The 56,159-nt window shown below is 69.6% G+C and carries 54 protein-coding genes, 2 tRNA genes and 1 pseudogene (1 of these 57 running past the window's edge); 20 read left to right on the top strand and 37 right to left on the bottom strand.

Annotation, left to right across the window (positions count from 1 at the left end):
* Positions 1–42 precede the first annotated feature (42 nt).
* From M4I32_RS08100 to M4I32_RS08185, 18 genes and pseudogenes are all read right to left on the bottom strand, one after another.
* Positions 43–1,149: an IS481 family transposase gene (locus M4I32_RS08100; protein ID WP_319033980.1), complete on the bottom strand. Its 1,107-nt coding sequence runs from the start codon at positions 1,147–1,149 to the stop codon at positions 43–45.
* A gap of 196 nt (positions 1,150–1,345) precedes the next feature.
* On the bottom strand, positions 1,346–1,564 hold the full coding sequence (locus M4I32_RS08105) for a hypothetical protein (RefSeq protein ID WP_319034151.1): 219 nt from the start codon (positions 1,562–1,564) through the stop codon (positions 1,346–1,348).
* A 127-nt stretch (positions 1,565–1,691) separates the two neighbouring features.
* A pseudogene (locus M4I32_RS08110) lies at positions 1,692–1,913 on the bottom strand (integrase core domain-containing protein); the annotation flags it as partial.
* 399 nt (positions 1,914–2,312) lie between these two features.
* Positions 2,313–3,152: a fumarylacetoacetate hydrolase family protein gene (locus M4I32_RS08115; protein WP_319033981.1), complete on the bottom strand. Its 840-nt coding sequence runs from the start codon at positions 3,150–3,152 to the stop codon at positions 2,313–2,315.
* The gene (locus M4I32_RS08120) at positions 3,149–3,529 is read right to left on the bottom strand and encodes a Rid family detoxifying hydrolase (protein ID WP_319033982.1); all 381 of its coding nucleotides are present in this window, start codon (positions 3,527–3,529) and stop codon (positions 3,149–3,151) included. Before M4I32_RS08120 ends, M4I32_RS08115 begins: the two co-directional genes overlap by 4 nt.
* A gap of 48 nt (positions 3,530–3,577) precedes the next feature.
* Entirely contained in the window at positions 3,578–4,366 is a 789-nt protein-coding gene (locus M4I32_RS08125; RefSeq protein ID WP_319033983.1) for an ABC transporter ATP-binding protein, read from the bottom strand.
* Positions 4,363–5,211, bottom strand: a complete 849-nt coding sequence (locus tag M4I32_RS08130; RefSeq protein WP_319033984.1) for an ATP-binding cassette domain-containing protein — start codon at positions 5,209–5,211, stop codon at positions 4,363–4,365. Before M4I32_RS08130 ends, M4I32_RS08125 begins: the two co-directional genes overlap by 4 nt.
* On the bottom strand, positions 5,208–6,767 hold the full coding sequence (locus M4I32_RS08135) for an N-acyl-D-amino-acid deacylase family protein (RefSeq protein ID WP_319033985.1): 1,560 nt from the start codon (positions 6,765–6,767) through the stop codon (positions 5,208–5,210). Before M4I32_RS08135 ends, M4I32_RS08130 begins: the two co-directional genes overlap by 4 nt.
* Entirely contained in the window at positions 6,764–7,621 is an 858-nt protein-coding gene (locus tag M4I32_RS08140) for an ABC transporter permease (protein WP_319033986.1), read from the bottom strand. Before M4I32_RS08140 ends, M4I32_RS08135 begins: the two co-directional genes overlap by 4 nt.
* Entirely contained in the window at positions 7,618–8,577 is a 960-nt protein-coding gene (locus M4I32_RS08145; RefSeq protein WP_319033987.1) for an ABC transporter permease, read from the bottom strand. Before M4I32_RS08145 ends, M4I32_RS08140 begins: the two co-directional genes overlap by 4 nt.
* Before the next feature lie 19 nt (positions 8,578–8,596).
* Positions 8,597–10,114: an ABC transporter substrate-binding protein gene (locus tag M4I32_RS08150; protein WP_319033988.1), complete on the bottom strand. Its 1,518-nt coding sequence runs from the start codon at positions 10,112–10,114 to the stop codon at positions 8,597–8,599.
* A gap of 66 nt (positions 10,115–10,180) precedes the next feature.
* Positions 10,181–11,281, bottom strand: a complete 1,101-nt coding sequence (locus M4I32_RS08155; protein WP_319033989.1) for an alanine racemase — start codon at positions 11,279–11,281, stop codon at positions 10,181–10,183.
* Entirely contained in the window at positions 11,278–12,498 is a 1,221-nt protein-coding gene (locus tag M4I32_RS08160) for a hypothetical protein (RefSeq protein ID WP_319033990.1), read from the bottom strand. The genes M4I32_RS08155 and M4I32_RS08160 overlap by 4 nt, the downstream gene beginning before the upstream one ends.
* On the bottom strand, positions 12,491–13,426 hold the full coding sequence (locus tag M4I32_RS08165) for a Gfo/Idh/MocA family oxidoreductase (protein ID WP_319033991.1): 936 nt from the start codon (positions 13,424–13,426) through the stop codon (positions 12,491–12,493). Before M4I32_RS08165 ends, M4I32_RS08160 begins: the two co-directional genes overlap by 8 nt.
* On the bottom strand, positions 13,423–14,730 hold the full coding sequence (locus M4I32_RS08170; RefSeq protein WP_319033992.1) for an aspartate aminotransferase family protein: 1,308 nt from the start codon (positions 14,728–14,730) through the stop codon (positions 13,423–13,425). The genes M4I32_RS08165 and M4I32_RS08170 overlap by 4 nt, the downstream gene beginning before the upstream one ends.
* A 54-nt stretch (positions 14,731–14,784) precedes the next feature.
* Positions 14,785–15,639, bottom strand: coding sequence for an amidohydrolase family protein (locus M4I32_RS08175; protein WP_319033993.1), 855 nt, complete (start codon positions 15,637–15,639; stop codon positions 14,785–14,787).
* Positions 15,636–16,457 (bottom strand): IclR family transcriptional regulator, encoded by an 822-nt coding sequence (locus tag M4I32_RS08180; RefSeq protein ID WP_319033994.1) that lies wholly within the window; start codon positions 16,455–16,457, stop codon positions 15,636–15,638. The genes M4I32_RS08175 and M4I32_RS08180 overlap by 4 nt, the downstream gene beginning before the upstream one ends.
* A 296-nt stretch (positions 16,458–16,753) precedes the next feature.
* On the bottom strand, positions 16,754–17,950 hold the full coding sequence (locus M4I32_RS08185; protein ID WP_319033995.1) for an ROK family protein: 1,197 nt from the start codon (positions 17,948–17,950) through the stop codon (positions 16,754–16,756).
* A gap of 86 nt (positions 17,951–18,036) precedes the next feature.
* Here M4I32_RS08185 and xylA point away from each other — a divergent pair, with 86 nt between their 5' ends.
* From xylA to M4I32_RS08215, 6 genes are all read left to right on the top strand, one after another.
* On the top strand, positions 18,037–19,224 hold the full coding sequence (xylA, locus tag M4I32_RS08190) for a xylose isomerase (protein WP_319033996.1): 1,188 nt from the start codon (positions 18,037–18,039) through the stop codon (positions 19,222–19,224).
* A gap of 13 nt (positions 19,225–19,237) precedes the next feature.
* Positions 19,238–20,650: a xylulokinase gene (locus M4I32_RS08195; RefSeq protein WP_319033997.1), complete on the top strand. Its 1,413-nt coding sequence runs from the start codon at positions 19,238–19,240 to the stop codon at positions 20,648–20,650.
* A 313-nt stretch (positions 20,651–20,963) separates the two neighbouring features.
* On the top strand, positions 20,964–21,758 hold the full coding sequence (locus M4I32_RS08200; RefSeq protein ID WP_319033998.1) for an inositol monophosphatase family protein: 795 nt from the start codon (positions 20,964–20,966) through the stop codon (positions 21,756–21,758).
* A gap of 142 nt (positions 21,759–21,900) precedes the next feature.
* Positions 21,901–23,139, top strand: coding sequence for a peptidoglycan DD-metalloendopeptidase family protein (locus M4I32_RS08205; RefSeq protein ID WP_319033999.1), 1,239 nt, complete (start codon positions 21,901–21,903; stop codon positions 23,137–23,139).
* Positions 23,140–23,206: 67 nt separating this feature from the next.
* Positions 23,207–23,278, top strand: a tRNA-Thr gene (locus M4I32_RS08210).
* A gap of 31 nt (positions 23,279–23,309) precedes the next feature.
* A tRNA-Met gene (locus M4I32_RS08215) sits at positions 23,310–23,383 on the top strand.
* Between the two features lie 81 nt (positions 23,384–23,464).
* Here M4I32_RS08215 and M4I32_RS08220 read toward each other — a convergent pair.
* The 5 genes from M4I32_RS08220 to M4I32_RS08240 form a co-directional block, all read right to left on the bottom strand.
* Entirely contained in the window at positions 23,465–23,899 is a 435-nt protein-coding gene (locus M4I32_RS08220) for a TA system VapC family ribonuclease toxin (protein ID WP_319034000.1), read from the bottom strand.
* A complete protein-coding gene (locus tag M4I32_RS08225; protein WP_319034001.1) occupies positions 23,896–24,132 on the bottom strand; it encodes a CopG family transcriptional regulator in 237 nt (78 codons plus the stop codon). Before M4I32_RS08225 ends, M4I32_RS08220 begins: the two co-directional genes overlap by 4 nt.
* A gap of 92 nt (positions 24,133–24,224) precedes the next feature.
* The gene (locus tag M4I32_RS08230) at positions 24,225–24,365 is read right to left on the bottom strand and encodes a hypothetical protein (RefSeq protein WP_319034002.1); all 141 of its coding nucleotides are present in this window, start codon (positions 24,363–24,365) and stop codon (positions 24,225–24,227) included.
* Between the two features lie 117 nt (positions 24,366–24,482).
* Positions 24,483–26,156, bottom strand: a complete 1,674-nt coding sequence (locus M4I32_RS08235) for a cellulase family glycosylhydrolase (RefSeq protein WP_319034003.1) — start codon at positions 26,154–26,156, stop codon at positions 24,483–24,485.
* Between the two features lie 164 nt (positions 26,157–26,320).
* The gene (locus M4I32_RS08240; RefSeq protein WP_319034004.1) at positions 26,321–26,944 is read right to left on the bottom strand and encodes a TetR/AcrR family transcriptional regulator; all 624 of its coding nucleotides are present in this window, start codon (positions 26,942–26,944) and stop codon (positions 26,321–26,323) included.
* A gap of 96 nt (positions 26,945–27,040) precedes the next feature.
* Between M4I32_RS08240 and M4I32_RS08245 the strand changes: the two genes are divergently transcribed.
* Complete coding sequence (locus M4I32_RS08245) at positions 27,041–28,531, top strand: MFS transporter (RefSeq protein WP_319034005.1); 1,491 nt, start codon at positions 27,041–27,043, stop codon at positions 28,529–28,531.
* A 20-nt stretch (positions 28,532–28,551) separates the two neighbouring features.
* On the opposite strand, the gene M4I32_RS08250 is transcribed toward M4I32_RS08245, so the two are convergent.
* From M4I32_RS08250 to M4I32_RS08260, 3 genes are all read right to left on the bottom strand, one after another.
* Positions 28,552–29,070 (bottom strand): flavin reductase family protein, encoded by a 519-nt coding sequence (locus M4I32_RS08250; protein WP_319034006.1) that lies wholly within the window; start codon positions 29,068–29,070, stop codon positions 28,552–28,554.
* On the bottom strand, positions 29,067–30,278 hold the full coding sequence (locus M4I32_RS08255) for an acyl-CoA dehydrogenase family protein (protein ID WP_319034007.1): 1,212 nt from the start codon (positions 30,276–30,278) through the stop codon (positions 29,067–29,069). The genes M4I32_RS08250 and M4I32_RS08255 overlap by 4 nt, the downstream gene beginning before the upstream one ends.
* A gap of 128 nt (positions 30,279–30,406) precedes the next feature.
* The gene (locus tag M4I32_RS08260) at positions 30,407–31,357 is read right to left on the bottom strand and encodes a LysR family transcriptional regulator (protein ID WP_319034008.1); all 951 of its coding nucleotides are present in this window, start codon (positions 31,355–31,357) and stop codon (positions 30,407–30,409) included.
* Positions 31,358–31,559: 202 nt separating this feature from the next.
* Between M4I32_RS08260 and M4I32_RS08265 the strand changes: the two genes are divergently transcribed.
* Positions 31,560–32,819 carry an ABC transporter substrate-binding protein gene (locus M4I32_RS08265; RefSeq protein ID WP_319034009.1) on the top strand — a complete coding sequence of 420 codons (1,260 nt, stop codon included), beginning with the start codon at positions 31,560–31,562 and terminating at the stop codon, positions 32,817–32,819.
* Positions 32,820–32,879: 60 nt separating this feature from the next.
* On the opposite strand, the gene M4I32_RS08270 is transcribed toward M4I32_RS08265, so the two are convergent.
* Positions 32,880–34,190: an NAD(P)-binding domain-containing protein gene (locus M4I32_RS08270; protein WP_319034010.1), complete on the bottom strand. Its 1,311-nt coding sequence runs from the start codon at positions 34,188–34,190 to the stop codon at positions 32,880–32,882.
* Between the two features lie 87 nt (positions 34,191–34,277).
* Here M4I32_RS08270 and M4I32_RS08275 point away from each other — a divergent pair, with 87 nt between their 5' ends.
* The 7 genes from M4I32_RS08275 (at position 34,278) to M4I32_RS08305 (ending at position 39,256) form a co-directional block, all read left to right on the top strand.
* Positions 34,278–34,625, top strand: coding sequence for a metalloregulator ArsR/SmtB family transcription factor (locus tag M4I32_RS08275; protein ID WP_319034011.1), 348 nt, complete (start codon positions 34,278–34,280; stop codon positions 34,623–34,625).
* Positions 34,625–35,290, top strand: coding sequence for an aquaporin (locus M4I32_RS08280; protein WP_319034140.1), 666 nt, complete (start codon positions 34,625–34,627; stop codon positions 35,288–35,290). The genes M4I32_RS08275 and M4I32_RS08280 overlap by 1 nt, the downstream gene beginning before the upstream one ends.
* Before the next feature lie 333 nt (positions 35,291–35,623).
* On the top strand, positions 35,624–36,379 hold the full coding sequence (locus tag M4I32_RS08285) for an ion transporter (protein ID WP_319034012.1): 756 nt from the start codon (positions 35,624–35,626) through the stop codon (positions 36,377–36,379).
* Between the two features lie 37 nt (positions 36,380–36,416).
* A complete protein-coding gene (locus M4I32_RS08290) occupies positions 36,417–37,223 on the top strand; it encodes a sulfite exporter TauE/SafE family protein (protein WP_319034013.1) in 807 nt (268 codons plus the stop codon).
* Between the two features lie 29 nt (positions 37,224–37,252).
* Positions 37,253–37,702, top strand: a complete 450-nt coding sequence (locus M4I32_RS08295; protein ID WP_319034014.1) for a MaoC family dehydratase N-terminal domain-containing protein — start codon at positions 37,253–37,255, stop codon at positions 37,700–37,702.
* Positions 37,699–38,115: a MaoC/PaaZ C-terminal domain-containing protein gene (locus tag M4I32_RS08300; protein ID WP_319034015.1), complete on the top strand. Its 417-nt coding sequence runs from the start codon at positions 37,699–37,701 to the stop codon at positions 38,113–38,115. The genes M4I32_RS08295 and M4I32_RS08300 overlap by 4 nt, the downstream gene beginning before the upstream one ends.
* A gap of 4 nt (positions 38,116–38,119) precedes the next feature.
* Positions 38,120–39,256, top strand: a complete 1,137-nt coding sequence (locus M4I32_RS08305) for a UDP-N-acetylmuramate dehydrogenase (RefSeq protein WP_319034016.1) — start codon at positions 38,120–38,122, stop codon at positions 39,254–39,256.
* A 42-nt stretch (positions 39,257–39,298) separates the two neighbouring features.
* Here the strand turns inward: M4I32_RS08305 and M4I32_RS08310 are convergent, their stop codons facing one another.
* Entirely contained in the window at positions 39,299–40,498 is a 1,200-nt protein-coding gene (locus M4I32_RS08310) for a pyridoxal phosphate-dependent aminotransferase (protein ID WP_319034017.1), read from the bottom strand.
* A gap of 206 nt (positions 40,499–40,704) precedes the next feature.
* Here M4I32_RS08310 and M4I32_RS08315 point away from each other — a divergent pair, with 206 nt between their 5' ends.
* From M4I32_RS08315 to M4I32_RS08330, 4 genes are read left to right on the top strand one after another with little or no spacing between them, the layout of a single operon-like run.
* On the top strand, positions 40,705–41,607 hold the full coding sequence (locus tag M4I32_RS08315) for an ABC transporter ATP-binding protein (protein WP_319034018.1): 903 nt from the start codon (positions 40,705–40,707) through the stop codon (positions 41,605–41,607).
* Positions 41,604–42,416: an ABC transporter permease gene (locus M4I32_RS08320; protein ID WP_319034019.1), complete on the top strand. Its 813-nt coding sequence runs from the start codon at positions 41,604–41,606 to the stop codon at positions 42,414–42,416. The genes M4I32_RS08315 and M4I32_RS08320 overlap by 4 nt, the downstream gene beginning before the upstream one ends.
* Before the next feature lie 29 nt (positions 42,417–42,445).
* Positions 42,446–43,717: a sensor histidine kinase gene (locus tag M4I32_RS08325; RefSeq protein WP_319034020.1), complete on the top strand. Its 1,272-nt coding sequence runs from the start codon at positions 42,446–42,448 to the stop codon at positions 43,715–43,717.
* Positions 43,714–44,346 carry a response regulator transcription factor gene (locus M4I32_RS08330; RefSeq protein WP_319034021.1) on the top strand — a complete coding sequence of 211 codons (633 nt, stop codon included), beginning with the start codon at positions 43,714–43,716 and terminating at the stop codon, positions 44,344–44,346. The genes M4I32_RS08325 and M4I32_RS08330 overlap by 4 nt, the downstream gene beginning before the upstream one ends.
* Here M4I32_RS08330 and M4I32_RS08335 read toward each other — a convergent pair.
* The 9 genes from M4I32_RS08335 to aceA form a co-directional block, all read right to left on the bottom strand.
* A complete protein-coding gene (locus tag M4I32_RS08335) occupies positions 44,343–45,611 on the bottom strand; it encodes an ABC transporter permease subunit (RefSeq protein WP_319034022.1) in 1,269 nt (422 codons plus the stop codon). The two genes, M4I32_RS08330 and M4I32_RS08335, sit on opposite strands and share 4 nt — an antisense overlap.
* The gene (locus tag M4I32_RS08340) at positions 45,608–46,396 is read right to left on the bottom strand and encodes an ATP-binding cassette domain-containing protein (protein WP_319034023.1); all 789 of its coding nucleotides are present in this window, start codon (positions 46,394–46,396) and stop codon (positions 45,608–45,610) included. The genes M4I32_RS08335 and M4I32_RS08340 overlap by 4 nt, the downstream gene beginning before the upstream one ends.
* Before the next feature lie 103 nt (positions 46,397–46,499).
* Positions 46,500–47,642 (bottom strand): sugar ABC transporter substrate-binding protein, encoded by a 1,143-nt coding sequence (locus tag M4I32_RS08345; RefSeq protein WP_319034024.1) that lies wholly within the window; start codon positions 47,640–47,642, stop codon positions 46,500–46,502.
* Between the two features lie 201 nt (positions 47,643–47,843).
* Positions 47,844–49,022 carry an ABC transporter permease subunit gene (locus M4I32_RS08350; protein WP_319034141.1) on the bottom strand — a complete coding sequence of 393 codons (1,179 nt, stop codon included), beginning with the start codon at positions 49,020–49,022 and terminating at the stop codon, positions 47,844–47,846.
* 37 nt (positions 49,023–49,059) lie between these two features.
* Positions 49,060–49,953: an ATP-binding cassette domain-containing protein gene (locus tag M4I32_RS08355; protein ID WP_319034025.1), complete on the bottom strand. Its 894-nt coding sequence runs from the start codon at positions 49,951–49,953 to the stop codon at positions 49,060–49,062.
* Positions 49,950–51,023, bottom strand: coding sequence for a sugar ABC transporter substrate-binding protein (locus M4I32_RS08360; protein ID WP_319034026.1), 1,074 nt, complete (start codon positions 51,021–51,023; stop codon positions 49,950–49,952). Before M4I32_RS08360 ends, M4I32_RS08355 begins: the two co-directional genes overlap by 4 nt.
* An 88-nt stretch (positions 51,024–51,111) precedes the next feature.
* Complete coding sequence (locus M4I32_RS08365; protein ID WP_319034027.1) at positions 51,112–52,299, bottom strand: ROK family transcriptional regulator; 1,188 nt, start codon at positions 52,297–52,299, stop codon at positions 51,112–51,114.
* Between the two features lie 168 nt (positions 52,300–52,467).
* Positions 52,468–54,138, bottom strand: a complete 1,671-nt coding sequence (aceB, locus tag M4I32_RS08370; RefSeq protein WP_319034028.1) for a malate synthase A — start codon at positions 54,136–54,138, stop codon at positions 52,468–52,470.
* A 129-nt stretch (positions 54,139–54,267) separates the two neighbouring features.
* Positions 54,268–55,584, bottom strand: a complete 1,317-nt coding sequence (gene aceA / locus M4I32_RS08375) for an isocitrate lyase (protein ID WP_319034029.1) — start codon at positions 55,582–55,584, stop codon at positions 54,268–54,270.
* Between the two features lie 131 nt (positions 55,585–55,715).
* Here aceA and M4I32_RS08380 point away from each other — a divergent pair, with 131 nt between their 5' ends.
* On the top strand, positions 55,716–56,159 hold the 5' end (the start) of the coding sequence (locus tag M4I32_RS08380) for a helix-turn-helix domain-containing protein (protein WP_319034030.1). It continues 1,020 nt past the right edge of the window; 444 of the gene's 1,464 nt are visible here — the first part of the coding sequence; its start codon is at positions 55,716–55,718; its stop codon lies beyond the right edge, outside the window.

Here is a 56,159-nt window from a genome sequence, read left to right on the forward strand (position 1 = left end):
TCACGAACTACATCGCCAGATCACTCCTCGAGTCCGGAGGATTCAGAACCCACCTACACCCTCGATTGCGATGAGCCCGTTTCGGTCGTGGATGAGAAGGAGCACGGCTGTGCCGGCGTGGGTTTTGCCGATGCCGAGGTGGCGGAGTTTGCCGGCGTAGCGGAGGGTGACTTTTCCGTCCTTGTCGACTTTGTCGGTGCGGGATCGCCATTCTGAGCGGTGAGGGCCGGTCGGGGTGGCTTTCGGGAGCGCGGTGTAGGCGTGGTGGGGTGTTCTGCGACCGACGGATCGGTGGGGGCGCCGGGTGTTGTACCAGGTCTGGAACTCAGTCAGCAGCGCCTGGAGGTCGTCGGTGGTGTCGGGGAGGGGCCGGGCGGCGAGGAAGCGTTTCAGGGTCTGGTGGAACCGTTCGATCTTGCCTTGGGTCTGGGGGTGGCCGGGGCGGCCGTTCTTCTGGGTGATGCCGTGCGCGGCGAGGAGCTTCTCGAACCCTCCGCGCGCGCCCTTGAATCGGGCGAGGCGGGTGGTGAATACGAGGCCGTTGTCGGTCAGTGTCGACGTCGGAGCTCCGTATTGGGCGATCAGTTCGGTCATGGCGGTGACGACCATCGGCCCGGTGAATGCCGCTGCGACGCGGATGTCGAGCAGGAATCGGGAGTGGTCGTCGAGGAAGTCGAGGATCTCGACGCGGGTGCCGGAGGCGAGATGCCAGTGGGTGATGTCGGCTTGCCAGCACTCGTTGGGCAGGTCTGCTTCGAAGCGGATGTAGGAGCTGCGGGGGCGTTTTTCGGGGGCCGGGGTGATCAGGCCCTCGGCGTGCAGGATGCGGCGGATCGTGGCCGTCGATGGGGCACGGTAGCCGTCGTGCTCGAGGTGCCATGCGATAGTCGCCGGGCCGGCATCTGCTCCTTGCTTGGTGAGCTCGCGCCGCAAGTCGAGGACGCGGGCGCGGACCGTGGGAGGTGTGGTTGCGGGGTGGGTTCGCGGCGCCCGCGACCGCGGTGCGACACCGGCGGGGCCCTCCGCGTCGTAGCGGGTGACGAGGGTGTGCACCCATTGCCGGGTGACACCGAACCGTGCCGCGGCCTCGGCGTGGGTGAGGCCTTGGTCGCGGACGGCGCGGACGATGACGAGGTTCTTCGGTTTCACGCCCCATCGTCGGCAGAAAAGCGGCGTCAACGATGTCGCGACTCACCGGTCATCGATCACCCCGCCGCAAGCGTCAACGATGCCGCGACTCAGCTGTCAACGATCAGAACAGAAACCCGCACGAGCAGCTGTCAACGATGTCCTGAACTCGGACACCCCCTCGCCACCATTGTGATGAGTCGCGACATAGGAGACATCAGGAGAAAGAGCTCGGCCATCGGCCGGGCTCTTTCTGGGTGTTGCGCCAGTAGGTGCGGGTGGGGTCGATGGTGTTGGTCGCGATGATTTCGCCGGTGTCGAGGTGGATGACGGTGATGGTGTGGTCGTCGGCGAGGGCGAGGGCGAGGACGCGTTTGCCGCGGTGTTCGGAGCCGATGCCGAGGTGGTGCATGCGGTCGGCTCTGCGGAAGCTCATCTTCCCGTTCGTGCCGACGTGGTCATAGCGGACCCGGTAGTGGGCGCTGTCGGTGCGGGCGCCGGCGGGCGCAGCTTTCGGTGAGGCGGAGCCTGCCCCGGTTTGCCTGACACCGTTGTTGTGTTGATCATGCCGCGAGTTCGATGCCGGTGTGAAGTGCTTTGAACTCGACGAGGCTGAGGTTGCCGACGCTGGTGTGCCGTCGGCGGGGGTTGTAGAACCCCTCGATCCATTCGAAGATCGCGGAGGCGAGCTCGGATCGGGTTTCCCAGTGGTGCCGGTCGAGGAGCTCGCGTTGCATCGTGGACCAGAACGATTCCATCAGCGCGTTGTCGACCGAGGACGCGACCCCCGCGAGCAGGCATCGATGGAGCCTCACCCGGTTTTCCGGACACGCCGGTCATGCCCCGGTGTCAGGAAAAGCGGGGCATACTCCGGCGGCGTGACGTTCCTCCAATGTCAGGCGATCATTCAATGCTGCTGCTGCTGCTGGAGGAGAACCGTCGTGAGCTCAGGCTCGCGGGCGATGCTCCGCAGCCTCGGTCTTCCCGAGAGGAAGCGTGACCTTCGCCCGCGCGAGCAGTACGACCTGGCCGACCGCCCGATGCTGATCGTGTGAAGCTGCGCGAACGACTGCCACCCCTTGTGCCTTCCGCAAGCGCCGCGTCGTCGTGCGCGAAGGCCAGGAAAAACGGCCGGCCCCGTGAAGTCATCCACGGGGCCGGCCGCCGGTGTGCGGCAGCGCGGGTTACGCGCACACCTGCTCGATGGCGCCAATCCCGGTGATCGACGCGCGGACGACCTCGCCACGACGCAGGTAGCGTCGTGGCGACATGCCGAACCCGACCCCCGGCGGGGTGCCGGTGAAGATCAGGTCTCCCGGCGTGAGGGTCACCACGGCCGAGAGGCGGGCGATGAGGTCGGGAACGGGGAAGATCAGATCGCTCAGCGGGGCTGATTGCATCACTTCGCCGTCGACCATGCACTCGAGCACAGTCTTCTCGGGGGCGGGCATGTCCTCGGGTGAGACCAGTACGGGGCCCAGTGGCGCGAAGCCGGGGAACGACTTGCCCAACGAGAACTGTGCCGGTGCGCCGAGGAACTGCACTTCGCGGTCGGAGTAGTCCTGACCTACGGTGAAGCCGGCGACGTGATCGAGTGCGTCGGCGGCCGAGATGGCACGGCCGCCGATGCCGATCACAGCCACCATCTCGACCTCCCAGTCGACGCTGTCGCCGCTGAGGGCGAGCTGGTCGAACGGCCCGGCGATCGACGATGCGAACTTGGTGAAGACGATCGGCGCCTCCGGGACGCCGAAGCCGGACTCGGCGGCATGATCGACGTAGTTGAGGCCGACGGCGAGGATCTGCGCGGGGCGCGGGGAAACCGGGCCAAGAAAGGCGGATGCTGGCAGCGGCGCGGTGGACGGGGCCGACGGGTAGCCCCTCGCCCATTCGCGGAACGCCGCCCACTTTTCATAGAGCCGCGTCACGTCAGAGGGGAACCGGCCCTCGCTCTCACGTTCGACGTCGACCGGCCCCGCGTCGGTGAGCAGGGTCGCCCGTGCGTCGACGACGGCGAGCCTCATGCGTCGGCCGGCAGCGCGACGATCGCGTCGATCTCGATGTCGAATCCGCGCAGGGCGGCTTCGATCGTGGTGCGGGCGGGGAGCGGCGCGGTGAGGTACTCGGCGGCGATCGCGTTGAACTCGGCGAAGTCGTCGAGAGAACGCAGATAGACGCCGTAGCGAACCGCGTTCCGCAGGCTGCTGCCGGCGGCCTGCGCGACCGCCTCGAGGTTTTCGAAGGTGCGGCGCACCTGGTCGGCGAAGGTGTCGCCGACGCGGTTGCCGTCCTCGTCGAACGGGCCCTGTCCCGAGAGGAAGACGAGGCGGCCGACGGTGAGCCCCTGCGAGTAGGGGCCGGCGGGAGGCGGAGCGTCGGTGGTCGAGACGGACTGAATCATGGTTCTCCTTCGTCGGGATTGGATTTGTGGGTCGTGCGGAAGGGACGTCTAGGTGTGAAGGCGCGGCACGGCGGCGAGGAGCTGCCGCGTGTACTCGTGCGTCGGGGCGGTGAGGATCTCGGCGGTCCCACCGTGTTCCACGACCGACCCGCGGTACATGACGGTGACGACATCGCAGAAGCGCGCGACGACGCCCATGTCGTGGGTGATCATGAGAACGGCCATGCCCCGCTCCTCGGCGAGGCGGTCGAGCGTGTCGAGCACGGCGGCCTGCACGGTGACATCGAGTGCACTGGTCGCCTCGTCGGCGATGAGCAGGCGCGGTCGGGCGGCGATGGCCATCGCGATCATGACGCGCTGACGCATCCCGCCGCTGAGCTCGTGAGGGTACTGGTCGTACACCCGCTCGGCGTCGCGTATGCCGACCTCGTCGAAGCTGCGCAGCACGACATCGCGGGCCTGCGCCACGGTGGCGGTGGAGTGTGTGCGCAGGACGTCGAGCACCTGTCGTCCCACCCGGAAGACCGGGTTGAGCACCGACATCGGGTCTTGGAAGATCATCGACACCGCGGCTCCTCGCGTGCGTCGCAGCATCGCCGCATTGGCGGCGAGCATGTCGTCGCCGTCGAAGAGCACACGCGAGTCATCGCCGTATTGCATGATGCGTTCGTCGTTGAGGCGCAGCACGCTCATCGCGGTGATGGACTTGCCCGACCCCGACTCGCCGATGATCCCGACGCGCTGGCCCGCCTCGACTCGGATGCTGACGCCGTCGACCGATGGTGCCGTGGCTCCCGCGAAGGTGATGCGAAGGTTCTCGATCGACAGCAGGCTCATGACTTCTCCTTCATGCCGGTGGCGAGGTCGATCGGACTCGTCAGGTCCGAGGGGGCGAGGTGGGCGCGGCGGCGCTCGGCGGGGTCGGGTTCCAGCACGGCATCCAGCAGCGCCCGCGTGTAGGGATGCTGGGGGTTGCGGAACACCTCGTCGGTGGGGCCGGTCTCGATGATCTTGCCGAGGTACATGACGGCGACGCGGTGCGAGATACGGCGGACCACGCCGAGGTTGTGGGCGATGAAGAGGTAGGCGATGTTCTGCTCGCGCTGCAGCTCCTCGAGTAGGGTAAGCACTTGCGCCTGCACCGACACGTCGAGGGCGCTGGTCGGCTCGTCGCAGACGATGAGCGTCGGATGCAGTGCGATCGCACGGGCGATGGCGACGCGTTGGCGCTGTCCGCCCGAGAACTCGTGCGGGTAACGGCGCGCCATCGCCGGGTCGAGCCCGACCCGCTCGAGCAGCGAGGCCACCTTGGCGGGAAGCTCTGCGCGCGGGGCGGCCTTGTGCACCAGGAACGGCTCGGCGATCTGGTCGCCGATGCGGATGCGCGGGTCGAGAGTCGAGTATGGGTCTTGGAAGATCATCTGCAGTCGGCTGCGCGTGGCGTGCCACTGCGCCTTGGTGGCCGTGTCGAGGTCTTGGCCCTGGAAGCGGATGGATCCTCGGTAGGGGGTGAGTCCGAGCGCGGCGCGGGCGATCGAGGACTTGCCTGACCCCGACTCGCCGACCAGGCCCAGCGTCTCGCCTTCGTGCACGGCGAGGCTGACGCCGTCGACGGCATTCCTGTCCGTATGCCCGTAGTCGATGATGAGATCGTCGATCGTCAGGAGGTCTGGTCGGGTCATCGTGTCCTCCTCAGAAGCACACCGGGTAGGCGTCCCGTCACGTGGCCGCTCTCGGCCACGCACTGGCCGGCCACCCACACCCGGTCGATCCCGACGGGGGCGACGAGGGGGTGGGTGTAGTCGGCGCGGTCGCGCACGGTCGTCGGATCGACGGCGACGAGGTCGGCGGGTGCGCCGACGCGGATGCGGCCGCGCGAGGTCAGGCCCAGACGGTCCGCGGGCTGCGCGGTCATCTTGTGCACCACCGCTTCGAGCGGGAACCCGGCGTCGAGCAGGTCGCGCATCGCGTGTGGGAAGGTGCCGATGGAACGGGGATGCGGCCGGTTGAGCGCGTGGTCGAGTGCGAGTGCAACGCCGTCCGAGGCGACTGAGACATAGGGCTCGGCGAGCACGCGGGCCGCGTCGTCCGGCCGGGTTCCGACGATGATCGCGTCGACGGCGGCGTCGTGCGCATCGATGAGGTCGAGCAGGATGAGCGCCCAGTCGCGTCCGAGCGGGTCGGCGGCTTGGAGCTGTTCGAGGGTGCGACCGAGTTCGGGCGTGTGCTCCTCGCCGGCGCGCACAATGGTGATCGCGTCGGGTGGGAAGTGCACGGTGCGTCGCAGTTCGCCCGCGAGCGCTGCGCGGTCGGCGCGCACCTCGGCGAGGATCTCGGCCGTGCCGCGTGCCCGCAGCTCGGAAGGCATCAGCTGCAGCGCGGTGGTGTGTCCGGCCAGGTAGGGGTAGGCGTCGGCGGCGACGTCGGCGACGCTCGCGCAGATGCGCGACAGGGCCGCGTCGAGCGCCGCGCCCTCGGGGTCGAGGATCGAGCGCAGGTGGGAGATCTGCAGCCGTGCCCTCGCCGTCGTGGCGACGGCGAGGATCTCATCGATGGCGGCGACGAGTCCGTCGGCGTCGTATGCGCGCATGTGCACCGCGACGAGGGCGTCCGCGGCGGCGACCGTGGCGGCGAGTGCTTCGAGCTCAGTCGGGTCGCTGAGCTCCCCGGGCGCGTACATCAGCCCGTAGCTCAGCCCCCAGTAGCCTGCGTCGAGCGCGTCGGCGACGATGCGCGACATTGCCGCCCGGTCGGCCGGTGTCGCCGTGTGGGTCGCATCGCCCATCACACGTCGCCGCACCGACCCGTGGCCGAGGAGCGGGGCGACGTTCCACGCGGCGGCGAGACCGTCGAGGGCGTCGAGGTATTCCGCCGGGCTCTCCCACGACAGCGGAACCGAGGGGACGACGTCGATTGTCGCGATCGCGCCGCGGAAGCCCTCGCCCGAGGTAGGTGCCGGGCTGAGCCCGCAGTTGCCGATGACCTCGGTGGTGATGCCCTGCAGCACACGCGTGTCGCCGGTGGGGTAGGCGAAGCGCGTGAGGTCGGAATGGGCGTGCAGGTCGACGAACCCGGGGGTGAGCACGAGCCCCTCGAGGTCGTGGCGCGTCGTGCCGGTGGCGGTGCCGGGGGCGTCGACGGCGGCGATCCGGCCGTCGGCGATGGTCACATCGGCTCGGTGCCCGGGTGCCCCGGTACCGTCGACGACGAGTGCTCCGGTGAGGACGGTCGCGGTCATGCGCTCCTCCGACGCCGCATCGGGTTGCTCGATTCGGCGACGAGTTCACCGGCGTACATGAGGGCGGCGGCGGCGAGGGTGATCGTCAGGCCCGCGGCGATCGCATAGTAGGGGGCGGTGACGTAGTAGGCCTTGGAGTTCTCCAGGATGGTTCCCCATGTCGCCTCGGGCAGCGGCACGCCCAGTCCGAGATAGCTCAGGCCGGCTTCGATCAGGATGGCCTCGGCCATGAGCTGCGGCACGAGTGTCGCAAGCGGCCCGGCCGCGTTGGGGAGGATGTGGCGCCCGAGCATGCGGGCGCCGCCCGCGCCGACGACGCGCGCCGCCGTGATGAACTCGCGCTCACGCAGCGCTTTGGTCTGGGCGCGCAGCAGGAGGAATACGCGGGGGAAGAAGAGGAATCCGATGATGAGCGTGAGACTCCACGAGCTCGATCCGAAGCTGGCGACCATGAGGATCGCGAACAGGATGAGCGGGAAGGCGAGGGTGGCAGCCGCCGTGCTCGACAGGGCCCAGTCGACGAAGCGACGCGAGGTACCCGCGATGAGCCCGGTCGGGATGCCGATCGCCAAGGCGATCAGCACGCTGCCGCCGGCGATGAGGGCTTCGAGTTGTGTGGCGTAGACGAGTCGCGCCCAGATGTCGGCGCCGGCTTCGTCGGTGCCGAGGGGGTGGGCCCAGCTGGGCGGCTCGAGGATCGCGCTCGGGTCGACCGCGGCGGGGTCGTAGGCCGTGAACAGGCCGGGGAAGGCGACCATCAGCAGTGCGACAGTGGCCACGCCGAGCATCAGCACGCGTGCGGTGCCCAACCGACGGAGGAGGTGGGGCGGGCGGAGTTCGGTGGAAGCGCTCATCGTGAGATCCTCGGGTCGACGAGTCGGTAGACGATGTCGGCGACGTAGCCGATCAGGAGGACCACCACGGTGGTCAGCAGCACGGCGCTCTGTACGACGAGGTAGTCGCGGTTGAGCACGCTGCTCAGCAGGAGCTGGCCGAGACCGCCCAGGCCAAACACGGCCTCGACGAGCACCGCTCCGCCGATCAGCGCGCCGATCTGCACCCCCACGATCGTGATCATCGGCAGCACGGCGTTGCGGGCGGCATACGCGAAGACGCGTTTTCGGGTCGGCAGCCCCACCGCGAGCGCCGTGCGCATGTAGTCCTGGCGGAACACGTCGGTGGCCTCGGCGAACACGAAACGGGTGAGGATGCCGCTGAGGAAGACGCTGAGGGTGGCGACGGGGAGCACCAAGTGCGCGATGAATCCGAGGGGGTCGTCGGTGGGGGCGACATAGCCGCCGGACGGGAACCAGGTGAGGTTGGCCGCGAAGACGATGACGAACACGAGCCCGAGCCAGACGGCGGGGATCGCCACACCCATCGTGGAGGAGAATCGCACCAGGTTGGGGAACCATCCGCGGCCGCGGTAGGCCGCCCATGTTCCGGCGAGGATCGACACCGGCACCGAGATGATCACGGCGAGTGCGATCAGCCAGAGGGTGGGGGGAAGGGCCTCCACGATCAGAGTCGTGACGCTGACACCGCTGCGGGCGGATTCGCCGAAGTCGCCGGTGAGCATCGAGGTCAGCCAGATCCCGTACTGCACGTGCCATGGCTGGTCGAGCCCCATCTCGAGGCGCAGCTGCGCGAGCGTCTCGGCCGCGTCGGGGCGCCCTGCCTGGGGGCCCAGCAGCAGCACTGCGGGGTCCCCAGGCGTGAGCCGGAGGGCGAGGAAGACGAGCACCGATACGAGCCACAGCACTACGAGGAGCTTGCCCGCCTCGACGAGCGCTCGTCGCGCCAGATTCATCTTCCTCTCCCTCCGTGATTCACTCGGCGACCGTCGCGTCGGTCAGCATCGGCCAACCGAGCGGGTTCACCGCGTAGCCGTCGACTCCGGTCGCCGCAACCGAGTAGATCGGCGTGAACTGCACCGCCATGACCGGCAGCTCTTCGACGAGGATCTGCTGCAGCTCGCCGTAGATCTCGGCGCGCGCCGATTCGTCCGAGACGGCGAGGGCGTCGGCGGCGAGGCCGGACACCTCTGGGTTGACGTAGTCGTCGGTCAGGTGCGGGTTCATGATGATGTCGAAGAACGAGTTCGGGTCGGCGCCCACGTTGAACACGTTCCAGGTGGCGTCGTAGTTGCGCGACACGTAGGCGTCGAGCCACACCGACAGTTCTGTCACGTTCGGGTTGAGCGTGACGCCGATCTCGGCCAGCGAGGCCTGCCACACACGTGCAATCTGCTCGGCGTCGGGGAAGCCGCTGGGGATCTCGAGCGTGAAGCTCAGGTCGCTCACCCCCGCCTCCTCCAGCAGTGCGGCGGCGGCGTCGAGGTCGTAGCTGTAGCCCTCCTGCTCAGCGTAGGCCCAGCTGGATTCAGGGATCGGGCTCCACTGGATGGAGCCGTCACCGCCGTAGGCGATGTCGCGGATCGACTCCTTGTCGAGGGCCATCGCGAGCGCCTGGCGCACCCGCTCGTCGCTCAGGGTGCCCGAGGCGTTGAACTCGATGAGCGAGAGGCTGTTGCTCGCCGACGGCTCGACGATCTCGGCGCGGTCGGTGTCGACCTGCTCGACGGTGGCCGAGGTGACCGCGCTGACGATGTCGATGTCGCCGCTGTACAGGCCGTTCAGCGCCACCTGCTGGTCGGCGACCGGCTTGTACACGATCGACTCGGTCGCCGCAGGGTCGCCGAAGTAATCGTCGAAGCGCTCGAGCACGATCTCGTCGTTGGCCGACCAGCTGACGAATTCGTAGGGGCCGGAGCCGACGGGGGCGCTCGAGGCGTCCTCGAAACCCTCGGGGGCGATGACCGCTATGGAGGCGATCCCCGCGAGGAACGCCGCGTTGGGCGAGTTCAGCGTGATCACGACCGTCTGGTCGTCGGGGCTGTCGTACGACTGCACATCGGCGAGGCGGCCCGACCAGATCGAATCCGTGCCGTCGGCGGCGCGCTCGAGCGACTCGATGACCGCGGCGGCGTCGACAGGGGTTCCGTCGTGGAAGACGGCGTCGGGATCGAGGGTGAAGGTGAAGACCGTGGCGTCTTCGTTCGCCTCGAACTCGGTCGCCAGGTCTCCTTGGAGGTTCAGATCCACGTCGTAGTCGACGAGACTGCTGAAAACCAGCTCACGGATGGCGTATTCGTAGATGATCAGCTGGTTGGTGTGCGGGTCGAAGTTGTCGATGTCACCCGCGAGGGCGACGACGAGTTCGTCGGAGACGTCGGCCGACGTGTTGTCGTCGCTGTCTGTCGAGCCGGCGGCGCAGCCACCGAGCAGCAGTGAACCCGCGGCGACCGCCGACACGGCGGCACCCCAGGGTCGGTTACTCTTTCGCATGGTACGAGACCTCTTTCTGTTTGAGGGATGGTGCAGGGGAGGGGTGGTTCGGCATGTGGTTTGCGCTTAATACCGGGCCACGGGGTTCCACAGGTCGACGACGTCGGTGTCGTCGACGATGGCGACGCGGCTCCACATGTTGACGACGCCGCACGCGTGATTGGGCAGGATGCGCAGTCGCTCGCCGACGCGCATCGTGTCTGCGGCGGGCCCGTCTAGCACGCCGTGTTCTTCGTAGGCCCGCGTGAAGTCGAGCTCTGCCACGGGGGTGCCGGCATCGTCGACGACGACGCCGAAGGTGTTGTCGCGATTGGACCCGTCGGAGCTGAGGGCTTTGATGCCGGCGTCGATCGCGGCCTCCTGCAGGCGCACCGTGCTGATGACGGTGGTGTGCAGGTGCAGCGCGCACCGGTCGAGGCTGGTCGATCCCAGCCGCCACTGGTTGGCGTCGAAGAACACATAGGTGCCGGGGCGCGCCTCCGTGACGCCGTCGACGAACGGGGCCGAGTCCCATCCGGGGGTCGAGCCGACCGAGACGGTCGGCACGTCGATGCCGGCGTCGCGGATGGTTTCCGCGACGGTCACGAGCGCGGTGCTCGCCGCTCGCCCGGCGTCGCGCAGCGCGTCGCGTTCGCCGCGCATCGAGGCGAGCTGGCCTTCGTGCATGTAGATGCCGTCGAGGTGGACTCCCGGAAGCGTGGCGACGGCGCGCGCGACCGCGACGGCCTGGTCTCCGGTCACGCCGGTGCGTCGCAGTCCGGTGTCGACCTCGACGCGCACCGGCACCGTGACCCCCGCGGTGTCCGCTTCGGCGGCGAGCAGCTCGACCAGTTCGGTGGAATCCAGGCCCACGATGACGCGGGCGCGGCGGTTGGCGTCGATGATGCGGCGCCGCTTGGCCGGCGTGGCGGGGGCGTGTGCCCAGAAGAGGTCGTCGAAGCCGGCGTCGAGGAGCGCCTCGACCTCGTTAAGGGTCGCGCAGGTGAAGCCGACCGCGCCGGCGTCGTGCTGGCGCTTAGCCACCTCGATCATCTTGGAGGTCTTGAAGTGCGGGCGCAGCGCGATCCCGGCGGTGCGCATCCGCTCGGCCATCGCCTGGATGTTCGCGTCCATGCGCGACCGGTCGATCACGAGCACCGGAGTGTCGAGGTCTTCGATGCGGGTCATCGCAGCGTCCCCATCCGCTCGGCGGCTGCGCGCACCCATTCGAACGACGGGGCGGTGGCGGTGCCATAGTTGTAAAGGGCCAGGCGGTCCACTCCGGTCGCGAGCACCGCTTCGACCTTTGCGAGGAAGTCCGCTCGGGTGGGGGAGAGGCTGGGCCAGACCGTCAGCGCCACAATGAGGGGGGTGGCGTCGGTACCGCTGAGACCACGGACGGCGAGTGTGTGGTCGATCTCTGCGGCGACCTCCCCGGCGGTGGGGAAGTAGCTCTCGAGCACGAAGCCGTCGGAGTGGGCGAGGGTGGCGGCGATGTCGACGCCTTCCAGCCAGTTGGTGGGGGCGGGGCGGCCCCACACCGCGGCGCTGACGTCGAGCTGCGCGCCGTGGCGGCGCACTGCGGCGGCGGCGTCGATGACGAGGCCCGTGACGGTGTCCATGCGCATGCGGGTGTAGGCCGCCAGGTCGGGCCAGGCCATGTGCAGCGACGCGAGGGCGGCGACTGTGTCGTCGTCGCGGCCGGCGGGGTGCTCGACGTTCCAGGTGCGGTGCAGTTCCGTCTTGATCTGATCCCGCAGGCGCTCCGCGTCGATGCCGGCGTCGTTGGCTCGGGCGACGCACGACGCGCAGAAGCAGAGCGAGAGCAGGTAGCGGGTCGTGGCGTCGAGGCGGGCTCCCCAGAGTTCGTGGGGATGTCCGTGGCCGACGAGCAGGTACGACAGGCTCTCCACAAGAACGCGCTCGAACAGGTTCGTCGCGCTGACGGCATCGAGCAGCTCGATCGCGTAGGCGCGGGCGGCGGGACTCGAGGGGCACAGTCCGTGCGTGAAGTGGTCGCCGAAGCAGTTCTCGATCGCCGCTTCGGGGTGCGCGGTGGCGAGGTCGGTGTTGTGGAAGGCGATGGCCCAGCCGTCGACGGCGACGCCGGCCGCGTCGGCGGCGCGCTTGAAGCGCGGGTAGAGATCGGGATCGTGCTGCGCGATCGACGACGGCGGCACGCGGAGCCCGCTGAAGGCGTCGGCAGGCAGGGGCAGATGGGTGCGGTTCGCCTCGGCGACCGTCGAGACCCGTGCGGTGCGGCGCGGCGCGAGCACCTCGGCGGAGTGGTAGGCGGTGGCGATCTGCAGGCGGGTGACGCCGCGCTCGGCGACCTGATCGACGACCCGCTCCGGGCCGTCGGCCTGGAGATCCCAGGGGTAGACCATCATGCTCAGTTCAGCCATCGGTGTCCTCCTGGTAGAGCGATTCGATGAGGGTCAAGGTCGGCTCGAGATCGTCGATGCCGTATCCGGTCTCGCCGGAGCGGAAGGCGCGCCACTGCGCGACGAAGGGCGCGGTGTCGATGTCGATCGCGTCGCCGGAGCGCTCGCCGGCGGCGGTAACGATCTGCCATGCGCCGTCCATGCCGACGCTGGCCGATCCGAGGGTGCCGGTGACGATGAGACCGGCACCGAGAGGCTGGTACGGCGCCCACAGCAGCTCGATCGACCCCGACGTCGCGCCGGCGCGGAAGCGCACGAGGGCGTGGTCTTCGATCTGGTGGCCGGGGATGATCGGGCGCATCGTCGCCTCGACCTCAGCGAGCGGGCCGAGCAGCGCACGCGCGCGATCGAGCGAGTGGACGCCGTTGGTCACGAGCACGCCGCCCCCGCTGATCGTGCGGTCGAAGTACCACGCCGGAAGGGCGCTCTCGGGAAGGGCGAACGCCATCCTGTCGGTGTACGACACGACCTCGCCCAGTTCTCCGGACGCTACGGAACGTGTGAGCGCGACGTAGGCGGGCCAATGCCGTGTCGACATCCCGATGAACACGTCGGCGCCGCCGGCGACGGCCGCACGCAGCGCCGCGGGGTCCTGCCCGGGGATGCGGTGGGGCTTCTCGACGAGGGTCGGGATGCCGGCGGAGGCGAGTGTCGTTAGCTGGTCAAGATGCTGGAAAGAGGGGGTGGCGATGATCGCGGCATCGATCTCGTCGTGGCCCTCGAGGGCATCTGCGATCGAGCTGAAGGCGAGCGCGTTCTCGTCGAGTGCGCGGGCGCGGGCGAGGTCCGCGTCGACCACGGCCGTCACGCAGTCGCCGGCGGCGCGTACGGCTCTGGCATGGCGGTGGCCCATCACCCCGGCGCCGACGACGAGAACGCGCTGACTCATGCGAAGAACCCGTCTTTCTGCATGCCGGCGAGCACACCTTCGGCGGCCTCGAGTGTGCGGTCGATGTCGTCGTCGCTGTGCGCGCCCGAGATGTGGTTGCGCTTGAGCGTCATCGGATACATCACGAACCCGGCGTCGGTCATGCGGCGGTGGAAGGTCGCGTATGCGGTGTCGTTGTTGCGCAGCAGGTCGCGGTATCCCTTGACGGGGCCGTCCATGAAGTAGCAGATGAACACCGACCCGAGCCCCGTGATCGTTGTCGCGATGCCGAGGCGCCCGGTGATCTCGCGCAGCCCCTCGCGCATGCGCTCGCCGAGGCGGGCGGTGTGGGCGTGGAAGCCGACCTCGGGGTCGGTGATGAGGGTCATCGTCTCGATGGCGGCGGCCATGGAGACGGGATTGCCGTTGAAGGTTCCGGCCAGCACGACGTCGCCGCCGGCGGAGCTGAAGCGCGACATGAGGTCGGCGCGGCCGCCCATGCCTGCCACCGCGAAGCCGTTGCCCATGCCCTTGCCATAGCTGGTGAGGTCGGGGGTGATGCCGCACAATTCCTGGTAGCCGCCGGGGGCGTGGCGGAAGCCGGTGATGACTTCGTCGAAGATGAGGATGCTGCCCTCTCGCGTGGAGAGGTCGCGGAGCCCTTCGAGGAAGGCTTGGTCGGGCATGAGTGCGCCGACGTTGTGAGGCACCGGTTCGAGGATGATCGCCGCGATCTGGTCGGGGTAGGCCTCGAAGAGCGCCTTCACCGAGCCGAGGTCGTTGAACTCGGCGACGAGGGTCGAGTCGAGGGCGTCGTCGAGGATGCCGGCCGACAGCGGGTCGCGGGTGTAGGCACGTTCGGCGGACGAGGCGACGTTGAGGGCGACGGCGTCATGCCATCCGTGGAAGCAGCCCTGGAACTTCAGCAGGTATTTGCGACCGGTGATGGCGCGGGAGAGGCGCACGGCCTGCATCGTCGCCTCGGTGCCGCTCATGGTGCTGATCGACATTTCCACCGAGGGGATCAATTCGGCGGTGAGCCGGGCGACCTCGATCTCGAGTTCGGTGACACCGAGCCCGACGAGATCGAGGTCTCCCAGAGAGCGCTGCACGGCGGCGTTCACCCGGTCGTCGGAGTGGCCGAGCAGGATCGCGCCGAAGGCGGCGTGATAGTCGACGTATTCGCGCCCGTCGAAGTCGACCAGGCGCGAGCCCTTCGCCGTGCGGAAGCCGGACGGGCTGCCGATGCTGCGGGTGGCGGAGTTCACTCCGCCGGGGATGTAGGTGCGGGCCTGGGCGAGTAGGTCCTCGGTCGCGGTTGGCACGGGTGGTTCTCCTTAGGTGGTGCGGTGATGCGTATGCGGGTCGACGTCGCGTCGTCAGCTGGTCGTGCGAGGGTCGTCAAGCTCGAGCAGGGTCAACGCGTCGCGGTGGATGATCTGCTCGACGGTGTCGTCATGCACGTGAGGGAGCGATCCGGCGCGGAGCCCGGCGATGTCTCGGAGCCCTGCCATCGCCGCGGCGGGGCGCCAAAGGGGGAAGTCGCTGCCGAAGAGGAGCTTGTCGGTCACGCCCCATTCCTGTGCGGCGACGAGTGCCAAGAAGCCGTCCATGGGGCGCGACCAGGCTGCCGAGACGTCGGCGAACACGCGCGCGTGCTTGCGCAGCACCACCATGGCGTCGCGCTGCCACGGATGCCCCATGTGAGCCATGATCTGGGTGAGGCCGGGGTGGCGGCGCGCCACTTCTTCGACGACGAGGGGCTGGCTGATCGACAGGCGGCCCTGCGGGCTCGGGGTCGCGCCCATGTGCCAGAGGATGGCCAGGCCGTGCTGCACGCACATGCGGTAGAACGGGCCGAAATCCGGCGAGAGCGGATCGAAGAGCGAGAGCACCGGATAGAGCTTCACGCCCTTGAATCCGAGCGAGATGGCCTCTTCGAGCTGTTCGCGCCAGTCGGTGTCGAGCGGGTCCAGTGCGGTGAAGGCGATGGTCGGCGTGGTCAGTTGCGCGCAGTAGTCGGCGACAAAGCTGTTGGGTGTGTGCACGCCCGCACGGGTGGCGGCGAGGCCGAACACGATGGCGACGTCGACACCGGCTTCGATCATCGCCTCGTCGTACTGTGCAGGGGTGATGTGCGGGTAGGGCTTGCCGTAGGCCGGCTCCCAGTTCTTCCGGTGCTCGTCGCCCCAGTGCTCCGGGAGCAGGTTGTGGCTGTGGACGTCGACGATCATGAGGCCTCCTCAGTTCGATTGCGGTGCCCTCCGGTTGCGCGCAGCGACGACAGGAAGCGGCCGTTGGCGGCCAGGTCGTCGGCGACGCTGCGGAGGGCGGGGAGAAGCCCTTCACGGCGTTCGGGCGAGAGCTCGCCGGCGGGGCCAGACACGCTGACGGCGACGTTGACATCGGAGTCGGTGTCGACGGGGACGGCCAGACAGATCACGCCGAGGTCGCGTTCCTGGTCGTCGAGGCTGTAGCCCTGGTCTCGGATGCGGTCGAACTCGGCATTGAGGCCGTCGCGCGAGGTGATGGTGTGGGGGGTGAACTCCGCGAGCGGTTCGGCCGGCAGGTGGTCGTCGACGCGTTCGGCGGGGATCCGTGAGAGCAGGAGCTTGCCGAGGCCGGTGCAGTAGGTGTGGTCGAGTGAGCCGTTGCTCGAGCGGTACCTGAGCGCGCGGTCGGGCTCTTCGACGCACGCGTGGAGCACCCACCTTCCTTCGAGTACGCCGATGTTCGCTGTGAGACCCGTTGTCGCGGCCAGTTCACGTAGGTAAGGCGCCGCCACCTCGGCCGTGTCTGCCTGGCGTCGGTAGGTCTCCGAGATCTCCATCACCGCGTGACCGACGGTGTATTTCGGAGGGTTGCCGCTTCGATAAACGAACTCCTGCTCCTCGAGAACGGCGAGAAGGCGTACGAGCGTGGATTTCGGCAGCGAGAGCGTGAGCGCAAGGTCGGCGAGCCCCAGCGCGCGTTCGGATGTGCCGAGGGCCCGAAGGATGCGCAGCGCGCGCACCAGTCCTTGCGACTGATACGACGTGGCATGGGGTTCCATGTTCATGACCTTAGGGTCGCCATGCTCACCGGATGTTGTCAAGGAATTAATTCCATGTTTCGTGACGTGGAACGCCAGACGTGGAACGGGCGGGCTCGCGGGGCACGTTTACGCGACCAACAACGTGGCCTTGCGTCTTGGATCATGCCCGGTGAGTACCAGGCGTCTTCCACGAGGATGGCGCGGTTAACGGTTGTCGAAAGCCTCGCCCACGCGGGGCTTTCGTCTTTAGCGCCGAGTGCCAGGAGCGCCCGGGGCGTTCGCTGAGCGATCATCGCCCCGCGGCCGACGACCGCTCAGTGGTCGACCGGTGCCCGGAGTGACCCCACCGGGTCATCGAGCAGCTGTGCGAACGCGGCTTCGGCGGCGCCGATCAGCAGGCGGTCCTCGCCGAGCGCGGCCGAGCGGATCTCGAGGTCCTCGACCGCGGCCGGCATGGCCTGCGCGGCGACCGCGGCGAGCAGCTGTTCCTCTGCCCCCTCGCCCAAAGTGGCGAGCGTGGCGAGAAAGCCGCCCAGCACGATCAGGCGCGGGTTCAGCACGTTCACGGCGTTGGCGAGGGCCGTGGATAGGATGCGGCGCTGCCGCGCGATCTCCTCGCGGGCATCGGGCAGGTCGCTGGCGGCCAACGCGGCAGCGAGCGTCGGCTCGTCCGCGCTCGTCAGCCGCGCCACGGCGAGCAGGCGCGCACGGCTCACCTCGTCCTCGAGCACGCCATCACCCGCTCGGCGGTCGGCGGTCGAGGGGATGCCGGGGCGGTTCTGCCCGAATTCGCCCGCGTATCCCGAGAGCCCGGCCACGGGCATCCCGTGCACGATCACGCCACCGCCGATGCCGCTCGCCCCGCCGTTGAGATACACCATGTCGTCGATGCCCCGACCGGCTCCGAAGAGGTGCTCGGCGATCGCGCCCAGGGAGGCGTCGTTCCCGACCACGGCGGGCAGGCCGGTCGCCGCCGTGGCGAGTTCGCGCAGCGGCTCGTCGTTCCAGCGAAGATGCGGTGCGGTGCGCACCATGCCGTCCGTGGCCTGCACGAGTCCCGGTACCGCGAACCCCAGTCGCATAATGCGGGCATCGCGCAGCTCGTCGGCCCGCCATGCATCGATCGCCCCGGCGACCATGCGCACGGTGCTGTGGGGCGTCAGCAGATGATCGACCTCGATGCGTCGCCGTGCGACGATCGAGCCGTCCAGGCCCACGGCCGCCAGCGTCAGGGCATCCACCTCGGGGTTGACGGCGATGGCGACCACTGACCGGTGCGCGGCGACGACGGGGGAGGGGCGACCCGCGCGGGTCGCCGGCGCCGGTGGCAGCTCGGTGGCGACGCCGAGCGCGACGAGCTCGGCCACGAGGTCCGCGATCGTGGAGCGATTCAGCCCCGTCGCGGCGGTCAGCTGGGCGCGCGACTGGGGGCCACCCAGATGCACGAGACGCAGCAGGCGGCCGAGGTTGGCTCGGCGCACGGCTTCGAAGCTCGTCGCACGGTCGGTCACGGCACCAGCGTACGGGGTGACGCCATGCGACCGGGTGGGATAGGTTGTCACCAGCAACATTTAATCTCATCGAGGAGCCGGACACCATGCCCACCCCCACGCCCGCCGACAAGTTCTCTTTCGGCCTCTGGACCATCGGCTACAACGGCGCCGACCCGTTCGGCGGTCCGACGCGCCCCGCACTCGACGTCGTGCACGCGGTCGAGAAGCTCGCCGATCTGGGTGCGTACGGCCTGACCTTCCACGACGACGACCTGTTCGCGTTCGGCTCCTCGGACGCCGAGCGCCAGCAGCAGATCGACCGCCTCAAGGGCGCCCTCGCCGACACGGGCCTGATCGTGCCGATGGTGACGACCAACCTGTTCAGTGCCCCCGTGTTCAAGGACGGCGGGTTCACCTCGAACGACCGCGACGTGCGACGCTTCGCGTTGCGCAAGGTGCTGCGCAACATCGACCTGGCCGCCGAGCTCGGCGCCAAGACGTTCGTCATGTGGGGCGGGCGCGAGGGGGCCGAGTACGACTCGGCGAAGGACGTGCGCGCGGCGCTCGAGCGCTACCGCGAGGCCGTCAACCTGCTGGGCGACTACGTCACCGACAAGGGCTACGACATCCGCTTCGCGATCGAGCCGAAGCCCAACGAGCCGCGCGGCGACATCCTGCTGCCGACTCTGGGCCATGCGCTCGCGTTCATCGACTCGCTGGAGCGCCCGGAGCTCGTGGGCGTGAACCCCGAGGTCGGTCACGAGCAGATGGCGGGGCTGAACTTCGCCGCCGGCATCGCCCAGGCGCTGTACCACGGCAAGCTTTACCATATCGATCTCAACGGGCAGCGGGGCATCAAGTACGACCAGGACCTGGTGTTCGGCCACGGCGACCTGCACAACGCCTTCGCCCTCGTCGACCTGCTCGAGAACGGTGCCCCCGGTGGCGGGCCCGCCTACGACGGTCCCCGCCACTTCGACTACAAGCCCAGCCGCACCGAAGACGAGTCGGGCGTCTGGGACTCCGCCGCCGCCAACATGCGCACCTACCTGCTGCTCAAGGAGCGGGCCGCGGCGTTCCGCGCCGACCCCGAGGTGCAGCAGGCCCTCGAAGACGCGCGCGTCGCCGAACTGTCGACCCCGACGCTCGGCGCCGGCGAGTCGTACGACGACCTGCTCGCCGACCGCTCGGCGTTCGAGGACTTCGACCCCGCCGCCTACTTCGGCGGCAAGGGCTTCGGCTTCGTGCGTCTGCAGCAGCTGGCCACCGAGCACCTGCTCGGCGCACGCTGAGCGCGGGGTCGTCGTGACGCTGGTCGCGGGGGTCGATTCGTCGACCCAGTCGTGCAAGGTCATGATCGTGGATGCCGCGACGGGGCGTCTCGTGCGCGAGGGGCGGGCCGCGCATCCGCCCGGAACCGAAGTGCCGCCCGCGGCGTGGTGGCGGGCGCTGAACGGTGCCCTCGCGGATGCCGGAGGGCTCGACGACGTCGCCGCCGTCTCGGTCGCGGGGCAGCAGCACGGCATGGTCGTGCTGGATGCCGAGGGCCGGGTCATCCGAGACGCGCTGCTGTGGAACGACACCCGCTCGGCTCAGGCCGCGCGGGACCTGATCGACGAGGTGGGGGCCGACGCCTACGCGCGTCGCACCGGCGTCGTGCCGGTGGCGTCGTTCACCGCGACCAAGCTGCGCTGGCTGCGGGATGCCGAGCCCGAGCACGCCGCGCGCGTCGCCGCCGTCGCGCTTCCACACGACTGGCTGACGTGGCGGCTGCGCGGGTACGGACCGGCGGACGAGTCGCCGCACGGACCCGTGCTCGATCAGCTCACGACCGACCGCTCCGACGCCAGCGGCACCGCGTACTGGGGCGCCGACGGATACGACGTCGACCTGTTCGTGCGTGCGCTCGGGCACGATGCCATCCGCCCGCGCGTCCTCGGCCCGGGCGAGGCCGCGGGGCACACGCCCGAAGGCGCCATCGTCGGCCCGGGCGCAGGCGACAACGCCGGAGCCGCCCTCGGGCTGGGCGCGGCCGCCGGCGACGTGGTCGTGTCGATCGGCACGTCGGGCACCGTGTTCGCCGTCACCGAGGACCCGGTTGCCGACGTCTCGGGAACGGTCGCCGGTTTCGCCGACGCTGCGGGCGGCTTCCTGCCCCTGGTGGCGACCCTCAACGCGGCGCGGGTGCTCGACGCTGTCGCGGGGCTGCTGGGCGTGGACCACGACGAGCTCGGGCGGTTGGCGCTCGAGGCGGATGCCGCGGCATCCACCCCCGTGCTCGTGCCCTACTTCGAGGGGGAGCGCACGCCGAACCTGCCTGACGCCACCGCGACGCTGGCGGGCCTCACCCTCGCCTCCACGACGCGCGCCGGCGTCGCCCGCGCGGCGATCGAGGGGATGCTGTGCGGGCTGGCGGACGGGTGGGACGCGATTCGGGCCCAGGGGGTGCAGGCCCGTCGCGTGCTGCTGATCGGCGGCGCGGCGCGCAACCCGGCGGTATCGGCGATCGCGGCGCAGGTGTTCGACGTGCCTGTCGTGGTGCCCGAGCCCGCGGAATACGTCGCGCTCGGGGCGGCGAGCCAGGCCGCATGGACCCTGACCGGCCGGCGTCCGGCCTGGCCGATCGCGGTGCACGTCGAGCACGCGCCCGATCCGCGCCCCGGCATCCGCGAACGCTACCGGCGCGTCGCCTCGGCCCATGCAGAAGATGGACGGTGAGAAAGCTCTCATCTTGCTTGACCTGTCGTCACGGGCGGGCGCATGCTGAATCATCGTCGCGATCGCGCGAGGCCAGGATGAGATGTTTTGTCCCCCAAAAGGGGGACATACACGTGTGCCCGCGATCGCTACAGTTGAACCAGCACCTCCCACAGAGGCGCCGTACCACCGTCCCCAGCGGTGGGCGCACCGGATCCCCAAGCGGTGTCGCGTTCGGCGCGGGAGGATGCCAGGGCCCCCTCGAGTCGCTCAGTCCCCACTGAGCCGCCCGAGGGGGCCAATTCTTTTCTCGCAACCGGCGTAGCGTGGACGGGTGAGCCGAGAAACCGATCTGAGTGACCTGGCCGTCGACATCGCTCGCGAGGCGGGTGACCTCGCGCGGCGACGACGCGACGAGGGGGTCTCGATCGCCGCGACCAAGTCCACGCTGGCCGATATCGTCACCGAGGCCGACCGAGAGGTCGAGCGTCTCATTCGAGACCGCCTCGAGGTCGAACGCCCGGGCGACGGCTTTCTGGGGGAGGAGTCGGGTGCGGCCGCCGGCAGCACGGGCCTCACATGGGTCGTCGACCCGATCGATGGCACGGTCAACTACGCGTACGGCATCCCCGGGTATGCGATCTCGATCGGCGTCGTCGAGGGGGCGCCCGAGCCGGCGGCGTGGACGGCGCTCGCCGGCGTGGTGCACAACCCGGCGACCGGCGAGACCTTCCGTGCGGTGAAAGACGGGGGAGCCCACCTCGGGGGCCGGCGGCTCGCGGTCAACGCAGAACCGGCGGATGCGGGAGCGCTCATCGCCACGGGATTCTCTTACGATCCGGACGAACGCGCCGCGCAGCTTGCCGTTCTCGCACGTGTGCTGCCGATGGCGCGCGACATCCGCCGCATGGGTGCTGCCTCGCTCGACCTGGCAGCCGTGGCCGCGGGCCGCGTCGATGCCTACTACGAGCGGGGACTGTGGCCCTGGGACATGGCGGCGGGAGGGCTGCTCGTGGAGGAGGCCGGCGGACGCTTCGCCGGGGCCGGTGGCGCGGCCCTCGGGCGGGGGCTCGTGATCGCCGCGGCGCCCCGGCTGTTCGACGCGCTCGACGCCGTGCTCACCTCGTGACACATCCGCGCGCATACATGGCATTCTCAGGACGCTCGGGCTAGTGTTTACCTATTCGTTATCTCCGGCCCATCGGTGATAACGGGCAGCCCCCCGTACGTCTGCGCCGCACGTCCCGCGCGCCCGACGAGAGTTTCGCCACTTGCCCGACGACTCTTCGGTGAACACCGGCCTGACCCGCCGTGCCCGCCGCACCCTCGCCGATACGCCCCCTGTCACGCCGGCGACCCCTTCCGGGATCACGCGTGCGCAGCGGCGGCAGATCGAGACGGCGACGCAGCCCGCGCCGGTCGAGGCGGCTCCCACGCGTCGGCAGCTGCGTTCGTCGCGGGCGCGGATCGCGTCGGATGCCGCTGTGGCGTCATCCGCGGTGTCCGAAGAGCCCCTGCGTGCCGCACCGGAGGCGTCGCCACGTGTCGAATCCCCACGTGTCGAATCCCCACGTGTCGAATCGCCACGTGCGGATGACCCGTTCCGCGTCGCGGTCCCTGTTGCCCCTGATGCGCCGCTCGAATCGGATGCCGACGCGCAGGCCCTCTCAGACGACGCGTTCGAGGCCGCCATCCGTGCCTTCAGCTTCACGGGAGAGAACCCCATCGTGGCGGCGCCGGTCGTGCGCTCGGCTTCGACGGGCCGCGTCGAGCAGCCGGTTCGCCGCCGTATCCCGGTCAAGCGGCTCGCGGCGGCGACATTCTCGATCGGCGTCATGGGTGCGGTCGGCCTGCTGACCGTGGCCACCGGCGCGCCTGCTGAAGCCGTTGCAGCGGCGACCAAGACCGACGCCACCACCAGCATCCAGACGTCGACCGACGAGGCCACCGATGCCGCGGCCGGCGAGATCCAGGCCTACGTCGCTCCGGCCGATGCCAACGCCGAACTGCACCGCGACGAGACGTACTCGACGGCGACGCTGTCGGACATCGCATCCGCCAGTGGTGTGACCAACCAGACCAACTTCTTCGTGAACGACCCGTCTTCGCCCATCCAGTGGCCGTTCTCGGTCGGGGTGCCGATCACCGACGGCTTCGGACCGCGCTGGGGGTCGTTCCACCACGGACTGGACTTCACGCCCGGCGCCGGCGCCGAGATCCAGTCGGTCGCCGAGGGCACCGTGCGCACCGCCACCGAGGCGGGCGGCGTCTACGGCGTGCACGTCATCGTCGACCACGAGATCGACGGCGAGGTCTTCTCCACGCATTACGCGCACATGGAGTACGGCTCGCTCCAGGTCGCCCAGGGCGACAAGGTCGAAGCCGGCACCGTGCTCGGGCACACCGGTGACACCGGCCTGTCGTACGGAGCGCACCTGCACTTCGAGGTGTTCGTCAACGAGGTGCGCGTGGACCCGCTGGTCTGGCTGCGCGAGAACGCGGGCGGATGATCGGTTCGGTTTCGGCCGGGCGGATGCCGGTGATATCCTCGTAGGGTTGCCCGGACGCCGGGTCAACGCCCCGATAGCTCAGTGGTAGAGCACTTCCATGGTAAGGAAGGGGTCGTCAGTTCAATCCTGACTCGGGGCTCGCAGCATCCTTCTCGACCGGGATGCGGTATGGCAGGGTAGCTCAGTTGGTGAGAGCGCACGACTCATAATCGTGAGGTCGCGGGTTCAAGCCCCGCTCCTGCTACAGATTTAGACCCCCGGTCTAGGGCATCCGCCGCCGTGCGCGTGTTCAGGCGGTCAGGAGTTGTCGTAGTTCGCGCGGGAGCTACGCAGCGGGATCGAACCACCGCAGACCTTCGAACCGGGCGAAGCCGCGGTCGCGGGTCGCCAGGTGTGCGCCGTTGCTGAGGCACAGAGCCGCGATATGCGCGTCGGGTACGAGATTTGCGCGCACGCCGGAGTCCGCACGCGTGAGGGCGTCGAATCGCCGCCACGGCTCAGGGCCATGGTGAAGCCAGACCGCACCCGCCCCGGCCGCAACCGCTTGCGTGAAGTCGAGGGCAGCGGCAGCGGGCGTCGGCTCGGCGAAGATCCGCGGGTGGGTCACGACGCGCACGAATCCGGAAAGGACCGTGTCGGCGAGGCCGATCTGCCCCGTACGGAGCGCAGTGTCGAGCCAGGCGAAGTACGTCTGGTGCTGAGCGACGTCGGTGCGGAACGCGTGGATGAGGACGTTGACGTCGGGGACGATCAGCGTCATGCGGTCCTATCCAGAGCACTCCACACGTCCTCTTTGTTGTCGAGGTCGACCAGCAGTCCGCCCCTGCGAGGCGAGTACGTCGGGAGAGGATCAACGGCCTCCGGGGCAGGATTGCGTGCAAGGTGCTCGCGTACGGCCTCTTCGAGCAAGCTGGTGAAGCTGCGGCCTTCGGCCGCCGCGCGTTCTTTCGCCGCACTCGCGAGGGCGTCGGAGAGGTTGAGTGTGGTGCGCATGCAGATCAACATACTCGCCGAAGCAGACATCTGCTATCGGTGTCTGCACCGCGATCAGGGCTGTCATGCTCGGCAATGCTGCGCTCTGAGTCCTACCCGTGATCGGGGTCTTCGCCCGCATCCGACTCGATCAGATAGCCGCACTCCCAGCACTCATCCGCACCTTCGCCGGGCTGCGTCGTCACGCCGCACGCGGGGCAGATGGGCTGCGCGTCGTGGTCGAACGGGTCCATACCCGCCAGGCTACGCGGCGCCGGGTTGCTCGTCGCGCTGCCGGGGGCGCCGTCGACGACGAAGCCCTCTCCCCACCGCAGCGGGGAGAGGGCTTCGTGGCGTCGTCGGCGCAGGACTCAGGACGCGATGCGACCGTGGATGCGGAGATCTGTCATCTCGACCGTGGCGGTGCTCACCGGGGAGTAGGGGTAGATGCGGATGGCGATCTCCTCTCCCTCGAGGGCGAGTCCGGTGATGTCGACGTCGGTCGTCTCGGGTCGCTGGGTGGGGAGGGTTTGGGTGCCGAGGGTGGTGGCGACGCCATCGACGACGGCCACGATCCGCACCCCGCGGTTCTCCGCGTCTCCGCCGCGGGCGGCGTCGAGGTGGATGGAGTCCACGGTGACGGTGTGGCCGGCGGCATCCGGGGTGAGGACGGTCTCGACGTAGGCGGCGTTGGTGCTCGCCGTGGTGCTGGTCGGGTTGGTCTGCAGCACGGTGCGTCCATACGCAGGGGAGAAGTCGTCGTAGCGAGGGCCCGATCGGAACCCGACTCCGGTGATCGGCGTCGCGTTCATGCCCTCAGCGACAGCCGAGGGCTGCGCGCTGGTCAGCGGAAAGCTCGCCAGCTGCTGCAGTTCACCCTGCTCCGGGCTCGACGTCTCGCTCGGAGCCGACTCGGTCGGAGAAGGCGCCGGTGCGGGCGTTGCCGGTTCCGAGGGGGCCTCGACCGCCGTCTCACGGTCCCCGGCGCCCGCGTACAGGTCGCGGATCGCCTGCACGGCAGGCTTCTCCCGTGTCACGGTGCCGTTCGAGTCGTTCGCGAAGATGCCGAAGTAGGCCTCGAACGGATCGGAGGACTTGCGGGCGGGAACGTCCTCATCTGCGTAGAGGAACGTGTGCGTGATCCAGGGGTACTCGTCGCGCAGGAACTCGAGCACACCCGTGATTCGCGTCGCCTGGCCCGCTTCGGACTGAGCGGACAGCCCGGCATTCGCGGACCCGTCGCCCTTCGCGCCCGGAACCGTGGTCGTGCCGAACTCGCTCAGCCACACCATCGCCGGCCAGTGCCCGTGCTCCTTCATCAGCGACTCGAGAAAGTCGTACTTCGACGAGGCGCCCTGCGGGTCGTAGTTGTGAAAGCTCACTCCGTCGGATGCCGACGCGTAGCCCGCGTCGTAGACGTCTTCGAGCCAGGACTTCCAGTTGGAGGCGTAGACGTTCTCGCTTGCACCGATGATCTTGTAGTCCGGGTCGACGGACTTGAGCTTCGCGTACGCGTTCTTGGCGGCGCCCGCGTAGGCGGCGCCCGAGACGCGGCCGTTGCTCTCGTTCGGGTGCTCGAAGACGACGTCGTCGGCGGTGAGGCCGTACTCGGTCTTGACGTACTGGGCGAGGTCGCGCACGAAGTCGCCGTAGCGCGCCTGCTCCGTGGCGTTCAACGACACCCGCTTGTCGTACACGGCGCCGCGGAACGATGCGCGCAGGAGCACCTTCATCCCCGCCTCGCGGATGGGACCGAGGTACTTGTCGACGTTCTCTCGCCAGTTGCCGTCGCTGTTGAACCCGACGCGGGCCCACTCCGTGCTGGGCGACATGTCGGCGAGGGTGTTGTAGTGCGCCTGCGAGACGGGGCCCGAGAGGGCCTCGCCGTTCAGCGAGAACCCGAGTGCCGGCAGGGGGCTTGTCGATGCAGCCGCGGCGGTGCTCGCGGCGGCGGGGGTCACGAGTGCGCCGACGAGCAAGGCCGCCGTAGCGGATGCCGCGAGCGCATTCTTCATGGAACGGGTCAGGAAAAGGGGGGATTTCATGAGGAGGGGGGAAGTCTTTCGTCAGAATCCTGGGGGAGGGACCCATAGACCGTAAGACGTCGAAAGTCCGTGTTTCCTGAGTGTCAAGGGGCTTGACACAAGAAGCTAGCAGTGATCGTCGGCTATGCCGAGGGTGATCTGCGCCCGTCGAGGGTGAACGACGGCTATGCCGCGGGTGACAATCCGGCGGCCGGCAGAACGATGCGGTCGATGATGCCGATCATGAAATCCCGGTCGACCGGCTGACGGAGCATGAGCACACGATGGGCGATCATCGCGGGGCTGATCGTGCACAGCATCTCGACGTCGCAGTCCGCCGAAATCTCGCCGCGCTCCATGGCGCGCCGGAACACGATGCGGTTGGCGGCGGCGCGCGGTTCGATCAGGGCCTCGCGTGCGGCGACGGCGAGCTCTGGATCGCGGGCGATCATCGACACGATGCCCACCATCACCTTGAGCTTGCGTTCGCTCTCCTGGATCGTCGGCGACGTCACCATCGCGACGAGGTCGCCGCGGAGCGTTCCCGTGTCTGGCGGGGAGGAGAGGTCGATGTCCTTCGACTTCATGCACGCGACCGCGTCGAGCACAAGTTCCGGCTTGGATGACCAGCGCCGGTAGAGAGTCGCCTTTCCGGCCTTCGCACGTGCGGCGACCATGTCGATGGTCATGCCGTCGTAGCCGGTCTCGGCGAGCACGTCGAGCGCAGCATCGAGGATCTCGGGATCACGCGTGTGGTCGCGCCGACGCCCGAGCGGGGGCTTCGTGTCGGCGGGGTCGGCCTGCGTCATCGCACCGTTCCTTCTGTTCGTCGTCAGACTACCGCGGGGGTGAATTACTGAACCCGCAAGATCCGGAACTAGATATTACCGTATAGGGTGGCGGGCATGCCTTCTACCGCTCCTACCCCGACCAATCGCGGGCACTGGCTGACCCTCGTCGTGGTCGGCCTCGCCCAGTTGATGGTCGTGCTCGACGCAACCGTGGTGAACGTCGCCCTGCCGTCCGCGCAGGCCGACCTGGGCTTCTCGGATGGGCAGCGCCAGTGGATCATCACGGCATACTCGCTGGCGTTCGGCAGCCTGCTGCTGCTCGGCGGACGGCTGTCGGACCTGATGGGCCGCAAGCGCACGTTCATCATCGGCCTGATCGGGTTCGCGCTCGCATCGGCGCTGGGCGGCGCGGCGGGCACCTTCGAACTGCTGGTGGCGGCGCGCGCTCTGCAGGGCGTCTTCGGTGCCCTTCTCGCCCCCACGGCCCTCGCCGTGCTGACCACGACGTTCACCGTGCCGAAGGAGCGGGCGCGTGCGTTCGGCGTCTTCGGTGCGATCGCCGGCGCGGGGGGCGCCGTCGGCCTGCTGCTGGGCGGCATCCTGACCGAGGCGCTGGACTGGCGCTGGGTTCTCTACATCAACGTCTTCATCGCCGGCTTCGCCCTCGTGGGCGCCCTCCGCTACATCCCGCGGATCGCCCGCAGCGGACCCCGCCCCCGTCTGGACGTGCCGGGTACGGTGCTCGTCTCGGGTGGACTCTTCGGCCTGGTGTACGGGTTCTCGCACGCCGAATCCGACGGGTGGGGCTCGCCCCTGACATGGGGGATGCTGGCCGCGGCCGTCGTGCTGCTCGTCGCCTTCGTGCTGTGGCAGCGCCGCGGGGCGCATCCGCTCCTGCCGCTGTCGATCGTGCTCGATCGCAACCGAGGCGCCGCTTACCTGTCGGTCATGGTCGCCGGCGCCGGCATGTTCGGGGTCTTTCTGTTCGTCACCTACTACCTGCAGACGACGTTGGAGTACTCGCCGATCCAGACCGGCTTGTCGTTCCTGCCGATGATCGGGATGCTGGTGCTCGCCGCGCAGCTCGGCACGAACATCTTCGTGCCCCGGTTCGGTCCCAAGGTGCTCGTGCCGATCGGCATGACCCTCGGGGTGATCGGGATGATCTGGCTCACATTCCTCGGTTCCAGCAGCACCTATGCGGCCAGCATCCTGCCGCCCCTGATGGTCATGGGCTTCGCGATGGGCACGATCATGCCGGCGTCGATGCAGACCGCCACGCTCGGCGTCGACCGTCGCTTTGCGGGCGTCGCCTCGGCGACCGTCAACACGAGCCAGCAGGTGGGTGGCTCGATCGGCACCGCGCTGCTGAACACGCTCGCGGCCACGGCCGCCGCCGACTACCTGGCCGGGCACCCCGCCGCGACCCCGGATGTCGCGGTGGATGCCGCCCTGGCCAGCTACGCGACCGCCTACTGGTGGGGCGCCGGGTTCTTCGCGGTGGGCGCGGTCATCTCGGCGCTGCTGTTCCGTCGCCGGGGGAATGGGCTGTCGCTCTCTCACGCCCCCGCCGACGAGGAACGCACCGGCGCGGGCGTCGGCTGAGGAGCCCGGCGGGGCCTCTTTCAGCCGGCGACGAGCTGAGGCAACTCCACGACCGAGTCAGCGCCCACGCGGTGCCATGTGCGGTTGCGGTACACCAGCCCGTCGGTCGACGCCGTCTCGGCGAGGCGGGCTTGGATGCCGGTGCACACGAACACGGTCGACCCCCCGGCGTCGATGCGATGCAGGACCTGTGCGCGAAGCCACGTATGCGCGTCGTCGAAGACGGGCTCGCCCGTCGAGAGCCTGCTCCAGCGACCGGTGTCGGCGAACCGATCGACGCCGCTCGTCGCGCCGAGCACGGCGAGATCGACGTTGTGCGAGGCGAGAAGGTGGATGACGACGGTCTCGGCCCGGCGCAGCACCTCCGCGCTCGAGCTCTGCACCGAGACCGAGAACATCACCAGTGGCGGGTCGGCGCTCACGGCCGACACCGAAGAGGCCGTCAGCGCGATCGGGGTGCCGCTCGGATCGGCCGTGATCAGCGCGACTCCGGCGGGGTGCAGGCGGAAGGCGGCTTTGAACTCGTCGGGCGTGATCATGCGATCGCCGCCAGGTAGCGCACGGACGACTGTCGCCAGTTGAGGGTCACGTGATGCGAGACCATCTCGACGTCGCGCTTGGCGCGTGAGACCGGGTGGTCCGCGCTGCCCGCTCTCGCACCGACGAGCGAGAAGATCTGACCGACCGCGCGAAGCGCGGTGCGGGTGACGAGCGCGTTGTCGCGCGCCTCGCGGGCCGTATCCGCTTCGGTCGCGGCGATACGGGCCCGGGCGCGCTGCGATGCCTCGTGGCTGCGCCGTTCGACCAGGTGGGCGGCCATGGCGATGTCGCCCTGCGCCTGGGCGAACTCGGTCGCCACGTAGTCCTGGTCGGCGAGCCGCACGGCGCCGCCGAGCGCATTCGCCACCCGCGTCGAGGACCCGACGGTCTCGGCGAAATGCTCTGCGGCGCCCCACGCCGCCCCGACGGCGCAGGAGGCGAAGGGAAAGCGGCCGTGCGACGGCCAGGTCGCATACATCGTGTCGAACGTCGGATGCAGCGAGCGACGCTCCTGCAGCTTCTGGACGGTGTCCTTTGTGGCCTGCACGCGATGATCCGGCACGAAGACGTCGTGAACCGCCATCGAGCGGCTCCCGGTTCCGCGCATGCCGGTGGGGAACCAGTCGTCCACCGTCTCGGCATCCTCGTGCGGAACGATGAACATGTGGCCCTCGCCTTCGTCGCCCACGGGCGCGTTGAAGATCAGCCACTCCGAGAAGTCCGAGCCGCTGCAGAAGCCCCACTGTCCCGTGAGCCGGTATCCGCCGGGCACCCGCTTCGCGACCGCCTTCGGGTTCAGATTGGTGTTCCCCGCGAGCGTGGCGTACGTGTTGCGGCCCCAGATCTCGTCCTGCACCTGCTCGGGGTACGCCAGGATCGCCATGTTGTCCGAGCTGAGGATCGAGAAGACCCAGGCGGTCGACGCGCATCCGCGGGCAAGTGCCATCGCGATGCGAGCGTGCTCGTGCTCGCTCAACTCGAGGCCGCCGTACTTCTTCGGCTTGAGCACGTGGAAGAGGCCGGCGTCGCCGAGCTGTCGATACGTCTCGAGGGGGATGCGGCGCTCGCGGTCCACCTCTGCGGCCCGCTCCCGGAGCGCGGGGATCAGTGCCTCGGCCGAGGCGACGACGTCGTCCGCCGTCAGCGTGGGCGAGGGCGCCGGGCGAGCATCCGTGAGGGGCGCGGCATCCATTGTCGGAAGATTCATGTCAGTTCACCTCTCCCGCGGCTTCTTCGCCGCGGATCGATTGGTCAGCACCTGACTTCATCCTCTGGTCAGCCCTATGTGCGGTCAAACAGAACAATCTGCGGATTATCCGCAGCAAAACCGCACAACTAGCCGCCGGAAGCGGGATACTGCTGCCGGATCAACTCCGCCAGGGCTCGCGCCCGCGGCGAGAGCTCCGCATCGTGAGCCCAGGCGAAGACCACCGAGACGGCGGGAGGGGTCGGAGTGATCTCTTTCTCGATGATCGGGAGCCCCTCGTAGCTGAGCTTGTTCGCGGGTCGCTGCACGAGCACCGCGTAGGCGCGGTCCGACCGTGCGACGATCGACCGTGTCAGTTCGAAGGCGTGCGTGCGGTGGCGGATGTAGGGGGTGAGGCCGCGGGCTTCGAACATGCTCATGGCGTAGCGGGTGCTCGGCGTCTGGTCGTAGAGCACGAGGGGCAGTTCCACCGCCTCTTCGAGGGTCACGGTCTCGCGTTCGGCCAGGGGATTGCCCTCGCCGAAGAGGGCATAGCCGTGGGCCTGGTAGAGATCGAAATGCTCGATCCCCTCGGACCCGCCCATGTCGTACATGATCGCGACGTCGATCGCGCCGGAGAGCAGCGCGGCCGAGAGCTCATCCTGCGCCCCGACGACGAAGTCCAGCGAGACGCCCGGATGCCGCGCCTCGAACTCGTCGAGAAGCCGGGGCAGCAGTGCGGGGGCGAGAGTGACGAAGCATCCGACGACGAGCGGTCCGACGAGGCCGGCGTCGTTGCCGCGCACCGAGTAGTTCAGTTCGGCGACGTCGTCGATCAGCCGGCGCGCCTTGGCGAGCACGAGTCGGCCCGTCGGGGTGAGCGAGACGCCCTGGGCGCGCCGCCGCACGCACAGCTCGGCGCCCAGTGCGCGTTCCAGTTCCGTGATGGATGCCGAGAGCGCCGAGGGGGAGAAGCGCAGTCGCGCCGCCGCGCCGCTGATGGTTCCCTCCTCGGCGGCGGCGACGAAGTGGGTGAGCTGGCGGAACGTCAGCTCACCCCGGGCGATGCTCTGGTTCAGCGAAGGATCCATCTCGGTCATGCCGGCGACTCTAACGCGCCTGAACCGTGTTTCTTCGTCGATTTGTTCTGTTTGACCGTTGAGACGCCACCGTCTCAGGATGAGGACACAGTCCATTCGGCCCGGCTTCGAGTGTGGGAGCCGGGAGGACGACGCATCAGCCGCCGCGCATCAATGCAGACGCCCGGCGGGCGTCGTCGCGAGCTCAGGAGGCAATGTCGCCATGAAGACTTCTCGATCCGGCCGTCGGCTCCTCGCCGTCGTGGCAAGCGCAGGGGTGGTCACACTCGCTCTCGCTTCGTGCGCGAGGGGCGGTGAGACGTCGGCAGAGGCCGGCGCGTCGTCGCCGGGCATCACCGACACCAGCATCACGTTCGGAACGACCTCGCCGCTGACCGGCGACGCGGCCGGCGTCGGCAACTGCGCCGTCGACGGCGCCGTGGCGTACTTCGAGACGCGCAACGCCGAGGGCGGCATCACCTTCGGCGACGGCAAGACGCGCACCGTCGAGTTCGAGGCGTACAACGATGCGTACGATCCACAACGCGCGCTGGCCAACTTCGGGCAGATGGTCAACGACGACGTCTTCGGTGCGGCGCTGAGTCTCGGAACGCCCACCAACCGGGCCTGGCGCGAGGCGGCGATCGAGGAGGAGTTCCCGCAGGTGCTGCTCCAGACCGGTGATCCCCTGTTCAGCGACGCCGGGGAGAGCCCCTGGCAGCTCGGCCTCCTTCCGGTGTATCCGCAGGAGGGTGAGGCGTTCGGCGAGATGCTGGCGCAATCGGGTGAGGACCACCGCGTGGCGATCCTCTTCCAGAACGACGACTTCGGCCAGGGCTACGTCGACGGCTTCCTGGGGGCGGTCGAGGGCGCCGACAACGTCGAGGTCGTCAAGGAGCTGAGCTACGAGCCGACGGCCGACGACGTCTCGGCGCAGATCACCGAACTCGCCGCGACCGACGCGGACATCTTCTTCAACGCCATGTCCTCCCTCGCACCGCTCGTGATCGGCTCGCTCCGACAGGCCGACTCGGTCGGGTGGCACCCGAGCTGGTTCCTCCCCTCGACGTCGTCGAGCCCGGGCGCTCTGCTGACGCCCTCGGAGGTCGCGGACACGTTCCCCGCGATCTACACCACGGCGTCGTCGATGGCTGCGGGATCGCCGAGCTTCATGCAGAGCGAGGACGGGCAGGTCTTCCTCGACGCGCTCGAGGAGCACACGGACCAGCAGGGAGCGCCGAGCTTTCCGCAGTGCCTCTGGAGCTGGATCGGAGCGTCGATCCTGGAGGAGGCGTTCACCAAGATGGAGGAGCCCACGCGCGAGAGCTTCATGACGGCGCTGCGCTCGGTGCAGGACTTCGAGGCGCCGTTCCTCCTCGAGGGCGGTGTCATCGACACCACGATCGAGGACCGCCCGGCCATGAGCGAGGTCGTCGTGCAGGAGTTCGACGGAACGGGCTTCACGCCGGTGCCCGCCTCGTAGCCACCCGCGGACCGGGCCCGGCGGAACTTGCCTCCCGCCGGGCCCTTGCGTGTGCCTCGCTCAGGTGCAGCAGGACCCGCCGAGGTCGGTCGAGCACACCCCCGTCGCCGGCAGCGAGAGCGAGACGGCGGATGCCGCATCCACATCCCCCGCCAGCCACGCCGTCACCGACCGCACCTGCTCGTAGCCCGTCGCCAGCAGGAAAGTGGGGGCGCGTCCGTAGCTCTTCATGCCCACGATGAAGAAGCCCTCGTCGGGATGCCGCAGCTCGCGGTAGCCGTGGGGTTCGACTGTGCCGCAGGAGTGTAGACTCGGGTCGATCAGGGGTGCGAGCCGGCGGGGGGCCTCGACGATGTCATCGAGGTCGAGGCGCACCTCGCGCAGCATGCCGAGAGACGGGCGGAAGCCGGTGGCGGCCACCACGATGTCGGCGTCGACGCTGTGCGGTCGTTCCCGCCTGCGTCCGACCAGGCGCACGCCGTCGCCGTGGGGCTCCGCCCGTGCGATCGCGAAGCCGTCGACGACGGTGAGCGAGCCCTCCGCGACGAGCTGCTCCACGCGCCCACCCAGCTGCGCGCGGGCGATGAGCTCGTCGTCGGGGGAGGACCCGACCTGGGGGGCGCGCGTGCCGCGGAGCAACCAGGTGATCGTGGTGCCCGCCACGTCACGGGCGAGCTCGGCAAGGCCGATCAGCGTGTTCGCCGCGGAGTGGCCGGCGCCGACCACCACGGTGTGCCGGCCCGCGAACCGAGCGCGCTCCGCGCCGTGCACGTCGGGGAGCGCATGCGTGATGCGGTCTCGCACGTGCTCCACGCCGAGGGCCTCCAGCCCGCCGGCGCCGAGCGGGTTGGGGGAGTCGTAGGTTCCGGAGGCGTCGATGACCGCACGCGACGACGTCTCGCACACCACGCCGTCGGCGGAGCGCAGGCGCAGGGAGAACGGCGCGGCAGCGCGCCCCACCGAGCGCGTGCGGTCCATGCCTTCACGGGTGACGGCCTCGACCGACACGCCCGTGCGGATGCTGCCCGCGAGAGCGCGCGAACGTGCCAGGGGAGCGAGGTAGAGCTCGACGAGTGCGCGCCCGTCGGGGATGTCGCCCTCGGGTGGCATCCGCCAGCCCTCGCGTTCGAGCAGCCGACGCGCGGCGGGGTCGACGAGATGCCGCCACGGCGAGAACAGGCGGATATGTCCCCAGGCGCGCACGCTCGCGGCGGCATCCGACCCCTTCTCATAGACGACGACGTCCTCGCCGCGCTCGATGAGGTTCGCGGCGGCGGCGAGCCCCACGGGGCCCGCGCCGATCACCGCGACGGGCAGGCCGGTCAGCCGGTCGCGCGTCTCGGTGCGGGGGGTCAGATCGAGCAGGGTCACGGCATCCTCCGTCGGGGTGGTCGGTTCTCGGCCCCGTTCACCCTGCGCCATCCATCGACGGTTGTCAATATCGACTAGGGTCGATGCATGCCCACGATGAACCTGCCACTCGTGGCGGACGCGACCTGCTGCGCCCGACTCGTGAAAGAGCCGCTGGATGCCGCGGCGGCCGACGACCTCGCCCACACCCTCAAAGCGCTCGCCGATCCCGTGCGCCTGCGGCTGCTCTCCATCGTCGCGTCGGCGGAGGGGGCAGAGGCATGCGTCTGCGACCTGCTCGAACCGGTGGGACTGAGTCAGCCGACCGTCTCGCACCATCTGAAGGTGCTCACCGAAGCGGGATTCCTGACCCGCACCAAGCGTGGCACGTGGGCGTTCTATGCCCTGGTCCCGGGTGCGCTCGAAGAGGTGGCGCAGTGGCTGACCGCGCCGTGATGCTGCGGGCGCTGGGCGGGGAGTTCCTCGGCAGCGCCCTGCTGTGCGCCGTCGTGATCGGCTCGGGCATCGCCGGCGCCTCGCTGTCGCCCGACGACGTCGGCCTGCAGCTGTTCGAGAACGCGTTCGCGACCGCGCTGGGCCTGGGCGTGCTCATCGTCGTGCTGGCGCCTGTCTCGGGAGCGCATTTCAATCCCGTCGTCACGCTCGTCGACGCCGCCCTGCACGGGGCGCGACCGATCGCCGTGGCGACATACCTGCCGGTGCAGATCGCGGGATGCATCGCCGGCGCGCTGCTGGCGAACGCCATGTTCGGGCTGCCGACGGAATGGGGCACCAACGATCGGGTGAGCGGCCCGCATCTGCTCGCCGAGGTCGTCGCGACAGCCGGACTCGTGCTCGTGATCTTCGCGCTCGTCCGCAGCGGTCGCTCCCACCTCGCCGCCCCCGCGGTGGGCGCCTACATCGGCGCCGCCTACTTCTTCACCTCGTCGACGAGCTTCGCGAACCCCGCCATCACCGTGGGTCGGGCCTTCAGCGACACCTTCGCGGGCATTGCGCCGGTGGCGGTGCTCCCGTTCATCGGCGCGCAGCTGATCGGCGGCGTGCTCGGATGGCTGGTCGTGCGGCTGCTCTACCCGCATCCCATGCCGGCAGTGGAGTGAGTGGCGGGACTCATCGCCTCGTGAACGCCCTTCTGCAGGGCCCCGGGCGCACAAGAAGATCCCTTCGTGTCGTCGTCTTCCCCAGTCGTCGACACGAAGGGATCTGTCCTGTTTCCCCCCGAAACTTTTTACCGTCCCTTGCGCGTGGCAAAGGAACACGGTGGTCAGTCCCCACTTCACACCGTTGAGATCGGGTCCTCTTAGAAACTAGCCGACGGTCCGGAGTCGTGTCCACCGTTTGGGGGACATCTGTGGAGAAATTCCTTCCACGGCATCCGATCGCCCCGGCGGGGTGACCCGAGTCGATCGTGCTCGCGCCCTAGAGTTCCGACCATGACCGAGGAGCGCTGGCAGCAGCTGACGAACTGGCCGCTGATCGTCGCCGCGCTCCTGTTCATCGTCGCCTACTCGTGGCAGGTCATCGCCGAGCTGCACGGCACGCCGCGCCTCGTCACCGAGAGCGTCATCCTCGTGACGTGGCTCATCTTCCTCGTCGACTACCTCGTGCGGCTCGCGCTCGCGCCCCACAAGGCGAAGTGGTTCGTGCGCCATCTGTTCGACCTCGTGATCGTCGTGGTGCCGGCGCTGCGTCCCCTGCGTCTGCTGCGGGTGTTCACGCTCGTGCACGTGCTGCAGCGCACCGCGGGAGCGGCCCTGCGCAGCCGGATCATGATCTACGGCGCGTCGGCGGCGTTCATGCTCATCTACCTCGCCGCGTTGACGGTGCTCGAGGCCGAGCGACTCTCACCCGACGCCAACATCACGAGCTTCGGCGACGCCATCTGGTGGGCCTTCGTGACGATCACGACCGTCGGCTACGGCGATTACACCCCCGTCACGGTGCCGGGGCGGTTCGTCGCCGTGGGACTGATGGTGGGCGGTGTGGCCGTCGTCGGCACCGTCACGGCCACCCTGTCGTCGTGGGTGCTCGAGCGCGCGGCGGCCGGGCACGAGGAGGAGCAGCCCGCTACGAAAGCCCAGGTGAACGCCGTGGCGACCCAGCTGCACACGCTCGTGGAGCGGTACGGCGCACCCGCCGCTCGTCCCCGCACGCGTGACGGAGAGGCATCCGACCCTCCGATAGGGTGACATCTTGTGCTCCGAACGGAACACAGGAGGGCGGAGCATGGGCGAGTCAGGCGCAGAGCCGACGGAGAAGGCATGGAACCCGTCGCGTGTCCTGCTCCACGTGGGCATCGGCCTGTTCGCGGGACTGCTCTCCGGCATGTTCGGCGTCGGCGGCGGTGTCGTCATCGTCCCCCTGCTCGTGCTGCTGCTGGCCTATCCGCAGCGTCTCGCCGCCGGCACCTCGCTCGCGGCGATCGTGCCGATCGCGACGGTCGGGGTGGCGTCGTACGGGCTGTCGGGCGACGTCGCGTGGCTGCAGGCCCTCATCCTCGCCGCGGGGGCCGTCGTGGGCGCGCAGATCGGGGCGTGGCTGCTTCCCCGTGTGCCGGTGCGTGCGCTCCAGCTCGGGTTCGCCGTGTTCCTGCTCGCGGTCATCGTGAGCCTCTTCCTCGTCGTGCCGCAGCGCGACGACCCCTTCGAGCTGACCTGGTACGCCGGTCTCGGCCTCGTGGGTCTCGGCCTCGTCACAGGGATCCTCTCGGGCCTGCTCGGCGTCGGCGGCGGCATCATCGTCGTGCCCGCGTTGATGCTCTTCTTCGGCACGAGCGATCTGATCGCCCGCGGCACGAGCCTGATGATGATGATCCCCACGGCGCTCTCGGGCACGATCGGCAATCTCGGTCGGCGCAACGTCAACCTTGTCGGCGCGGCGCTCATCGGCCTGTCGGCGTGCACCACGACCGCCCTCGGCGCGTGGATCGCCAAGAGCGTGGACCCGCTGACCGGCAACGCGATCTTCGCCGTCTTCCTCGTGTTCATCACGGCGCAGCTCGTGATCCGGGCGCTGCGCGGCCGCAAGAAGTGACCGTCCGAGCCCCTCGGTAGGATGGCCGGGTGCCAGTGAACCCCGAACTCGTCGGGCGGGCCTTCCCGCCCACCGATCCGTATCTCGTCGGGCGCGAGAAGATCCGGGAGTTCGCCCGGGCCGTCTTCGCGACCGACCCCCAGCACGAGGACCCCTCCGCGGCGCGTGAGCTCGGATACGACGACGTGGTCGCGCCGCCGACTTTCGCCATGGTGGTGCAGGATCTGACGCTCCAGCAGCTGCTGGCCCAGCCCGACTCCGGCATCGTTCTCGAGCGCACCGTGCACGCCGAGCAGCGTTTCCACTACACGCGCCCGATCGTGGCGGGCGATGAGCTGCGCGCCACGCTCGCCGTCACGGGCGTTCGCGCCGTAGGCGGCAACGCGTTGGTCACGAGCGAGACCGCGATCACGGATGCCGCCGGCGCACACGTCGTGACCGCGACATCCGTTCTGCTGGTCGGAGGGGAGAGCGCATGAGCGCCGAGCTGCCCGCCGTGGGCGACGTCGTCGCCGAGCGCTCCGTGCACCTGACCCGCGAGTCGCTCGTGCGGTACGCGGGCGCGTCGGGCGACTTCAACCCGATCCACTATCGCGACGACGTCGCCGCACGCGTCGGCCTGCCCGGCGTGCTGGCGCACGGCATGCTCACGATGGGCCTGGCCGGCGCGACCATCGTGCCCTGGCTGGGCGACGCGGGCCGCATCACCGACTACGGCGTGCGCTTCACCCGTCCGGTCGTGGTGGATGCGGACGCGGGAGCGGACGTGCACGTCGTCGCCACCGTCGGTCAGGTGGATGCCGAGGCCTGCACCGCACGCATCGACCTGACCGTCACGCACGCCGACACCACCGTGCTGGGCAAAGCCCAGGTGCGGGTGACGCTCGGGTGAGCTGATGCCGGATATCACGCCCGTGCCGCTGTCGCAGCTGACGACGCTGCGCACCGGCGGTGCGCCCGAACGCATGGTCGAGGTGCGCACGCGCGACGAGGCGATCGAGGAACTGCGCGACGCCTGGGCCGAGCACGAGCCCTGCCTCGTCGTGGGCGGGGGCTCGAACCTGTTCGTCGGCGACGACGACCTCGAGGGCACGGTGATCCTCATGCGCACCCGGGGCATCGAGCGGATGCCGTCTCCGCACGAGGGACGCGTGCGCGTGCGCGTCGAGGCAGGCCACGACTGGGACGAGCTCGTGGCGTTCACCGTCGCGGAGGGGCTCGCCGGTATCGAGGCGATGTCGGGCATCCCGGGCACCGTCGGCGCCGCTCCCGTGCAGAACATCGGCGCGTACGGGCAGGAGATCGACCAGACGCTCGTCGAGGTCGAGCTGATCGACGAGCGCGATGGCGAGGTGTCGGTCGTGCCGGCATCCGAACTGGGGCTGGGGTTTCGCACCTCGGTGCTCAAGCAGCACCACGGTTCGGTGGCGCCGCGCTCCGCCGTGATCCTCTCGGTCACGCTCGAGCTGCGCGAGATCGGAGCGGACGCATACCCGGTGCAGGGTGAGCAGCTTCGGCGGGCGCTGGGGCTCGCCGAGGGCGAAGCCGTGACGCTGGCATGGGTGCGCGAGCACGTGCTCACCACGCGGGCGGCCAAGGGCATGGTGCTCGACGATGCCGATCCTGACACGCACAGCGCGGGCTCCTTCTTTCAGAACGCCATCGTGTCGGCCGCTTTCGCCCGCACGCTGCCCCCGGAATGCCCGCGGTGGCCGCTCCATCCCGAGATCGACACGGTCACCGTCATCCCCCTGGCGAGCTACGACGGCGTCGTCGCCGCGCCGAGGGGCGCCGCGCCCGAAGTGAAGGTCTCGGCCGCGTGGCTCATCGAGAACTCCGGGCTGCGCAAGGGATTCAAGCTGCCGAGGTCGCGCGCGGCGCTGTCGACCAAGCACGCGCTGGCACTGACCAACCGCAACGCGGCGACCGCGGCCGAGATCGCCGAGCTGGCCCGGTTCATCCAGGGGCGTGTCGCCGCGGAGTACGGGCTCATCCTGCAGCCCGAGCCGGTGCTGGTCGGCGTGGAGCTGTAGCCCGCACGGAACCGGGCGGAGGCACGCGCGCCGCCGCCCGGGTCAGGCGAAGAGCCGCTGCAGGCGGCGAACGCCCTCCAGCAGCGCGTCGTCGCCCAGGGCGTACGACATCCGCAGGTATCCGCTGGGGCCGAAGGCCTCGCCCGGCACGACGGCGACCTCGGCCTCGTCGAGGATGAGGTCGGCGAGCTCGAGCGAGGTCGTGGGCGTCTTGCCGGCCCACTCGCGTCCGAGAAGGCCGTTCACGTCCGGGTACACATAGAACGCGCCGCCCGGACTCGGCACGGTGATGCCGTCGATCTTCGACAGCTCGTCGATGATCAGGCTGCGCCGGCGGTCGAACGCGAGGCGGAAGCCCTCCGCCTCGGTCTGCGGCCCCGTCAGGGCGGCGAGCGCGGCGCGCTGGGCGATGTTGTTGACGTTGCTCGAGAGGTGCGATTGCAGGTTCTGCGCCAGCTTCACGGCATCCTTCGGCCCCACCATCCAGCCGACCCGCCAGCCGGTCATCGCGTACGTCTTCGCGACCCCGTTGACCAGCAGCGTCTGGCCGGCCAGCTCCGGCACGGCCTCGACGATCGAGATGGCGCGGGCGCCGGCGTAGACGAGGTTCTGGTAGATCTCATCGGTGACCACCCAGATGCCGTGCGCCAGCGCCCACTCGCCGATCGCCCTGGTCTCCTCGGCCGTGTAGACCGCGCCCGTCGGGTTCGAGGGCGAGACGAACACGAGCACGGTCGTGCGGTCGGTGCGCGCGGCCTCGAGCTGATCGACCGTGACCTTGTACTCCTGGTCGGCGCCGGCGAACACCTCGACCGGCACGCCGTCGGCCAGCGCGATCGCCTCGGGGTACGTGGTCCAGTACGGCGCGGGCAGCAGCACCTCGTCGCCCGGGTTCACCACCGTCTGGAACGCCTGGTACACCGCCTGCTTGCCGCCGTTGGTCACGATCACCTGCGTCGGCTCGACCTCGAGCCCGGAATCGCGCAGCGTCTTGGCCGCGATGGCTTCCCGCAGCACGGGCAGGCCGGCGGCCGGGGTGTAGCGGAAATTGGCGGGATCGCGCAGCGCCTCGGCCGCGGCATCCACCACGAAGGCGGGGGTCGCGAAGTCGGGCTCGCCCGCCGCGTACGAGATGACGGGGCGCCCGTCGGCTTGCAGGGCCTTGGCCTTGGCATCGACCTTGAGGGTGGCCGATTCGGCGATCGCGGACAGTTTGCGGGAGAGCGGGGCGCGTTCAGTCACGCCTTCGAGGGTACTCGGCCCCGTGAGAAACCAACGTTCGCGCGAAACCTCCCGCGACGCGTCGGGTCTCGCGCGGACGTTGGTTTCCGTGGGCCGGCATCCTGCTCGGCTGGCCGGGGCGGATGCCGGGACTCCACCGAATGGGGGAGGGCGGCTCGGGCGAATGGGCGCTGTCGTCCGTCGTCGCGACGCGCCACGCTGGAGGCATGGACACGAATGCGGTGCGGGTGCGGAACCTGCACAAGAACTATGGCGACGCCCGGGTGGTGGATGACGTCTCGTTCGACATCGAACGGGGCGAGACGTTCGCCCTGCTTGGCCCGAACGGTGCGGGAAAATCCACGACCGTCGAGATCCTCGAGGGCTACCGTCGCCGCTCCGGCGGCGAGGTGTCGGTGCTCGGGGTCGATCCGGCCCGTGGCGGGCGCGACTGGAAGGCCCGGCTGGGCATCGTGCTGCAGAGCGCCGGTCAGGCGGGCGAGTACACGGTGCGCGAGCAGCTGCGTCAGTTCGCCGGCTACTATCCCGGCGCGCGCGACGTCGACGAGGTGATCGCCGCGGTCGGGCTCGAGGCGCAGGCGTCGACGCGCATCGCCAAGCTCTCGGGCGGACAGCACCGGCGGGTGGATGTCGCACTCGGCATCATCGGAAGCCCCGAGCTGCTCTTCCTCGACGAGCCGACCACGGGCTTCGACCCGCACGCGCGGCGCGAGTTCTGGGGGCTGATCCGGGGGCTCAAGCACGACGGCGTCACGATCCTGCTCACGACGCACTACCTCGACGAGGCGGCGCAGCTGGCCGACCGTGTCGCGGTCATCACCGACGGCGGACTCAAAGCGATCGGTCCCGTCGCCACTTTCGGGGGCGAGGACGCCCGCATTCCGGTCGTGCGCTGGTTCGAGGGTGGCGAGATGCGCGAGGTGCGCGACGCCCGGCCGGCGCAGGTGGTGCGCGAGATCACGGATCGGCTCGGCGCCGAACCGGAGGCGCTGGAGGTGCGCCGCCCGAGCCTCGAAGACATCTACCTCGACCTGGTCGGCGAGGGCACGGCATCCCTGCCCCTCGCCACCGCGCCCGCGGGCGCCGACAGCGAAGGAGCACGGTCATGAACAATGTCGCCACCCTGGGTCTCTGGCGCACCCGATACGAGCTGCGCGGGTACTTCCGCTCGGCCGACACGCTCTTCTTCACGTTCCTCTTTCCGATCGTGATGCTCGCGCTGTTCAGCTCGGTCTTCGGCGCGGACGGCGACTTTCAGCCGGCCCCCGGGGTGCCCGCGCTGCCGGTCGCGCAGGTCTATCTGCCGGGGCTGATGGCGGCCGGTCTGCTGCTGTCGGGCTTTCAGAACCTCGCGATCGACATCGCACTCGAGCGCACCGACGGGTCTCTGAAGCGGCTGGGCGGCACCCCGCTGTCGCCGGTGAGCTACTTTCTCGGCAAGATCGGGCAGGTGCTCGTGACGGGCGTGCTGCAGGCGGCCCTGCTGCTGGGCGTCGCGGTGCTCGTGTTCGGTGTCGAACTGCCCACGGATGCCGGCGCCTGGGGCACCTTCGCGTGGATCTTCGTGCTCGGCATCACCACCTCGGCGCTGCTCGGCATCGCGGTCTCGGCCCTTCCGCGCACCGGCCGGAGCGCGGCCGCGGTCGTCGTGCCCATCGGTCTCGTGCTGCAGTTCATCTCGGGCGTCTACCTGTTCTTCTGGCTGCTGCCCGAGTGGCTGCAGAACATCGCCAACCTGTTCCCGCTGGCCTGGATGGCGAAGGGGATGCGTTCGGTGTTCCTGCCCGAGGAGTACGCGGTGCTCGAGTCGGGCGGCGTCTGGGGTCTCGGGTGGGTCGCGCTCGCGCTCGCGGTCTGGCTGGCCGTGGGTCTCGTGCTCAGCCGCGCCACCTTCCGGTGGATCCGGCGCGACGCGTAGCCTGAGCGCGGGAGGCGGCAGGAGGCGGCATGTTCGAGAAGCGCTGGTGGGACATCGCGTTCGCGGGGGGAGGGGCCGTGCTCGTCGTCGGCATCCTCGTCGGCCTCGGTCCCGATCCCGGCGCCCGCCGCATCGAGGGGATCGTGGCGGTCGCGGTCTTCGCCGCGCTCTACGTGGGCGTCGCACGCCCCCTGATCGGCACGGCCCCGCCGCTGTGGCGCTACATCGTGCTCGTGGCCGTGTTCGGGGTCATGCTCGTGGCCGCGACGAGCATCTCGCCCTTCCTCTCCATCCTCCAGACGCTCGCGTACCCCCTCGTCTGGGTGATGTCGCCCGACCGGCGCCGCGCGATCATCGCCTCGGGCGCGATCGCGCTGTCGGTCTGGCTGGGCGTGTTCTGGGGCGGCGGCTTCGACGGGGGCGCCTTCGTGTCGGCGACGACGACGGGGGTGCTCTCGTTTGCGTTCGCCACCGCCTTCGGCCTCTGGATCTACCGCATCGCCGAGGACGGCGAAGAGCGCGGCCGGCTGCTCGCCGAGCTGACGGCGGCGCAGGAGCAGGTCGAGGCGCTCAGCCGCGAACGGGGTGCGGCGACCGAACGCGAGCGACTGGCGCGCGACATCCACGACACCCTCGCGCAGACGCTCGCCGGGCTCGTGCTGCTGGCCGAGCGCGCCGGCGCGCAGTCCCGCGACGGGCAGGCGGATGCCGCGGCGGCCACCATCGCCACGGTCGAGCAGTCGGCCCGCGAGGCGCTCGGCGAGGCCCGGGCGCTGGTCTCGCGCACGGCGGCCGTGCCGGGCGACGCGGTGCTCGAGGCGGCCGTGGACCGCCTGGTGCACCGGTTCCGCGCCGAGGCCGGCCTGACGATCGATGCGAGCGTCGACGTGGTCGAGGGCGCGGCGTCCATCGGGCGCGAGGCGCAGGTGGTCGTGCTGCGCTGTCTGCAGGAGGGCCTGGCGAACGTGCACCGGCACGCCGCCGCGACCTTCGTGCGGGTGGGGGTCGCGGTGGACGCCGCAGGAGCCGTGCGGGTGCGCATCGTGGACGACGGCCGTGGGTTCGATCCGACGTCGCCCGGATCCGGCTACGGCCTCGACGGCATGCGCGAGCGGGTGGGGCTGGCCGGGGGAGAGCTGCGCATCGACTCCGCGCCGGGCCGCGGCACCGAGGTGCTCGTGCGGCTGCCGGCTGCGGCGGCATCCGACGAGTCTCCCCCGCGGCCCGCCGAGGGCGACGGCCCGGCCGACGGCGGTCTCGGCGCCGCCGCATCGCCGACGAACGCGAGGGCCGACGCATGATCCGCCTGCTCATCGCCGACGACCACCCCGTCGTGCGCGCCGGTCTTGCCGGGCTGCTCTCGGACGAGCCGACGTTCGAGGTGGTCGGGGAGGCCCCCGATGGCGAGGCGGCCGTGCGGATGGCGGCGGCGATGCGTCCCGACGTCGTGCTGATGGACCTGCGGATGCCGGGGGTCGACGGCGTCGCCGCGACCGCCCGGATCGTCGCCGGCGAGGCCGGCGACCCGGCGCCGCGTGTGTTGATCCTCACCACCTACGAGTCCGACGACCAGATCCTCGCGGCCATCGAGGCGGGCGCGAGCGGCTATCTGCTGAAGGCGGCGCCGCAGGCCGAGATCGTGGCGGGCATCCGCTCGGTGGCTGCCGGGCAGACGGCGCTCTCTCCCCAGGTCGCGGTGACCCTCGTGCAGCGGATGCGGGAGCCTGCGGCATCCGCGTCGCTCACCGCCCGGGAGGGCGAGGTGCTGGCGCGGGTGGCCCAGGGCCGCAGCAACAAGCAGATCGCCGCTGAGCTGGGGATCGGCGAGTCGACAGTGAAGACGCACCTGCTGAAGGTCTTCGACAAGCTCGGCGTGACCGACCGCACCCGCGCCGTCACGCTGGCGATGGAACGGGGGCTGCTTCCTTAGGCCCGTGAGCCGCCCCCGGAACGCAGCCGCGAGACGGCGTCGACCGTCGCCGCCAGGATGAGCACGCCGCCCGTGACGAGAAGGTTGATGCCGGCCGGCAGGCCGAGCAGGCCGAGTCCGTTGGTGATGACGGCGATCACGAGGGCGCCGATCGCGGCGTTCACGAGGCGCCCCTTGCCGCCGAAGAGGCTGACCCCGCCGACGACGGCGGCCGCGACGCCGCTCAGCACGATGTCCCGACCGACGGTCGCGTCGACCGACCCCACCCGTGCCACGCTGAACAGCGCCGAGAGCACCGCGAGGGTCGAGCAGATCACGAATGCCCACCACATGATCATGCGCACCTTGATGCCCGACCGCCGCGCCGCCTCGGCATTGCCGCCGATCGCGTAGATGTAGCGACCGAAGCGCGTGCGGTCGAGCACGAACGTGCCGATCCAGAGCACGAGCAGCACGATCGGGACGATCAGGGGAACGCCCTGGACGGCGACGACCGATTGCCCGCGGTCCTGATTGAGCACGTAGACCACCACACCGCCGATGAGGGCGATGGCCGCGAGCTTGATCCAGACGATCGTGATGGTGCGATTCGGCACTCCCGCCCGCGTGCGCCGCCTGCGGTCCCACCAGGATGTGCCGCCCGAGACCGCGAGCATGATCGTCAGAAGCGCCCAGCCCGCCCAGACCGGGAGATTGCCATTCTGGATGGCGATGAGTTCGGGCACCTGCAGCCGGTAGAGGCCGCCGTCGCCGATGATGAGCAGCGCGAGTCCCTGGTAGCCCAGGAACAACCCCAGCGTCACGACGAAGGAGGGGATGCCCACCCTCGCCACGAAGAAGCCGATGAGCGCTCCCGTGCCGAAGCCGACGCCGAAGCCGATCAGCAGCGCGAGCGGCCAGGGCACACCGAACTGCGCGTTCAGCACGACGAAGAGCGCCATGGCCACCCCTCCCGTGACGCCGGCCGAGAGGTCGATCTGACCGAGGAGCAGCACGAAGACGAGCGCGATGCCGAGCATGACCAGCGTCGCGGCCTGGTTCATCAGATTGGCGAAGTTGCGCTCGGTGAGAAAGAACGGGCTCAGCGTGCTGAAGAGGATGCCGAGCACCACCAGACCGCCGATGGCGGGGAGGGCGCCCATGTCGCCCGAGCGCACCCGCTGCCACCAGGCCCGGATCTGGTCGACCAGGCCGCCCTCGATGCCGGAGCCGATCATCCCCTCGCTCACGAGAGGGGGAGCGGCTTCCTTCGACGTGGTGGTCATTCTGCGCCTCCCGTGGCGATCGTGCTGGTCTCCTCGAGGGTGAACCCAGGGGGAGTCTTCGTTCCGGTGATGTAGGCCACGACGTCGTCACGCGTGGTGGTGAGGGCTTCGAGCTGCGCGACGAGCTGGCCGAGGTAGAGCACGGCGATGTCGTCGGCCACGGCGAACACGTCGGCGAGGTTGTGACTGATCAGCACGACCGCGACCCCCTGTTCCGACAGCCGCCGGACGAGGTTCAGCACCTGTTCGGTCTGTGCGACGCCCAACGCGGCGGTCGGCTCATCGAGGATGACGACGCGGGCCTTCTTGAGCACCGCGCGCGCGATCGCGACGGTCTGGCGTTGACCGCCCGAGAGGGACGAGACCCGCTGCCGCACCGACTTCACGGTGCGCACCGAGAGCGATCGCAGCGTGTCGGAGGCGTCCTTCTCCATTCGGCCCTCGTCGAACGTGCCGAACGAGAGCTCCTCGCGCCCGAGGAACATGTTCTGCACGATGTCGAGGTTGTCGCAGAGCGCGAGATCCTGGTACACGACCTCGATCCCCAGGGCGGCGGCCTCGCGGGGCGTGCCCAGGTCGCGGTGCACACCGTCGATGAGCACCTCGCCCTGGTCATAGGGCTGCACGCCCGCGAGGCCCTTGATGAGCGTGGACTTGCCCGCGCCGTTGTCGCCCACGAGGGCGGTGACTCTGCCGGGGTGCACCTTCAGGTCCACGCCCTTCAGCACGGTGACGGGGCCGAAGGACTTTCTCACACCCACCAGTTCGATGATCGGGTCTGGCATCTTCGCTTCCTTGCGAGTCGGATCGGGCGTCGCCGATCGGGTCGGGATCGTGGAGCGGGGGCGTCGCGTCGTGCTGCCGACGCGACGCCCCCGCCGTGAGTGGCTACGGCGCGGTGACGCCGAACTCCTCGCAGGCCTCCATGACGTCCGGTGTGCAGACGTCGTCGTACGCGGCATCGCCGGCGGCGATCACGTCGGCGACTTCGTTCGGACCGACCAGGATCGGCGTCACCTGGATGTACGGGGTTCCGTCATCCAGCGCGGCATCCGTCTCCACGTCCTCGCCGTTGAGCAGGGCGACGGCCACGTCCACGGCGGCGGTGGCTTCGTCCTTGACGGGCTTGTAGACCGTCGCCGTCTGCCATCCGAGCAGGATGTTCTGCAGACCCGCCACGTTCGCGTCCTGGCCCGATACCGCGACGCCGGCAAGGTTGTTGTCCTGCAGCACCTTGATCACGCCGGCGGCGTTCGTGTCGTTCGCGACCCAGACGCCGTCGACCTCGCCGTCGAGGCTGGTGAGAGCCTGTTCGAAGTTGGTCTGCGACTTGGCCTGGTCCCACGCCCCCGGGGGCTCGGCCGCCGGAACGACGCCCGCCTCGGCGAGCACCTCGTCGGCGCCGTCGTGGAACATCGCGGCGTTGCCGTCGGTGGGGTCTCCGCCGACGTAGACGACCGTCGCCTCGGCGGGGTCCTTGCCCTCGGCCTCGAGGCCGTTCAGCACGGTCTGCCCCTGCATCCGGCCGACTTCCATGTTGTCGAACGAGACGTAGTAGTCGGCACCGGTGAACGGTCGGTCGTACGCGATCACCGGGATGCCCTCTGCCGAGGCCTTTTCGGCTACCGCCTCGGCGGCGCCCTGGTAGTCGACGAGCAGCATGACGCCGCACCCCTGCGTGAGCTGTTGATCCGCGATGGTGGAGTACTTCGCGACATCGCCCTGCGCGTTCTGGATGTCGACCTCGAATCCGGCCTCCTCCAGGCCTTCCTGCAGGTACTTGCGGTCGAAGTTCTCCCAGCGCGGCGATGATGCGGCGTCGGGGAGGATCACGCAGGCACGTCCGGTGGCTTCGCCGCCACCGTCCGTCGACGAGGGGGTGCTCGAGCCGGAACAGCCGGCCAGCAGCACCGCCGAGGCTCCGACGGCGGCGAGCGCCGGGAGCAGGAGAGACTTCTTCATCTTTCGCCCTTCCACGATGAACATGCGATTGCCGGAGCGTCGGTGCTCCCGCAGGACGAGCATGCTCATGTGGACGTCTGGCGTCAAGAGTTGAACACAAGAATAAAGGCGGCGTTACCGAATTGATCCCAAGTGCGGGGTTGCGCCCGTCCCGCGCTATTGCTGCCAGCACGGGGAAGCAGGCGTTCTCTACCCGCGTGAGCCGCGTGAGTGACGCCGCGCAAGGATTCAGTACCTGAATACAAGCGCCTCCAGGTACGCGCCTTGAGTTCAGTTTCGTCCGGATGCCGCACGACTGCGGCGGGACGTGGAATCGATGATCACGGCGAGCACGAGCACCATGCCGGTGACGATGAAGCGCACGGACGAGTCCAGGTTCAGCAGGGTCAGCCCAGACGAGATCGACTGGATGACGAGGATGCCGAGCAGCGCGGCCCACGCGCGCCCCCGGCCGCCGAACAAGCTCGCCCCACCGATCACCGCGGCGGCGATCGCGTTGAGGTTCGCGTCTGCGGCGCCGGAGCTCTGGTTGACCGCCGCCAGACGCGAGGCCGCGAGGATGCCCCCGGCCGCGGCCAGAGTGGAGCACAGGACGAAGGCCGAGATGTAGATGCGATCGACCCGGATGCCCGCACGGCGCGCCGCCTCGACGGAACCGCCCACCGCGTAGACGGCGCGCCCCCAGCGTGTGCGCGTGAGGGCGAAGTCCGCGACGATGACGAGCAGCACGAACAGCAGGAACGACAGCCCCACACCACGCGAGAGGTTGAGATACCACGCGGCAGCCAAGAGCCCCGCCAGCACGGCGAGGGCGCGCAGCACGATCGTGCGGGTGCTCTGGTAGGTCAGGTTCGCCCGCTCGCGCCGACGCGCGGTGCGCAGGCGCGCCGCCGCGCTGACGAGCACGGCGACCAGGATCACCGCGTACGAGGCCCAGGCCGGGAGGAACAGCTGCTGGGCGAACACGACGAGCCAGGAGTCGAACGGCAGGTTGATCGATCCCGCCTCGCCGAGCACCCACAGCTGCACGCCCAGGACGCCGAGGAGCCCCGCCAGGGTGATCACGAAGCTCGGCACGCCGAAGCGCGTGAACAGAAACCCGTAGAGCAGCCCCACGAGAGTGCCGGCGAGCACTCCGGTGAGCACGGCGACGATGAGCGGCCAGCGGGCGTCGACCATCGCGACCGCGAGCACGGCGGCCGAGAGTCCCGACACGGACCCGACCGAGAGGTCGATCTCACCGACCAGCAGCACGATGACCAAGCCGAGGGTGATGGTTCCGACCGCGGCCGACTGCAGTGTCAGGTTGACCAGGTTGGTGCTCGAGAGGAAGACGGGATTGAGGATCTGGAAGACGGCCCAGATGCCGACCAGGCCCAGCACGACGGGCAGCGCCCCCAGATCGCCGCTGCGCGTGCGTTCGACGAATGCCGCCGCGGCATCCCTCATCCGATCGCCGACACCTCCGAACGGCCGTCGCGCGGACTCAGATGCGCTCATCCCGGCCCCTTCGGCGGTGCCGTTCGTGGTCGGACAGCGAGACCACACCGGCTGCCCTCCCGTGCTCGTCGACACGATCACCGGCCACGGACAGGTCGCCCCTCGGCGGCTCGATCGCCCCGGTGATGGCGGCGAGGAGCGTCTCGGTCGTGATGTCGGCGACGTTGTACACCCCGTTGTTGCGACCGAGCCGCAGCACGGCGACCCGGTCGGCGACCGCCATCACGTCGGCCATGTTGTGGCTGACCAGGACGACCCCGTGCCCCCGTTCCCGCAGGCGCTCGATCAGGTTGAGCACCTCCGCGGTCTGCGCAACACCCAGCGCCGCCGTCGGTTCGTCGAGGATCACGATCTTCGGCTCGCCGACGAGCGACCGCGCGATCGCGACGGTCTGTCGTTGACCTCCCGACAGGGTCGAGACGTGGTCGCGCACCGAGGGGATGCGCGCGGAGAGATCGCGCAGCAGCGACCATGTGCGCTGCTCCATCTCGACCTCGTCCAGCCGGCCCTCGGTCACGAGTTCCCGACCGAGCCAGACGTTGGCCACGACGTCGAGGTTGTCGCACAGGGCAAGATCCTGGAACACCGTCGCGATCCCCAGGTCGTGGGCATCGGCGGGATCAGCGAGCGAGACCACTTCGCCGTCGAACTCGAGCGTGCCGCTGTCGGGGCCGTGCACTCCCGCGAGCATCTTCACCAGGGTGGACTTTCCCGCACCGTTGTCGCCCACGAGCGCCACGACCTCGCCTTCGTCGACCCAGAAGTCCACGCTGTTCAGGGCGCTGACGGCGCCGAAGCGCTTGGTGGCTCCGGTGACGGTGAGGATCCGGTCGCGGGTCACCGCTTGCCGGGCACGATCTCCGCCGGCGGCCTCGCTCACGGCGCGATCAATTCTGCGTCGGCGCACGCGCGGGCGTAGTTCTCGGTGCAGATCTCATCGAGTGTCCAGAAGCCATCCGCGACGATCGTCGCGGCGATGTTCGCCCGCGTGACGGCGACCGGAAGGAGCAGCGTCGCGGGGACGCCGTCGATGTGCACCGGCGAGCTGACCTCCTCGCCCTCGGCGAGGGCCACCGCGATCTCGGCGGCCTTGCGCGCCTGGGGGCGCACGTCCTTGAAGACCGTCATGAACTGGTCGCCCGTGATGATCCGCTGGATCGCCGCGAGTTCGGCATCCTGGCCCGTCACGAGGGGGAGCGGGCTGACGTTCGCGCTGCGCAGCGCCGAGATGGCACCGCTCGCCGTGCCGTCGTTCGCGGCATAGACACCCTCGATCCGGTCACCGAAGCGGGCGATCTGCCCGGACACCCACTCCTGGGCCTTGTCCGGGCTCCAATCCGGGGTGTCGTACGAGGCGAGCACCTCAAGATGGCTCGACTCGATCACGCTGAGTGCGCCCTCCTCGAACTGGGGAGCGTTGCTGTCGGTGGGCGATCCGTTGACCATCAGGATGCCGCCGTCCCCGCCCGTCGCGAGGGCGTTGACGAGAGCCTGCGCCTGCAGCACGCCGACGAGGTCGTTGTCGAACGAGACGTAGTAGGCCACGTCGCCGCCGGCGATCAGCCGGTCGTAGGACACCACCGGCACGCCCAGGCCCGACGCGGCGTTGACGATGCTGACCGCCGCCTCCGCATCGACGGGGTCGAGCACCAGCACCGACACTCCCGCGGCGAGCAGCGACTCCGCCTGCTCCTGCTGCTTGCCCATGTCCTGATCGGCGTTGGCGTAGAGCACGTCGTAGTCGCCGAGCTCGGCGACACGCTCCTCGAAGTACGGGCGGTCGAAGCTCTCGTATCGAGCGGTCTTCGCATCTGGCAGGAGCAGGCCGATCGTCTGCGATCCGGCATCCGCGCCGACGCATCCGGTCAGCATCACGGCGGTCACGCAGAGCGCGAGAGCAGAGCCGAGCAACGCGGGAGCGCGCGAGTCCCGGCGAGGGTGGTTCACCATCGGATCAGCATCCGATCACCGTCGAATCGACATTGAATCAGCGTCCACGCGGCGTGGACACTCGTTGAGTCTAGGCTCGCGCCCGCGCTCAGGCGGGCAGCGCGGCGGAGTCCGCATCGACGACGACGTGATCGAGGGCCAGGGCGATCGCGCCCCGCGTCTCGGTCCATTCGCCGAAGCTGCACTCCATGATCTCGGGCAGCTCGCCCGATGCCGACAGGGCGGCGCGCTCGAGCGCGTGCCGCATCGGTGCGAGGAGGATCTCCCCCGCGCGGGAGAGCTCGCCGCCGACGACGATCACCTCGGGATCGAACAGATTCGTCAGGCTCGCGGCGGCGATGCCGAGGTGCTTGCCCGCGTCGGCGACGACCCGGCGTGCCCGTGCGTCGCCGACATCGGCGGCCTGCACCAGGTCGCTCAGCCGGCGGAAGGCTCCGTCGGCGCCGAACAGACCCAGCAGCGCCGGCCCGCCGGCATACATCTCGAGGCAGCCGCGGTTGGAGCAGCGGCAGACCGGGCCGTTCTCGTCGAGCGTGATGTGACCGATCTGCCCCGCCTTGCCGTTGACGCCGCGAAAGAGATCGCCGCCCACGACGAGACCGGCACTGATGGTCTGCCCGACGCGGATGTACACCGACGATGCCGATGTGCGCGTGGCTCCCTCGCGGGCCTCGGCAAGCCCGCCCAGGTTCGCTTCGCTGTCGATGAAGACCTCGCGCCCGGTGCGCCTGGCCAGGCTGGCCGCGATATCCACGCCCTCCCAGCCGCGCAGCAGTCCCGGCGCCGAGACGCGACCGGTCGTCGGGTCGATGGGGGCGGGCAGGGCCAGTCCGATGGCCAGGATGTCGCTCAGCGAGCCGCCGATCGACTCCGTCATGTCGCTGAGCAGCAGCGTGAGGCGGTCCAGCTCGGCGTCGTGGCGATGGTCGACGGGAAGCGGAAGGGTGGACTGGCTGACGATCGTGCGCGTGGCATCGGCGATCGCGATGTGCAGGTGGCGCGACGAGAAGTGCACCCCCGCGACGATGCCGAGCCGGCGCGCGAGCGAGACGAGCGTCGCGCGTCGGCCACTGCGCGAGGTGTTGGAGGTGTGCAGGATGCCGGCGGCGGTGAGCTCCTTGACGATGTTCGACACCGTCGCGGGCGAGAGCCCCGTGATGCCCGCCAGCTCGACCTGCGTCAGCCGTCCGTAGCGCTTCAGGCTGTCGATCACGCGGGCGCGGTTCGCCTCTCGCAGGGACGACTGCGATCCCGGAGAGGCCTGGTGCCGTGCCACGAGGGTCACTGTACCCGACCGCTCCGGGACGGACGGCGCCGATCGTGGCACCTCGCCGGCCCCTGCTGCGCGTGAGAAACCACCGTTCGCGCGAGGCTGGCCGCGATGCGGTTCGATTCGCGCGAACGGTGGTTTATCGCCTGGACCGCTCCGGGACCGTCGCGGGCCTCAGACCTCGACGAGAAAGCGGGAGTACGCGCCCAGGGTGAGGAACGTCGGGAACTCCTCCCGCAGCGCCACGTCGCGGAACACGTCCGCGGCATCCGCGAACCGGTCGCCTTCGGTGCGATCGACCGAGCCGAGCACGTCGGCGATCAGCCCCTCGACGTAGTCGGAGGTGATCGGAGTGCCGTCCTCGAGGCGACGGTCCTGGTGGATCCACTGCCAGATCTGCGACCGCGAGATCTCGGCCGTCGCGGCATCCTCCATGAGGTTGTCGATCGCGACCGCGCCCTGCCCGCGCAGCCACGCCTCGAGGTAGCGGATCGCCACCGAGACGTTGCCCCGCACTCCGGCGGCCGTGATGGGCAGGCCGATGTGCACGTCCAGCAGGTCGGCGGCCCGCACATCGACGTCGTCGCGGGTGCGCTCGAGCTGGTTCGGCCGGTCGCCGAGCACGGCGTCGAACTCGGCGCGCGCCACGTCGATCAGGTCGGGGTGGGCTACCCATGTGCCGTCGAAACCGTCGCCCGCCTCGCGCTTCTTGTCGGCGGCGACCTTCTCGAACGCCCGCGCCGTCACCTCGGGATCGCGACGGCTCGGGATGAACGCGCTCATGCCGCCGATCGCGTGCGCTCCCCGCTTGTGGCAGGTCTGCACGAGCAGCTCGGTGTAGGCACGCATGAACGGCACCGTCATCGTCACCTCGCTGCGGTCGGGGAGCACGAACCGTGCGCCGCGCCCGCGGTAGTTCTTGATGATCGAGAAGATGTAGTCCCAGCGTCCGGCGTTCAGGCCGGCGCAGTGGTCGCGCAGCTCGAACAGGATCTCGTCCATCTCGAATGCGGCCGGCAGGGTCTCGATCAGCACCGTCGCCCGGATCGTGCCGTGCGGGATGCCGAGGTGCCGCTCGCTGAAGGTGAACACCTGGTCCCAGAGGCGCGCTTCCTCGGCGCTCTCGATCTTGGCGATGTAGAAGTAGGGCCCGCGGCCGGCGTCGATCAGCGCCTGCGCGTTGTGGAAGAAGTAGAGCCCGAAGTCCACCAGCGAACCGGATGCCGCCATCGGCCGACCGGCGCGGTCGGTGACCCGCAGGTGCTTCTCCACCAGGTGCCAGCCCCGGGGCCGCATCACGATCGTCGGCGTGTGCTCCGCCGTGACCTCGTAGCGCTTGCCCGGCGCGGTCCCGGAGGCGGGGCCGGTGAACGAGAGCTGTCCGCGGATCGCGTCGTACAGCGAGAGCTGCCCCTCGATCACGTTGCGCCATGTCGGGCTCGTCGCATCCTCCTGGTCGGCGAGCCACACCCTGGCGCCGGAGTTGAGGGCGTTGATCGTCATCTTCGGATCGGTCGGGCCGGTGATCTCGACGCGGCGGTCCTCCAGGCCGGGGCCGGCGCCCGCGACGCGCCACTCGGTGTCGTCGCGGATGTGCGCCGTGTCGTCGCGGAAGCGGGGGTCGCGCCCGTTGCCGATCTCGTAGCGTCGGCGCATCCGGTCGGCGAGCCGGTCGTGCCGGGCCCCCGAGAACCGGGCGTGCAGCTCGGCGAGGAACGCGACGGCATCCGGCGTGAGGATCTCGTCGTAGCGGTCACGCATGGCCCCGAGGATCTCGATCGACGGGCCCGTCTGTGTTGTGCGGGGGTGTGGGGCGGGCGCGATGCCCGTGGCTGTCGCGGTCATGGCTGGTCCTTTACCGTTCTGCATGTCCCACCTCTTCATCCTTCCCGAGGGTCTTGGGATGAAGAGGTGGGACATGCGGGGATGGGTGGCATGTGATGTGGCCGGTGTGCGGGCGGTCGGCGGTCCACGTCAGTGGAACTGCTGCGCCTCGGTGGATCCCGCCAGCGCGAGGGTGGCGCTGTCGGGGTTGAGCGCGGTCGAGACGACGTCGAAGTAGCCGGTGCCCACCTCGCGCTGGTGCTTGGTGGCCGTGTACCCGCGCGCCTCGGCGGCGAACTCCGCCTCCTGCAGCTCGACGTAGGCGCTCATGGCGCGATCGGCGTACCCGGTCGCCAGGTCGAACATCGCGTGGTTGACCGCGTGGAAACCGGCGAGGGTGATGAACTGGAACGCGTACCCCAGCTCGGCCAGCTCGCGCTGGAACGACGCGATCTGATCGTCGTCGAGGTGACGCTTCCAGTTGAAGCTCGGCGAGCAGTTGTAGGCCAGCAGCTTGCCGGGGTGCTCCGCGTGCACGGCCTCGGCGAAGGCGCGGGCCAGGGCGATGTCGGGCTCACCCGTCTCGACCCAGAGCAGGTCGGCGTAGGGGGCGAACGCGAGGCCGCGGCTGACAACGGCATCCAGCCCCGGTCGCACCCGGTAGAAGCCCTCGGTGGTGCGTTCCCCGGTCGTGAACTCGCGGTCGCGGGGATCGACGTCGCTCGTGAGCAGGTCGGCGGCGAGCGCGTCGGTGCGGGCGATGATCACCGTCGGGGTGCCCGCGACGTCGGCGGCCAGGCGCGCGGCGTTCAGGGTGCGGATGTGCTGCCGCGTCGGCACCAGCACCTTGCCGCCGAGATGCCCGCACTTCTTCTCGCTCGCGAGCTGATCCTCGAGGTGGATGCCGGCGGCACCGGCCCGGATGAGCGACTGCGCGAGTTCGTAGGCGTTGAGGACGCCGCCGAATCCCGCCTCGGCGTCCGCGACGATGGGCGCCATCCAGTCCTGCGTCATCGTGCCCTCGGCGTGCTCGAGCTGGTCCTGCCGCAGCAGCGCGTTGTTGATGCGGCGCACGACGGCGGGCACGGAGTCGGCCGGGTACAGCGACTGGTCGGGGTAGGTCTCGCCCGCCAGGTTGCCGTCGGCCGCGACCTGCCACCCGCTCAGGTAGATCGCCTTCAGTCCGGCACGCACCTGCTGCACGGCCTGCCCGCCCGTGTAAGCGCCGAGTGCCCGCACGTACTCCTCGGTCTGCAGCAGGTTCCACAGGTTCTCGGCCCCGCGGCGGGCGAGGGTCGCGTCTTCGCGCACCGACCCGCGGATGCGGACGACGTCCTCCGCGGTATAGGTGCGGGCGATGCCGTCCCAGCGGGGATCGGTGTCCCACTGCTGCTGCAGCTCGGCGGCGGTCTGCGTCTGGTCTCCGGCGCGGAGGGGAGGGTTGCCGGGGGTGGCCTGGATCGACATTCGAGGTCTCCTTCGTCGTGACGTGATCCGCGGTGTGCGTGATCCCACTCTCCGTGAAGTTCGTGCCATGAATCAGTCATTTGCAAGGAGAAGATTGCGCATATTTCTGCTTTCGTGACAGAATCCCCGCCATGGCGATCGCAGAAGTCAGTGAATACGAGGACGCGGATGCCGACGCCCTGACCATCGGGCGACGCATCCGGCAGCTGCGCACCGAGCGCGGCATGACGCTCGAGCAGCTCGCGGGGGCGGTCGAGCGCGCGCCGAGCCAGCTGTCGATGATCGAGACCGGCAAGCGCGAGCCCAAGCTCACGCTGCTGCGCGCGATCGCCAAGGCGCTCGGCACCAGCATCGATGCACTGCTCGAGGCAGAGCCGCTCGACGAACGCGCCGCGCTCGAGATCGGCCTCGAGCGGGCAATGAAGGGGCAGACGTTCCGAGCCCTCGGCATCCCGCCGTTCCGCATCGGCAAGACGATCCCCGACGACGCGCTGCGGACGATGCTGGCGCTGCAGGCCGAGATCGAGCGGCTGCGCGACGAGCGCGCCGCGACGCCCGAAGAGGCGCGGCGCGCC

The sequence above is a fragment of the Microbacterium sp. LRZ72 genome (assembly GCF_033792225.1).
Taxonomy (GTDB): Bacteria; Actinomycetota; Actinomycetes; order Actinomycetales; family Microbacteriaceae; genus Microbacterium.

Bases quoted from the DNA above. Each gene is read 5' to 3' on its own strand.
- M4I32_RS08350 (WP_319034141.1), bottom strand. From the start codon at position 49,022: ATGAGGGATGCCGCGGCGGCATTCGTCGAACGCACGCGCAGCGGCGAT.
- xylA (WP_319033996.1), top strand. From the start codon at position 18,037: ATGCCCACCCCCACGCCCGCCGACAAGTTCTCTTTCGGCCTCTGGACC.
- M4I32_RS08300 (WP_319034015.1), top strand. From the start codon at position 37,699: ATGAGCGCCGAGCTGCCCGCCGTGGGCGACGTCGTCGCCGAGCGCTCC.
- M4I32_RS08230 (WP_319034002.1), bottom strand. From the start codon at position 24,365: ATGGACCCGTTCGACCACGACGCGCAGCCCATCTGCCCCGCGTGCGGC.
- M4I32_RS08325 (WP_319034020.1), top strand. From the start codon at position 42,446: ATGTTCGAGAAGCGCTGGTGGGACATCGCGTTCGCGGGGGGAGGGGCC.
- M4I32_RS08275 (WP_319034011.1), top strand. From the start codon at position 34,278: ATGCCCACGATGAACCTGCCACTCGTGGCGGACGCGACCTGCTGCGCC.
- M4I32_RS08120 (WP_319033982.1), bottom strand. From the start codon at position 3,529: ATGATTCAGTCCGTCTCGACCACCGACGCTCCGCCTCCCGCCGGCCCC.
- M4I32_RS08260 (WP_319034008.1), bottom strand. From the start codon at position 31,357: ATGACCGAGATGGATCCTTCGCTGAACCAGAGCATCGCCCGGGGTGAG.
- M4I32_RS08335 (WP_319034022.1), bottom strand. From the start codon at position 45,611: ATGACCACCACGTCGAAGGAAGCCGCTCCCCCTCTCGTGAGCGAGGGG.
- M4I32_RS08285 (WP_319034012.1), top strand. From the start codon at position 35,624: ATGACCGAGGAGCGCTGGCAGCAGCTGACGAACTGGCCGCTGATCGTC.
- M4I32_RS08330 (WP_319034021.1), top strand. From the start codon at position 43,714: ATGATCCGCCTGCTCATCGCCGACGACCACCCCGTCGTGCGCGCCGGT.
- aceA (WP_319034029.1), bottom strand. From the start codon at position 55,584: ATGTCGATCCAGGCCACCCCCGGCAACCCTCCCCTCCGCGCCGGAGAC.
- M4I32_RS08320 (WP_319034019.1), top strand. From the start codon at position 41,604: ATGAACAATGTCGCCACCCTGGGTCTCTGGCGCACCCGATACGAGCTG.
- M4I32_RS08140 (WP_319033986.1), bottom strand. From the start codon at position 7,621: ATGAGCGCTTCCACCGAACTCCGCCCGCCCCACCTCCTCCGTCGGTTG.
- M4I32_RS08180 (WP_319033994.1), bottom strand. From the start codon at position 16,457: ATGGAACCCCATGCCACGTCGTATCAGTCGCAAGGACTGGTGCGCGCG.
- M4I32_RS08225 (WP_319034001.1), bottom strand. From the start codon at position 24,132: ATGCGCACCACACTCAACCTCTCCGACGCCCTCGCGAGTGCGGCGAAA.
- M4I32_RS08150 (WP_319033988.1), bottom strand. From the start codon at position 10,114: ATGCGAAAGAGTAACCGACCCTGGGGTGCCGCCGTGTCGGCGGTCGCC.
- M4I32_RS08315 (WP_319034018.1), top strand. From the start codon at position 40,705: ATGGACACGAATGCGGTGCGGGTGCGGAACCTGCACAAGAACTATGGC.
- aceB (WP_319034028.1), bottom strand. From the start codon at position 54,138: ATGACCGCGACAGCCACGGGCATCGCGCCCGCCCCACACCCCCGCACA.
- M4I32_RS08305 (WP_319034016.1), top strand. From the start codon at position 38,120: ATGCCGGATATCACGCCCGTGCCGCTGTCGCAGCTGACGACGCTGCGC.
- M4I32_RS08115 (WP_319033981.1), bottom strand. From the start codon at position 3,152: ATGAGGCTCGCCGTCGTCGACGCACGGGCGACCCTGCTCACCGACGCG.
- M4I32_RS08130 (WP_319033984.1), bottom strand. From the start codon at position 5,211: ATGACCCGACCAGACCTCCTGACGATCGACGATCTCATCATCGACTAC.
- M4I32_RS08345 (WP_319034024.1), bottom strand. From the start codon at position 47,642: ATGAGCATGCTCGTCCTGCGGGAGCACCGACGCTCCGGCAATCGCATG.
- M4I32_RS08360 (WP_319034026.1), bottom strand. From the start codon at position 51,023: ATGGTGAACCACCCTCGCCGGGACTCGCGCGCTCCCGCGTTGCTCGGC.
- M4I32_RS08240 (WP_319034004.1), bottom strand. From the start codon at position 26,944: ATGACGCAGGCCGACCCCGCCGACACGAAGCCCCCGCTCGGGCGTCGG.
- M4I32_RS08250 (WP_319034006.1), bottom strand. From the start codon at position 29,070: ATGATCACGCCCGACGAGTTCAAAGCCGCCTTCCGCCTGCACCCCGCC.
- M4I32_RS08290 (WP_319034013.1), top strand. From the start codon at position 36,417: ATGGGCGAGTCAGGCGCAGAGCCGACGGAGAAGGCATGGAACCCGTCG.
- M4I32_RS08245 (WP_319034005.1), top strand. From the start codon at position 27,041: ATGCCTTCTACCGCTCCTACCCCGACCAATCGCGGGCACTGGCTGACC.
- M4I32_RS08175 (WP_319033993.1), bottom strand. From the start codon at position 15,639: ATGATCGTCGACGTCCACAGCCACAACCTGCTCCCGGAGCACTGGGGC.
- M4I32_RS08145 (WP_319033987.1), bottom strand. From the start codon at position 8,577: ATGAATCTGGCGCGACGAGCGCTCGTCGAGGCGGGCAAGCTCCTCGTA.
- M4I32_RS08105 (WP_319034151.1), bottom strand. From the start codon at position 1,564: ATGAGCTTCCGCAGAGCCGACCGCATGCACCACCTCGGCATCGGCTCC.
- M4I32_RS08135 (WP_319033985.1), bottom strand. From the start codon at position 6,767: ATGACCGCGACCGTCCTCACCGGAGCACTCGTCGTCGACGGTACCGGG.
- M4I32_RS08125 (WP_319033983.1), bottom strand. From the start codon at position 4,366: ATGAGCCTGCTGTCGATCGAGAACCTTCGCATCACCTTCGCGGGAGCC.
- M4I32_RS08155 (WP_319033989.1), bottom strand. From the start codon at position 11,281: ATGACCCGCATCGAAGACCTCGACACTCCGGTGCTCGTGATCGACCGG.
- M4I32_RS08160 (WP_319033990.1), bottom strand. From the start codon at position 12,498: ATGGCTGAACTGAGCATGATGGTCTACCCCTGGGATCTCCAGGCCGAC.
- M4I32_RS08235 (WP_319034003.1), bottom strand. From the start codon at position 26,156: ATGAAATCCCCCCTTTTCCTGACCCGTTCCATGAAGAATGCGCTCGCG.
- M4I32_RS08165 (WP_319033991.1), bottom strand. From the start codon at position 13,426: ATGAGTCAGCGCGTTCTCGTCGTCGGCGCCGGGGTGATGGGCCACCGC.
- M4I32_RS08255 (WP_319034007.1), bottom strand. From the start codon at position 30,278: ATGAATCTTCCGACAATGGATGCCGCGCCCCTCACGGATGCTCGCCCG.
- M4I32_RS08220 (WP_319034000.1), bottom strand. From the start codon at position 23,899: ATGACGCTGATCGTCCCCGACGTCAACGTCCTCATCCACGCGTTCCGC.
- M4I32_RS08340 (WP_319034023.1), bottom strand. From the start codon at position 46,396: ATGCCAGACCCGATCATCGAACTGGTGGGTGTGAGAAAGTCCTTCGGC.
- M4I32_RS08280 (WP_319034140.1), top strand. From the start codon at position 34,625: ATGCTGCGGGCGCTGGGCGGGGAGTTCCTCGGCAGCGCCCTGCTGTGC.
- M4I32_RS08265 (WP_319034009.1), top strand. From the start codon at position 31,560: ATGAAGACTTCTCGATCCGGCCGTCGGCTCCTCGCCGTCGTGGCAAGC.